The organism is Nakamurella flava, assembly GCF_005298075.1.
GTDB lineage: Bacteria > Actinomycetota > Actinomycetes > Mycobacteriales > Nakamurellaceae > Nakamurella > Nakamurella flava.
The window spans coordinates 1-57,671 of sequence record NZ_SZZH01000004.1 but is presented as its reverse complement, the minus strand read 5'-3'; the positions used below and the strand labels follow the sequence as shown (position 1 = coordinate 57,671).

At 71.9% G+C, this 57,671-nt stretch carries 51 protein-coding genes (1 of these 51 running past the window's edge); 17 read left to right on the top strand and 34 right to left on the bottom strand.

Annotated elements, in window-relative coordinates:
• Nucleotides 1-1,661, bottom strand: the 5' portion of a protein-coding gene (locus tag FDO65_RS16095; RefSeq protein WP_166442241.1) for an acyltransferase family protein. 451 nt of this gene lie to the left of the window's left edge; 1,661 of the gene's 2,112 nt are visible here — the first part of the coding sequence; it begins with the start codon at nucleotides 1,659-1,661; its stop codon lies beyond the left edge, outside the window.
• 330 nt (nucleotides 1,662-1,991) lie between these two features.
• Here FDO65_RS16095 and FDO65_RS16090 point away from each other — a divergent pair, with 330 nt between their 5' ends.
• Nucleotides 1,992-3,071: a glycoside hydrolase family 26 protein gene (locus FDO65_RS16090; protein WP_166442240.1), complete on the top strand. Its 1,080-nt coding sequence runs from the start codon at nucleotides 1,992-1,994 to the stop codon at nucleotides 3,069-3,071.
• A gap of 30 nt (nucleotides 3,072-3,101) precedes the next feature.
• On the opposite strand, the gene FDO65_RS16085 is transcribed toward FDO65_RS16090, so the two are convergent.
• The 5 genes from FDO65_RS16085 to FDO65_RS22245 all read right to left on the bottom strand — a co-directional run bounded on the left by FDO65_RS16085 (nucleotide 3,102) and on the right by FDO65_RS22245 (nucleotide 10,377).
• Nucleotides 3,102-4,988, bottom strand: a complete 1,887-nt coding sequence (locus FDO65_RS16085) for a glycosyltransferase family 2 protein (RefSeq protein ID WP_137450755.1) — start codon at nucleotides 4,986-4,988, stop codon at nucleotides 3,102-3,104.
• A gap of 80 nt (nucleotides 4,989-5,068) precedes the next feature.
• On the bottom strand, nucleotides 5,069-6,490 hold the full coding sequence (locus FDO65_RS16080) for a UDP-glucose dehydrogenase family protein (protein WP_137450754.1): 1,422 nt from the start codon (nucleotides 6,488-6,490) through the stop codon (nucleotides 5,069-5,071).
• 57 nt (nucleotides 6,491-6,547) lie between these two features.
• Entirely contained in the window at nucleotides 6,548-8,662 is a 2,115-nt protein-coding gene (locus tag FDO65_RS16075; protein WP_137450753.1) for an acyltransferase family protein, read from the bottom strand.
• Entirely contained in the window at nucleotides 8,659-10,008 is a 1,350-nt protein-coding gene (locus FDO65_RS16070) for a glycosyltransferase (RefSeq protein WP_205850104.1), read from the bottom strand. The genes FDO65_RS16075 and FDO65_RS16070 overlap by 4 nt, the downstream gene beginning before the upstream one ends.
• Before the next feature lie 210 nt (nucleotides 10,009-10,218).
• A complete protein-coding gene (locus FDO65_RS22245) occupies nucleotides 10,219-10,377 on the bottom strand; it encodes a hypothetical protein (RefSeq protein ID WP_166442238.1) in 159 nt (52 codons plus the stop codon).
• A gap of 545 nt (nucleotides 10,378-10,922) precedes the next feature.
• On the opposite strand from FDO65_RS22245, the gene mdoH reads away from it, so the two are divergent.
• Nucleotides 10,923-13,499 carry a glucans biosynthesis glucosyltransferase MdoH gene (gene mdoH, locus FDO65_RS16065; RefSeq protein WP_137450751.1) on the top strand — a complete coding sequence of 859 codons (2,577 nt, stop codon included), beginning with the start codon at nucleotides 10,923-10,925 and terminating at the stop codon, nucleotides 13,497-13,499.
• Nucleotides 13,500-13,594: 95 nt separating this feature from the next.
• Nucleotides 13,595-14,962 (top strand): glucoamylase family protein, encoded by a 1,368-nt coding sequence (locus FDO65_RS16060; protein ID WP_137450750.1) that lies wholly within the window; start codon nucleotides 13,595-13,597, stop codon nucleotides 14,960-14,962.
• Between the two features lie 5 nt (nucleotides 14,963-14,967).
• Here the strand turns inward: FDO65_RS16060 and FDO65_RS16055 are convergent, their stop codons facing one another.
• Nucleotides 14,968-15,324 carry a nuclear transport factor 2 family protein gene (locus FDO65_RS16055; RefSeq protein ID WP_137450749.1) on the bottom strand — a complete coding sequence of 119 codons (357 nt, stop codon included), beginning with the start codon at nucleotides 15,322-15,324 and terminating at the stop codon, nucleotides 14,968-14,970.
• Between the two features lie 70 nt (nucleotides 15,325-15,394).
• Here FDO65_RS16055 and FDO65_RS16050 point away from each other — a divergent pair, with 70 nt between their 5' ends.
• Complete coding sequence (locus tag FDO65_RS16050) at nucleotides 15,395-16,285, top strand: LysR family transcriptional regulator (protein ID WP_137450748.1); 891 nt, start codon at nucleotides 15,395-15,397, stop codon at nucleotides 16,283-16,285.
• 66 nt (nucleotides 16,286-16,351) lie between these two features.
• Nucleotides 16,352-18,013: a phosphoglucomutase (alpha-D-glucose-1,6-bisphosphate-dependent) gene (gene pgm, locus FDO65_RS16045; protein WP_137450747.1), complete on the top strand. Its 1,662-nt coding sequence runs from the start codon at nucleotides 16,352-16,354 to the stop codon at nucleotides 18,011-18,013.
• A gap of 87 nt (nucleotides 18,014-18,100) precedes the next feature.
• On the opposite strand, the gene FDO65_RS16040 is transcribed toward pgm, so the two are convergent.
• Nucleotides 18,101-18,718, bottom strand: a complete 618-nt coding sequence (locus FDO65_RS16040; RefSeq protein ID WP_137450746.1) for a LysE family translocator — start codon at nucleotides 18,716-18,718, stop codon at nucleotides 18,101-18,103.
• A 127-nt stretch (nucleotides 18,719-18,845) separates the two neighbouring features.
• Between FDO65_RS16040 and FDO65_RS16035 the strand changes: the two genes are divergently transcribed.
• Nucleotides 18,846-19,298, top strand: a complete 453-nt coding sequence (locus FDO65_RS16035; protein ID WP_137450745.1) for an Lrp/AsnC family transcriptional regulator — start codon at nucleotides 18,846-18,848, stop codon at nucleotides 19,296-19,298.
• A 6-nt stretch (nucleotides 19,299-19,304) separates the two neighbouring features.
• Here FDO65_RS16035 and FDO65_RS16030 read toward each other — a convergent pair whose 3' ends face one another.
• The 7 genes from FDO65_RS16030 to FDO65_RS16005 form a co-directional block, all read right to left on the bottom strand.
• Nucleotides 19,305-20,357 carry a GGDEF domain-containing protein gene (locus FDO65_RS16030; protein WP_166442237.1) on the bottom strand — a complete coding sequence of 351 codons (1,053 nt, stop codon included), beginning with the start codon at nucleotides 20,355-20,357 and terminating at the stop codon, nucleotides 19,305-19,307.
• A 145-nt stretch (nucleotides 20,358-20,502) separates the two neighbouring features.
• The gene (locus FDO65_RS16025; protein WP_240757662.1) at nucleotides 20,503-21,348 is read right to left on the bottom strand and encodes an aldo/keto reductase; all 846 of its coding nucleotides are present in this window, start codon (nucleotides 21,346-21,348) and stop codon (nucleotides 20,503-20,505) included.
• An 88-nt stretch (nucleotides 21,349-21,436) separates the two neighbouring features.
• Nucleotides 21,437-22,081 (bottom strand): heme-binding beta-barrel domain-containing protein, encoded by a 645-nt coding sequence (locus FDO65_RS16020; RefSeq protein ID WP_137450742.1) that lies wholly within the window; start codon nucleotides 22,079-22,081, stop codon nucleotides 21,437-21,439.
• Between the two features lie 256 nt (nucleotides 22,082-22,337).
• Nucleotides 22,338-22,655 (bottom strand): DUF1416 domain-containing protein, encoded by a 318-nt coding sequence (locus FDO65_RS16015; RefSeq protein WP_137450741.1) that lies wholly within the window; start codon nucleotides 22,653-22,655, stop codon nucleotides 22,338-22,340.
• 26 nt (nucleotides 22,656-22,681) lie between these two features.
• Nucleotides 22,682-23,509: a sulfurtransferase gene (locus FDO65_RS16010; RefSeq protein WP_137450740.1), complete on the bottom strand. Its 828-nt coding sequence runs from the start codon at nucleotides 23,507-23,509 to the stop codon at nucleotides 22,682-22,684.
• Nucleotides 23,510-23,758: 249 nt separating this feature from the next.
• Nucleotides 23,759-23,830 (bottom strand): putative leader peptide, encoded by a 72-nt coding sequence (locus tag FDO65_RS23345; RefSeq protein ID WP_420847548.1) that lies wholly within the window; start codon nucleotides 23,828-23,830, stop codon nucleotides 23,759-23,761.
• Nucleotides 23,831-23,906: 76 nt separating this feature from the next.
• Entirely contained in the window at nucleotides 23,907-24,650 is a 744-nt protein-coding gene (locus tag FDO65_RS16005; RefSeq protein ID WP_166442236.1) for an LmeA family phospholipid-binding protein, read from the bottom strand.
• A gap of 403 nt (nucleotides 24,651-25,053) precedes the next feature.
• Here FDO65_RS16005 and FDO65_RS23225 point away from each other — a divergent pair, with 403 nt between their 5' ends.
• Complete coding sequence (locus tag FDO65_RS23225) at nucleotides 25,054-25,755, top strand: winged helix-turn-helix transcriptional regulator (RefSeq protein ID WP_137450738.1); 702 nt, start codon at nucleotides 25,054-25,056, stop codon at nucleotides 25,753-25,755.
• Entirely contained in the window at nucleotides 25,752-26,672 is a 921-nt protein-coding gene (mshD, locus tag FDO65_RS15995) for a mycothiol synthase (protein WP_205850100.1), read from the top strand. The genes FDO65_RS23225 and mshD overlap by 4 nt, the downstream gene beginning before the upstream one ends.
• A 3-nt stretch (nucleotides 26,673-26,675) precedes the next feature.
• Here the strand turns inward: mshD and FDO65_RS15990 are convergent, their stop codons facing one another.
• Nucleotides 26,676-27,860, bottom strand: coding sequence for an MFS transporter (locus FDO65_RS15990; RefSeq protein WP_205850099.1), 1,185 nt, complete (start codon nucleotides 27,858-27,860; stop codon nucleotides 26,676-26,678).
• 109 nt (nucleotides 27,861-27,969) lie between these two features.
• Here FDO65_RS15990 and FDO65_RS15985 point away from each other — a divergent pair, with 109 nt between their 5' ends.
• Nucleotides 27,970-28,902, top strand: a complete 933-nt coding sequence (locus FDO65_RS15985; protein ID WP_137450736.1) for a cation diffusion facilitator family transporter — start codon at nucleotides 27,970-27,972, stop codon at nucleotides 28,900-28,902.
• The gene (locus FDO65_RS15980) at nucleotides 28,899-29,963 is read left to right on the top strand and encodes a flavin-containing monooxygenase (protein ID WP_205850097.1); all 1,065 of its coding nucleotides are present in this window, start codon (nucleotides 28,899-28,901) and stop codon (nucleotides 29,961-29,963) included. The genes FDO65_RS15985 and FDO65_RS15980 overlap by 4 nt, the downstream gene beginning before the upstream one ends.
• Nucleotides 29,964-29,973: 10 nt before the next feature.
• Here the strand turns inward: FDO65_RS15980 and phoU are convergent, their stop codons facing one another.
• The 5 genes from phoU to FDO65_RS15955 all read right to left on the bottom strand — a co-directional run bounded on the left by phoU (nucleotide 29,974) and on the right by FDO65_RS15955 (nucleotide 35,229).
• A complete protein-coding gene (gene phoU, locus FDO65_RS15975; protein WP_137450735.1) occupies nucleotides 29,974-30,660 on the bottom strand; it encodes a phosphate signaling complex protein PhoU in 687 nt (228 codons plus the stop codon).
• Nucleotides 30,661-30,850: 190 nt separating this feature from the next.
• Entirely contained in the window at nucleotides 30,851-32,548 is a 1,698-nt protein-coding gene (locus FDO65_RS15970) for an LCP family protein (protein ID WP_137450734.1), read from the bottom strand.
• A 315-nt stretch (nucleotides 32,549-32,863) separates the two neighbouring features.
• On the bottom strand, nucleotides 32,864-33,292 hold the full coding sequence (locus FDO65_RS15965; protein ID WP_137450733.1) for a hypothetical protein: 429 nt from the start codon (nucleotides 33,290-33,292) through the stop codon (nucleotides 32,864-32,866).
• Between the two features lie 122 nt (nucleotides 33,293-33,414).
• The gene (dusB, locus tag FDO65_RS15960; RefSeq protein WP_137450732.1) at nucleotides 33,415-34,608 is read right to left on the bottom strand and encodes a tRNA dihydrouridine synthase DusB; all 1,194 of its coding nucleotides are present in this window, start codon (nucleotides 34,606-34,608) and stop codon (nucleotides 33,415-33,417) included.
• A gap of 51 nt (nucleotides 34,609-34,659) precedes the next feature.
• Nucleotides 34,660-35,229, bottom strand: coding sequence for a YbaK/EbsC family protein (locus FDO65_RS15955; protein WP_137450731.1), 570 nt, complete (start codon nucleotides 35,227-35,229; stop codon nucleotides 34,660-34,662).
• 181 nt (nucleotides 35,230-35,410) lie between these two features.
• Here FDO65_RS15955 and FDO65_RS15950 point away from each other — a divergent pair, with 181 nt between their 5' ends.
• Nucleotides 35,411-36,202 (top strand): CPBP family intramembrane glutamic endopeptidase, encoded by a 792-nt coding sequence (locus FDO65_RS15950; RefSeq protein ID WP_166442235.1) that lies wholly within the window; start codon nucleotides 35,411-35,413, stop codon nucleotides 36,200-36,202.
• 6 nt (nucleotides 36,203-36,208) lie between these two features.
• On the opposite strand, the gene FDO65_RS15945 is transcribed toward FDO65_RS15950, so the two are convergent.
• The 3 genes from FDO65_RS15945 to FDO65_RS15935 are packed head-to-tail and all read right to left on the bottom strand — an operon-like array spanning nucleotide 36,209 to nucleotide 40,583.
• Nucleotides 36,209-37,867, bottom strand: coding sequence for a GTPase (locus tag FDO65_RS15945; RefSeq protein WP_137450729.1), 1,659 nt, complete (start codon nucleotides 37,865-37,867; stop codon nucleotides 36,209-36,211).
• Nucleotides 37,864-39,600: a GTPase domain-containing protein gene (locus tag FDO65_RS15940; protein ID WP_137450728.1), complete on the bottom strand. Its 1,737-nt coding sequence runs from the start codon at nucleotides 39,598-39,600 to the stop codon at nucleotides 37,864-37,866. The genes FDO65_RS15945 and FDO65_RS15940 overlap by 4 nt, the downstream gene beginning before the upstream one ends.
• Nucleotides 39,597-40,583 (bottom strand): LLM class F420-dependent oxidoreductase, encoded by a 987-nt coding sequence (locus FDO65_RS15935; protein WP_137450727.1) that lies wholly within the window; start codon nucleotides 40,581-40,583, stop codon nucleotides 39,597-39,599. Before FDO65_RS15935 ends, FDO65_RS15940 begins: the two co-directional genes overlap by 4 nt.
• A 101-nt stretch (nucleotides 40,584-40,684) precedes the next feature.
• Here FDO65_RS15935 and FDO65_RS15930 point away from each other — a divergent pair, with 101 nt between their 5' ends.
• Nucleotides 40,685-41,491, top strand: a complete 807-nt coding sequence (locus tag FDO65_RS15930) for an inositol monophosphatase family protein (protein WP_240757661.1) — start codon at nucleotides 40,685-40,687, stop codon at nucleotides 41,489-41,491.
• Between the two features lie 33 nt (nucleotides 41,492-41,524).
• Here FDO65_RS15930 and FDO65_RS15925 read toward each other — a convergent pair whose 3' ends face one another.
• Nucleotides 41,525-42,931 (bottom strand): glycoside hydrolase family 1 protein, encoded by a 1,407-nt coding sequence (locus tag FDO65_RS15925; protein ID WP_166442234.1) that lies wholly within the window; start codon nucleotides 42,929-42,931, stop codon nucleotides 41,525-41,527.
• A complete protein-coding gene (locus tag FDO65_RS15920) occupies nucleotides 42,928-43,488 on the bottom strand; it encodes a SixA phosphatase family protein (RefSeq protein ID WP_137450724.1) in 561 nt (186 codons plus the stop codon). Before FDO65_RS15920 ends, FDO65_RS15925 begins: the two co-directional genes overlap by 4 nt.
• A gap of 280 nt (nucleotides 43,489-43,768) precedes the next feature.
• On the opposite strand from FDO65_RS15920, the gene FDO65_RS15915 reads away from it, so the two are divergent.
• Nucleotides 43,769-44,623: a sigma-70 family RNA polymerase sigma factor gene (locus FDO65_RS15915; protein WP_137450723.1), complete on the top strand. Its 855-nt coding sequence runs from the start codon at nucleotides 43,769-43,771 to the stop codon at nucleotides 44,621-44,623.
• A 30-nt stretch (nucleotides 44,624-44,653) separates the two neighbouring features.
• Here FDO65_RS15915 and FDO65_RS15910 read toward each other — a convergent pair whose 3' ends face one another.
• From FDO65_RS15910 to FDO65_RS15890, 5 genes are all read right to left on the bottom strand, one after another.
• Entirely contained in the window at nucleotides 44,654-45,433 is a 780-nt protein-coding gene (locus tag FDO65_RS15910) for a GAF and ANTAR domain-containing protein (protein ID WP_137450722.1), read from the bottom strand.
• A 161-nt stretch (nucleotides 45,434-45,594) separates the two neighbouring features.
• On the bottom strand, nucleotides 45,595-46,683 hold the full coding sequence (locus FDO65_RS15905) for a potassium channel family protein (RefSeq protein WP_137450721.1): 1,089 nt from the start codon (nucleotides 46,681-46,683) through the stop codon (nucleotides 45,595-45,597).
• 212 nt (nucleotides 46,684-46,895) lie between these two features.
• Complete coding sequence (locus FDO65_RS15900; protein ID WP_205850096.1) at nucleotides 46,896-47,810, bottom strand: PAC2 family protein; 915 nt, start codon at nucleotides 47,808-47,810, stop codon at nucleotides 46,896-46,898.
• Between the two features lie 51 nt (nucleotides 47,811-47,861).
• Nucleotides 47,862-48,794, bottom strand: a complete 933-nt coding sequence (gene purU / locus FDO65_RS15895) for a formyltetrahydrofolate deformylase (protein WP_137450720.1) — start codon at nucleotides 48,792-48,794, stop codon at nucleotides 47,862-47,864.
• Between the two features lie 70 nt (nucleotides 48,795-48,864).
• Nucleotides 48,865-49,359 carry a DUF2505 domain-containing protein gene (locus tag FDO65_RS15890; protein WP_166442233.1) on the bottom strand — a complete coding sequence of 165 codons (495 nt, stop codon included), beginning with the start codon at nucleotides 49,357-49,359 and terminating at the stop codon, nucleotides 48,865-48,867.
• A gap of 286 nt (nucleotides 49,360-49,645) precedes the next feature.
• Here FDO65_RS15890 and FDO65_RS15885 point away from each other — a divergent pair, with 286 nt between their 5' ends.
• Nucleotides 49,646-51,592: a primary-amine oxidase gene (locus tag FDO65_RS15885; RefSeq protein WP_137450718.1), complete on the top strand. Its 1,947-nt coding sequence runs from the start codon at nucleotides 49,646-49,648 to the stop codon at nucleotides 51,590-51,592.
• Nucleotides 51,593-51,605: 13 nt separating this feature from the next.
• Here FDO65_RS15885 and FDO65_RS15880 read toward each other — a convergent pair whose 3' ends face one another.
• A complete protein-coding gene (locus FDO65_RS15880) occupies nucleotides 51,606-52,472 on the bottom strand; it encodes an NlpC/P60 family protein (protein WP_166442232.1) in 867 nt (288 codons plus the stop codon).
• Between the two features lie 134 nt (nucleotides 52,473-52,606).
• Here FDO65_RS15880 and FDO65_RS15875 point away from each other — a divergent pair, with 134 nt between their 5' ends.
• The 3 genes from FDO65_RS15875 (at nucleotide 52,607) to FDO65_RS15865 (ending at nucleotide 55,168) form a co-directional block, all read left to right on the top strand.
• Nucleotides 52,607-53,698 carry an endonuclease/exonuclease/phosphatase family protein gene (locus FDO65_RS15875; protein WP_137450716.1) on the top strand — a complete coding sequence of 364 codons (1,092 nt, stop codon included), beginning with the start codon at nucleotides 52,607-52,609 and terminating at the stop codon, nucleotides 53,696-53,698.
• Nucleotides 53,695-54,714 carry an endonuclease/exonuclease/phosphatase family protein gene (locus tag FDO65_RS15870; RefSeq protein ID WP_137450715.1) on the top strand — a complete coding sequence of 340 codons (1,020 nt, stop codon included), beginning with the start codon at nucleotides 53,695-53,697 and terminating at the stop codon, nucleotides 54,712-54,714. The genes FDO65_RS15875 and FDO65_RS15870 overlap by 4 nt, the downstream gene beginning before the upstream one ends.
• Nucleotides 54,715-54,874: 160 nt before the next feature.
• Entirely contained in the window at nucleotides 54,875-55,168 is a 294-nt protein-coding gene (locus FDO65_RS15865; protein ID WP_137450714.1) for a hypothetical protein, read from the top strand.
• Nucleotides 55,169-55,211: 43 nt separating this feature from the next.
• Here FDO65_RS15865 and FDO65_RS15860 read toward each other — a convergent pair whose 3' ends face one another.
• Together FDO65_RS15860 and FDO65_RS15855 are read right to left on the bottom strand one after the other, a co-directional pair.
• Nucleotides 55,212-56,579 carry an amidase gene (locus FDO65_RS15860; protein ID WP_166442231.1) on the bottom strand — a complete coding sequence of 456 codons (1,368 nt, stop codon included), beginning with the start codon at nucleotides 56,577-56,579 and terminating at the stop codon, nucleotides 55,212-55,214.
• A gap of 499 nt (nucleotides 56,580-57,078) precedes the next feature.
• The coding region (locus tag FDO65_RS15855) for an FGGY family carbohydrate kinase (protein WP_240757660.1) at nucleotides 57,079-57,671 on the bottom strand (593 nt) is incomplete at its 5' end.

Sequence of the window (57,671 nt, the reverse complement as noted above, 5' to 3'; positions counted from 1 at the left end):
TCCCACACCTTGGTCCGCCAGTCGTAGCACTCGGTGTAGTCCCGCTGCAGCTGGTTGTTGACCAGCTGGACGTCGTACAACGGGCAGGCGCCCTTGGTGAGGTTGATGAGCCGCCAGTCCCGGGTCGGAGCGATCTCCTGCAGCGCCGGCAGCCACTGATGCGCGTGGGAGTCGCCGAGCAGCATGACCGTCCGCGAGCCGTTCTCGGTCCCCCCGGAGACACAGGTCCCGGTGCCGTTCTCGCTCAGCTCGGGCGAGACGATGCGTGCGTGGCAGCTCTGGCCGTCGGCGGCCGCGAGATCGGGGGCGTCGCGGCCGGCGTCGTCGAGCGAGGGCGAGAGATTCCCCGGCACCGGCCCGGTGGCCGCCACGGACAGGACATCCACCCGCCCGCTGTCGACGGCGACGACGGCCGCCTGACGGCTGGGGTCGCCGGTCGCCGGACCAAGGGTCTGCAGCACCGACAGGGCCAGTACGACACTGAGTCCCACGCACCCCGCGCCCAGCAGTAGCCCGGAACGTGGGCGGCGGACGAACACCAGACGCGAACGGAAGGGGGTTTCGATGGCGGAGAAGGTGGCCGCGGCCAGGGTCAGGGTCACCGCCGCCAGCAGCAGTCCCTCCTGCACGGTGAGGTCCCGGCCGAGCAGGGTCGCGCAAAGGACCAGCGGGCCCCAGTGCCACAGGTACCAGCCGTAGGACCAGCGGCCGATGGCCGTCATCGGCCGGGTGCCCAGGGCGAATCGCTGCACGGCGTGGTCGCCGGTCAGCCCGCCCGCCAGCACGGCGGCGGTGCCGAGGACGGGCAGCAGAGCCGCTGCCCCCGGGAAGACGGTGGCCTCGGAGTACTGCGTCGCGGCAAGACCGACCAGGCCGAGGCCGGCCAGGGCCAGCAGGCCGTTCTGCAGGCTCCCCCGCCGGGCCAGCCAGGGCGCAGCCAGGGCCACGAGGCCGCCGACGGCCAGCTCCCACGCGCGGGTCGGCAGCAGGAAGTAGGACTGGGCCGGGGCCTTCACCATCTGGTCGAGGGTCCAGACGAACGAGCCGGCCGCCACCAGGCCCACCAGACCGGCGAGCGCCAGCTGCTGAGCGCCGGGCGTCCGGAGACGCCGGGCGACCAGCACGAAACCGACGAGCAACAGGGCCGGCCACAGCAGGTAGAACTGCTCCTCCACGCCGAGCGACCAGAAATGGTTGAACGGCGACGGGTCCTGGTTCGCCTGGTAGTCCACACCCTTCATGGCGAGGTTCACGTTCATGGCGAACAGGGCGGTCCAGAGCGCGTCCAACGCCACAGTGCGGGTCTCCAGCACCGACGCCGCGGCCTGGTAAACGAGCAGCATGGCCACGATGACGACCGTGGCCAGGGGTAGCAGGCGGCGGGCCCGCCGGGCGTAGAAGGCGCCGAGCCGAATCCGTCCGTGAGCCTGCAGCTCGGTCAGCAGATGACCGGTGATGAGGTAGCCGCTGATCACGAAGAAGACGTCCACTCCGACGAACCCCCCGGGGATCCCGGGGACACCCGCGTGGAACAGCACGACCAGCAGGACCGCGACGGCTCGCAGTCCTTCGATGTCCGGCCGATGACGCCGGAGCGTCGCCAGCGGGGTCCGCGCGTCGGGTGCGACGGTCGAGGGTCGGGTCGGGGCGAGAGCGGTCATCGGAAGCCGCCCGCAGGGGCTGGTCCTCGGGTCGGGTACGAAACCACGGCCCACCTCCAGGAGTTCGGGGTGGCGGGCCCGTTCGGCGGTCGGCACCGGTGACGTGCCCGCGGGCCCGCGACGATGCGAGAACAGTGTGTGGAATTGGTGCAAATCCACCCATCGGTGGTTCCAGGACAATTGGATCATTCACCAGGTGGGCTCGGTACCCACCCGGTGTATGGGTTCGGTCACACGCTGGTGGAAAACACGGCGCAACCGGGTGAGGCAATTCCGTAGCGTGACGACAAATGGGACCGGTCGGCAATTCGGCATGTCACCATGGAATGCATGCCGACTCCGCAACCCCCCTGGACCGACCACGCCGACGCGGCGCCGCCGGTCGCGGCCACCGCGTCTCGGGGCCTGGGGCGCCGGGTCGTGCTGCGGGCCGCCGGTCTCGGTGCTGCCGGGGTGCTGATCGGTGCCGGCCTGAGCACCGACTCCGTCGCGCGGGGCGGGCGAAACCTGCTGAGCCGCGCCGACTGGGGCGCCTATGCATCACGAGAACCATTCCCTGACTGTAACTCTCACTTCACCCTCGAGCGCATGATCGGCACCCGGTTCCCACGTATGTCGTGGTTCTCCACCTGGGGCGTGAGCTGGCCGGGCACCGGCGGCGAGCAGGCGGCAGCCGGCGGTTACGACGTGCTCATCGCGTGGCAGCCCACCACGGACGGGCGCACGCCGATCCGCTTCACCGACCTGGTCGCCGGTCGACACGACGAGTATCTCGAGCGCTTCTACACGCGGGCGGCCAATCACCCCGGAAAGGTCGTCGTGCGTTTCGCGCACGAGCCGAACGGGACCGGTTACCCCTGGTCGGTGGATTTCCGCGGCACGACCGGTAAATGCGTGGAATCGACCGACGAATACGTCGCCGGCTGGCGTTACGTCGTCGATTTCTACCGGCGACTTCTGCCCCGTCTGCCGCGTCGCAACATCTCGTTCTGCTGGTGCATCACGACCCGCGACCGCGGGACGGCGACGGCCGAGCAGTACTTCCCCGGCAATGACGTGGTGGATGTGCTGGCGATGGATGTCTACAACGGCTACGGCGGCTACTGGGCCTCGCCCCGGAGTCTGCTCGCCGCTCCCTACGCCCGGCTGACCGCGTTGGGTGGCGACCAACCGATCTGGATCACCGAGCTCGGCTGCCGGGAGCCCAGCAAGACCGAGAACTCCGGCGTGCGACCGGACAAGTCCAAGAGCAAGGCGCAGTGGATGCAGCAGCTGTTCGACCTGACCGACTACCCGCGGATCGAGGCGGTCTACTTCTTCCACGCGGAGCGGGCCCACGACTGGCGGCTCAATTCCTCGCCCGAAGCCCTGGCCGTCTGCCGTTCGGCGCTGGCCGGGCGGTACCGCTAGGTACCACCCGGCCGTCTGGAGTTCGCTCGCTCAGCCGGTCTCGGCGACCAGCGGTGGCCGGCCGGCCCGTAGCTGCCCGGGCTCAGCCGTCGGGACGTCCTCGACGGCACCGACCGGAACCGCACCCGCGGCGTCGGCCGTGCGGGGGGTGACGGTCCAGTGCCGTTCGCCCATCACGTGTTTGATCTGCGCGACGCGCCCGATGAGGTTCTTGTACTCCTGGTACACCACCAGGTTGACGAGCAGGAAACTCCACCACCACCAGCGGTGGCGGCGGATCTGCCGATCGCCGACCTGACGGGCGAACAGCAGTTGTACCGGGCCGCAGGCCAGCACCGCCCCGGTGAGGGCCAGCAGGACCGGTGAGGCCATTGTCAGTCCGCCGTCGCGCCACCACATGAACAGCAGCAGGGACCAGATCAGGGGAGTCACCCACATGTACAGCTCCCGCCACACCAGCAGCTGGGCCAGGCCCAGCCGCTGCCGGAACGACAACCCGGACCGGCCGGTGACCGCTTCGGCGTTGTAGCGGCTCACCTCGTACCAGCCCTGGGCCCAGCGGATGCGCTGCTTCCACAGTGCCGGCAACGACGTCGGCGCCAATTCCCGACTGATCAGCCCGCGGTCGTTGACGACCCGGTAGCCGGACCGCAGGGCGCGGACGGAGGAGTCGATGTCCTCGGTCAGCCGGTCGCCCCGCATCCGGATCTGCCGCAGTACGTCGGTGCGCCAGAACCCGTTCGACCCACCGAAGATGCCGAAGCCGTGCATCCGCTGGCGGCCGATGTGCCCGACCGCATAGATCTGCTCGAACTCCACGGCCACCATGCGGGCGACAGCCGACTCGGACCCGTTGCGCACCACGCAGTGTCCCTGCACGACGTCGGCCCCGTCGTTGATCCATGCCCACGCGCGTTCGAAGGCATCGGGCATCGGGTGGTGGTCGGCATCGAAGACTCCGACGAACTCGCCCGTGGTGTGGGCCAGGGCGGCGTTGACGTTCTGGGCCTTGGAGGTGCTCGGCTCCACCCGCAGCAGGGTCAGCCGGGGGTCGGCCAGCGCGATCCGGGCCAACTCGCTCTCAACCGGCAACGGCCGGTCGGTGTTGTAGGCCAGCAGGATCTGCAGAGGCCCGCGGTAGCGCAGACCGCGGAAGGCGGTCAAGGTCTCGACGATCGTCTCCGCCTCGTTCGGCAGGTACGCGGCGATGACGGCGGTGGCTGCCGGTGGGGTCGCTGCGTCGCCCGGTGGTGTGCACCGGCGCAGTGCCACGAAGCCCTCGGCGAATTGCAGACCCACCGTCAGCACGATGGCCGACACCGCCGCCCAGTACAGCGCGGTCGAGACGTCCAGCCCCAAGCGGTACGTCGTGATCATCAGCGCGAGCGGCGCCGCGACGCAGGCGAGGAGGCTCAGCGCGATCTGCCACCGGGTCATCGTCGTGCTGGGACGACGCGGGGCGCCGAGGGGTCCGTCCCCGGCCAGCACCGGGCGGGCCACCAGGTCGTTGTGGGACAGCGACTCGGCGGCGGCGTGCTGGGCCGCTGCGACCGCGGTGACCATCGGCCGGTCGGACAGGTCGGACCAGCCGACCCCGACGTGCAACCGGACGGGGGTGCCGTCCGGACCCGTGAGATCGGCGGCCGCGACCGCGCGGGCGGCAGCCTGCAGTACCCGCCGGACACCCCGGGGGTCCGCGTCGGGCAGGTCCACCGTGATCGAGAAGGCGTCCGCGGTGACGGTTCCCGTGCCGCCCACCGACTCGACGACCAGACGGGCGGCCGCGGCGGTCAGCTCGGGGACCGCGGCGTCGGCGTCGTCACCGACCGGGGTCAGCGGCGAGTGGGCCCGGGCGCCCCGTACCACCAGCACCCCGACCGCCGCCGTCGGCCGGCGGGACCAGGTCGGATCGGGCACTGACAGCCCACCGGGGTGCCCGCCCGCTGTCGGTGGCCCCAGGTCCGTCCCGCTGCCCCCGACCGTGACGGTCGACGACATCAGCGGGGACTCCCACCGGACACGGTCAGCAGATCGCCCGCGGGCCGCCCCAGTCCGAGACCCGTGATGGTCCAGCCGACCGCCCGCCAGGCGGCCGGGTCGGACAGGCAGTTGCGACCGTCGACCAGTCGGCGGTGCGCGACCAGCTCGCCCAGGGCGACCGGGTCGGCATCGCGGAACTCCGGCCACTCGGTGAGAACTAGGACGACGTCGGCGTTCTCGACGGCCTCCGTGGTCGAGCTGACGTAGTGCAGGGCCGGGAAGTAGTGCCGGGCCGCGTCCATCGCCTCGGGGTCGAAGACCTGCACCTGGGCACCCCGCAGGTGCAGCGCGGCGGCCACGTTCAGGGCAGGGGAGTCGCGGACGTCGTCGGTGTCGGGCTTGAACGCGGCCCCCAGCACGGCGATCCGGCGTCCGAGTACGGACCCGTCGCAGGCGGAAACGGCCAGGTCGATGACCCGTTGCCGCTGGAGCATGTTGATCTCGTCGACGTCGTGCAGCAACCGGACGATCGAATCGGCGCCGAGCTCGGTGGAGCGGTGCATCAGCGCGCGGATGTCCTTGGGAAGGCAGCCGCCGCCGAAGCCGAGTCCGGCGTTGAGGAAGCCGCGGCCGATCCGGGCGTCGACACCGATGGCGTCGGCCAGCCGCTTGACGTCCGCACCGGCGGCGTCGCACAGCTCGGAGACCGCGTTGATGAACGAGATCTTGGTGGCCAGGAACGCGTTCGCGCTGGTCTTGACCAGTTCGGCGGTCGGCAGGTCGCAGGTGATGTACTGCGCGCCCTCGGCGACCGGGGTTCCGTACACCTGCCGCATCACGGCGTCGGCCGCCGGGCTCGCCCCGCCGATGACCACCCGGTCGGGCCGCAGGGTGTCCTGGACGGCCCGACCCTCACGGAGGAATTCCGGGTTCCACAGCAGCTCGACCTGGAACGCCGGATCGGCCGTGACGGCCAGACGTTCCTGCAGCCGCCGGGCGGTGCCGACCGGGACGGTCGACTTGCCGACGACGATCGCGTCCTTGGTCAGGTTGCGGGCGATTGCATCGAGAGCCGCGTCGACGTAGGTCATGTCGGCCGCGTTGCTGCCCCTTCGCTGCGGGGTGCCGACGCACAGGAAGTGCACGTCGGCCGCGCCGATGGCCTCGGCGAAATCGTCGGTGAAGCGCAGCCGGCCGGACTCCACGTGGGTCGAGAGCAGTTCCGGCAGGCCGGGTTCGAAGAACGGCACCTTGCCGTTCTGCAGGGCGGCGATCTTGGCTGCGTCGACGTCGACGCCGATGACGGTGAATCCCAGCTCCGCCATCGCCGCGGCGTGGGTGGCACCCAGGTACCCGGTGCCCACCACCGACAGCACGGGCCGGGCGCCGGGTGAGCGGTGGTCAGGGGCGTCGATGGTGGTCGAATCGGTGTCGGACATCGGAGGACTCCTCGGGGGGTCGGACGAGATGGGGTCGACCACGGTGTCGAGAGGGGATCAGGGAGAAGGCAGCTGAGCGGCCAGCAGGGGGACCAGCGCACGCGAGTACGTCGCCGTCATGTGGCTGTTGTCGGAATAGAGCAGGTACTGACCGACGACGACGGGGCACCGCTCGGGCCCGCAGAACCACGGCTGCGGGTCGACGACGGTCGCGCCCGCCGCGGCGGCGGCCGTCGCCGTGCCGGCGCGGCGCTCCGGGTCGCTCATCGCCTCGGACACGGTCAGTCCGCAGGATTCGGCGATGTCGGTCGGGTTCTGGGCGACGCACTTCGGCACGTCCTTACGCGGGTACGGGATGTCCTCGAGCACCACCGTGGGGACACCGGCGGCAGTCAGCCGGCCGACGGTGCTCCCGACGCCTTCAACCCAGCGCTGGGCGAAGTCGCCCTCGCGCTCGGAGAAGATGGCGCCGGATGTGATGACCAGCGCGGGCTTCTCCTGCTCGATGCGCTCGAAGACCTTGGTGCGCCATTCGGTGCATTCGGTGTACTCGCGCTTGAGCTGGGTGTTGACCATGGTCACGTCGTAGAGCGAGCACCCGGACTTGGTCAGCGAGACCAGTCGCCACCCGCGGTCGACGGCGATCTCCCGCAGTGCCGGGATCCAGTGGTAGGCGTGCGAGTCGCCGGCGAGGACGACGGTGGTGTCGCCGTCCTCGGTGCCGCCGGCCACGCAGGACCCGCCGGGTTCGCTCGACAGATCGGCGGTCAGCAGGCCGACCATGCACGAGATGCCGTCCGCGGCGTTCAGATCCGGCTTGTCATCGGCGGCTTCGAGCAGGTCCGGTGTCAGGTTGGCCGGCAGGGCGGTGGTCGCCTGGCCGGCGACCACCGCGGACAGCACGTCGGCCGGCGCGGTGACGGTCGCGGCCTGGGCGCCCAGCCCCATCAGCCGGGGAGCGACGTAGGCGGCGCACGCGCCGGTCAGCGCGCTGATCAGGACGAGCACGAGTCCGAACCGCAGACTGCGCGCCGTGCTGGCCACCAGGGCCGGGTAGGTCCGCAGTGGCGTCTCCACGGCGATCGACGAACACATCGCCATCCACAGGGCGATGGCGACCAGGGCCAGCGCCTCGGGCAGTCGCAGGCTGCGCTGCAGGTACATCTCGCCGAGGATCAGGACCGGCCAGTGCCACAGGTACCACCCGTAGGACAGCCGGCCCAGTGCCTGTACCGGTGAACGGTCGAACAGCAGGCTTTCCACCCGGTGGGTCCGGGCCAGGCCGGCGACGATGACGACGGCGGTGCCGACGACGGGCAGCAGCGCGGCCGCCCCGGGGAAGGGCGTCGCCTCGGTGAACCACACCGCGGCCAGCGCGATCATGGCCAGACCGGTCCCGGCGACCGGGGCCGACTGCAGTGGGCCGATCCGGGCCAGCCACGGCGCGGCGATGGCGACCAGTGCGCCGACGCCGAGTTCCCAGGCGCGCGTGGTGGTCAGGAAGTACGCGTAGGTGGGTTCGGCCGCCGTCAGGTAGACCGAGTACCCCAGGGAACCCAGGACGATCACCACGATGAGACCGAAAGCCGCGGTACGGGCGGGGATTCGGCGCGTCCGCACGGCCAGGGTGACCACGGCCAGCAGCAGCAGCGGCCAGAACAGATAGAACTGCTCCTCGACCGCCAGCGACCAGAAGTGCTGCAGGGGCGAGGGGTCCTGGTTGGCCTGGTAGTCGACCCCGGTCAGCGCGAGGTGGATGTTGACGGCGAAGACCGCGGCCCAGAGGGCGTCGATACCGACCTGCCGGGCCTGCAGGGCCGACAGCAGCCACCAGGTGACCACGACGGTGGTGACGACCACCATCGAGGCAAGCGGCAGCAGCCGCCGGATGCGTCGGGCGTAGAAGGTGCCCAGGCCGATGCCCCGGCCGGCGAGCAGGCCGGGTAGCAGGTGGGTGGTGATGAGGTAGCCGCTGATGACGAAGAAGACGTCGACGCCCACGTAGCCGCCGGACAGGCCCGGCACCCCGGCGTGATACAGCACGACCAGCAGGACGGCGATGGCCCGCAGACCTTCGATGTCGGGGCGGAACTTGCGGTCGGCCGTCCCTGTGTCCGGCGCCGCGTGCCGGCCGCGAACGGCGGTGGCAGGCGGCGGCAGGAGCGCCGTCATGCCGCACCCACCACGGCCGGGACGGGAACGCCGACCGGGGCGGGACTCTCGGCCGTCGCCGCGGTGGCCGGCTTGTGCAGCCCGACCTCGACCCGCTGCCGGGTGCCCCAGGCGCGGGGCGCCGGCTGGGCCAGGGCCCGGTAGTAGAGCGGCAGCAGCAACGCCAGGTAGAGCACGCTGGTCAGCGGGCTGGTGAGCCAGGTCAGCAGACGCTGCCAGACCGGCTGCTCCCGTCGGGCGACGAGGACGTACCGCAGGTGGGCGACGTAGCCGATACCGACGGCGACCAGGACGGACCAGATCAGCAGGTCGACGGAGATCGCTCCGGATGCCGCGCCGAGAAGTCCGATGGTCATGGCGATCCCGTAGGCCAGGATGCCCAGGCACTGGGTCGCCGTGAACAGGAAGTCGGCCGACCGGATCGGCCGGCGGAGCAGCCACAGCGTCCCCCAGCACCAGGACCTCGCCCAGCGCATCCGTTGCCGGGCCAGGTGACTCAGGTTCTCCGGCAGCGCCGAGTACGCGATGGCCAGCGGCTGGAACTCCGTGCGCCCGCGCTCCTTGGCGAAGAACGTCAGCGCCCGGTCGTCGCCGGCGCGGACCGGCACCCCCATGAACCTCTGGTTGAGGAAGCGATCGAGGTTGGGGCGCACCACTTCCCCGCGATAGGCGGCCAGGATCCCGCAGTTGACCCGCACGGCACCGAAGTAGCCTTCGGCCACCCGGCCCTGCAGGAACGACATCACGAATCCGAGATCCAGTGCGCGGGTGAGGATGTTGCGGCCGACGTTCTGCCCGTAGGCCGTGCCCCCGACGCTCATCACCTCCGGACGGGAGAACGGGATGAGCATCAGGGCCAGCGCATCCTGCTGCAGGTAGGTGTCGGAGTCGGTGGTGACGAAGATGTCGGCGTCCGACTCGGCGAAAGCGACCGACTGCGCCTCCCGCTTGCCCTTGTTCTCCTGACGCCGACAGACGACATCGATACCGGCGGCCCGGGCCACGGCGATGGCTTCCCGGACGACCGGCTCCTCGAGGACGGGGAAGGGCACACCGTCCCGCTGTGACCCGTCGTCGACCAGCCAGAGCGCACGGGGCTTGCGATCCTGGCGGCTCATGGCGGTGACGCCCGCGGCCAGCAGGTCCGGGTCCTCGTTGTAGATGGGGACGACCACGTCGACCGTCAGAGCGTCCAGGTCGACGCCGGGCTGGGCCTTGTGGGGGACCGCGGCCAGTGAAGCCACCATCTTGAGGGCCAGATGGATGAACATGAGCGTGTAGCAGACGGCCAGATTGGTGAACTTCACCGCGTAACTGAGGTGGTTGATCAGCAACATGGTCATCATGCCCAATGAAATAATGGACACGAGAATGAAACCTGGTGTTCGTTTCATGGTGCTCCCATGGACGGTCACCCGGCCGAAAATGGGGGCGACGGTGGAACTGCCGGCGGGGCCCTGAAAATGCCGGGCCGCAAATGGTGGCGGCAGCGGGAATCGACCGGATAGATCCGAACCCACGAAGGGTAAGGAACGCCGGTGCAGGACGGCCGTTGTCTAGAGCGACCCGCCCTTGAAGATGCGGGAAAGTAGGACGGCGGCCGCGAAGACGGCGGCGATCAGCACGATCAGCAGCCCGTTGCCAAAGACGACGGATTGCAGTGCTTCGCCGAGAAGATCGATGACAGAGAGGTTTTCGCCGGTCTCATCGGACATGGGTGTTCCCTTGGGGGAAGTGTGGGCCCAGGGGGTCGGGCGACGGCGACGTCGGCTCACGTTCCTGGGAGGGCAGTCACCCGATTCGGGCCCGACGGTGGCCCCGAGGTGCTCGACGGCGAGCGGTCGGCAACGTTGCGTGGTGACTTCGGACAAACCGTACCGCATCCGAGTGACGCCGCAAGAGCATGTGAATGTGGTCCGAACCACGCGAGAACCGGCCCGATGTCACCGGTGGTGATCGCTCGATACGGTTCGCGTGAGATCCGTAGTGGCGCCCTTCACACCTGTTGCTTTCCGGCTTCTCCTTCGTAGTTGCAGACCCTATTGTCCGGAATGGCGGGCCTCGCCGGAGAGAAAACGCGTCCGTGGTGACCGGGAATGAATCCCGGTTGACCGACGCGCCCGTTCCGCCGCATTTCCGGCTCACTCACCATTCCCGCCCGGTCCGATCGACCCGATCCGACCGGGTGTCGCCTCGCTGCAGCGCCGCCGACGCGATCGCCGCCGCCGGTGGCCGGGGATCCCCTCAGGAAGGTGCTCACGTGTTGGCGCACTCCAACCCCGACAGCCCCCGGGCGACCGTTGACGTCACCGATCCAGACCCCGGTCCCGAGATCTCCCCCGTGCGTGATCCGGCCGGGGAGCGCACTGCACGGCGCCAGACCCTGCGCTATCTACGCGGGATCGGCCTGCACGGCCCGGCCGCGGACTCCGCGGTCCAGACCCTGCTCGACCGGGCCCGCTCGCAGCCCTTGCCGGAGGGTCACGGGTTGGTCGACGTCGTCCTGGAGATGGCTCGCAGCACCGTCGAGCGCTTCCTGCACGCCATGGACATCGACGGATCCGGGGCCACCCATCACTGGCTACCGCTCTTCCTGCGCGCCCATCCGGAGAGCTTCCCCGACGATCCCGCCGCGGCCCGCCGGTTCGCCGAGGCGTCCGTCGCGAACGCCGACCAGGTCTACCGCGACTTCGCCGACCAGGAGCTGCGGTCGTCCGGCATCCCGCGTTGGTTCGCACTCGTTGGGCCCGCGATCGCAGCCGGGGTCGTCGTGGCGGTCCTGGCGACTGGAACCGTCCCGGCCGGCGGAATATGGGAACCGTTGCGAGCGGTCGTGATCGGTGCCTGGGCTCTGCTGATCGGTGGGCTCACGGCGGTCGTGGTCGCCGGATCCATGATCGCAGTCCGCGGGTTCACGCTGGCTCCCAGCCTGTTTCGTGGCCGGCACGCCGCGGCGGAGGAGCCGCTGCCGTCGACCGTCGTCGTGATGCCCGTCTATCACGAGGACATCGGTCGGGTGGTGGCCGGTCTGATCGCGCTGTGGGAGGGGTTCAGGGACCATCCCGTGCTGCCGGACGTGGACTTCATGATCCTCAGCGACTCGCGGGACGACGACGCCGTCCGCCGTGAGATCCGGGTGGTCAGCTGGGCCCGCCACCGCGGTGCCCCGGGTATGCCCATCTACCACCGCCGACGATCGGGCAACAGTCACAAGAAGGCCGGCAACCTGGCGGAGTTCCTGGGCTCCACCGGTCGGCGGTACTCCTATGCGGTCCTGCTCGACGCCGACAGTGTCATGCGGCCGGAGACCGTGGTCGAGATGGTGCGCCGGATGCACGACGACCCGGAGCTCGGACTGCTGCAGGCCCCGCTCCAGTTGCACCACGCGACCACCTACTTCGCCCGGGCGCAGCAGTTCACCAGCGCGGTGGTCGGCCCGATGGCCACCCGTGGGCTCGCCCGGTGGTCGCAGGACACCGCCAATTTCTACGGTCACAACGCGGTCGTGCGGGTGTCGGCCTTCGTGGACAGCTGTGCGCTGCCCACTCTGTCCGGCCGGCCGCCGTTGGGTGGTCAGTTGCTCAGTCACGACTTCGTCGAGGCCGCCCTGTTGTGCCGGGCGGGATGGAAGGTGTGCATCGCGCCCGACCTCACCGGCAGCTGGGAGGAGGTCCCACCAACGCTCGGCGAGTTCGCCGCCCGCGATCGCCGGTGGTGTCAGGGCAATCTGCAGCACCTTCGGATCCTGTCGGCCGGTGGTCTGCGGATGTGGAGCCGGCTGCACCTGTTCCTCGGCTCCGCCGCCTACCTGGCCTCGCCGGCCCTGGTGCTGTTCTCGCTGCTCGGGCTGGCGCTGGCGGCCTGGCCGGGGGTCGAGACCGGTGCCGGCGGGACGGCCGGACCGACGGGTCTGCTCCTGACGGTGGCGGCCATGGCCGCCCTCCTGGTCATGCGGCTGCTCGCCTGGGTCACCGTCGTGACCACCGGTCAGGCCCGCCGCGACTTCGGCGGGGTCGGCCGGTTCACCGCCTCGGCCCTGCTCGACGCGGTCACCGCGGCTGTCCTCGGTCCGTTGCTGATGGTCCATCACACGGCCGCGGTGGTCGGCATCCTGTCGGGCCGGTCGTCCGGGTGGTCGGCCCAGCAGCGCACCGCGGGCGGCCATTCGGTCGGCGCCGTCGTCCGGGCCCAGCGGCTGCCGACGTTCCTCGGGGTGGCCACGCTGGCCTTCCTCGCCGCTGTCGTCCCCGCACTGATCTGGTGGATGGCGCCGCTGTGGATGCCGCTCATCGCCGCCGTCCCCCTCACCCTGTTGACCTCCAGCGAACGGGTCGGTCGAGGCCTGGGGCGGATCGGTCTGCTCACCGTGCCGACCGAGCGGACCATGGAACCGGTCCGCCGCCGCATCGCCGAGCTCACCGAACTGGTGCCCGCCGAGTTGCATCACTACCACCTGCGGGACGTGGTGCTGGACCCCATCGTGCTGTCCGATCACTGCCGGGCGCTGGCCGCCGCCGCGCCGACGGCCGGCCCGGAACGGGCCGACGACCGCGCGGTGGAGTTGCGGGAACGGGCCCTACGTCTGGGCCCTTCGGTGCTGACGCCCTGGGAGCGACGCGTCCTGCTCGATGACGCACCGAGTCTTCGCTGGCTGCACGACAGAGCCTGGCAGTACTGGGATCTGGATCCGGTCAAGCAGACCGCGCCGCAGCGGCCCGCCGGTCGTGAACGGGGCCCCGCCGCGGCGGCGGCCGGTGTCACGGAACCGGCCGCCGAGCAGGCGCCCACCCGACCGAACGGGCTCGTTCCCCTCGTCCCGAGGCCGGGCATCAGCTGACCGGGCCGGGTGAAAACCGGGGGCGACCCGTCCGAGGGATTCGCGCGACTAATCACGCAAAGTAGCGTTCCAACTACTGAGCGAGAGGGGCACGGATGCGGTCACGGGGTACGGCGGCGTCGGACACACCCGTCCTGAGCCGTCGACGCTTCGTGGTGCTCGGGGTCGGAGCCCTGGGGGTCGCCGCCACTGCTGCGATCACCTCCGCCGACAGCCGACGCGTCGACGGCGGGGCCCCCGGGGATCTCGACGCCGAGGCCCGCCCGCTGGTCTCGCAGGAGGTCGACAAGTCGATCCGCTGGCTGTGGGACTTCGCCAATCGCGATGCCGCGACGACGGGATTCGGTCTCGTCCGCGACCGGGACGACAGCGCCTGGGTCGCCTCCACCGCGGCGACCGGCTTCGCCCTGGCCGCCTACTGCATCGGGGTCGACCGCGGCGTCCTGGATCGCCGGGCGGTCGTCAAGCGTGTCCGGGGGGCACTGCGGACCATCGAGCAGACGGTGCCGCACCGGTCCGGGGCCGTCATGCATTTCGTCGTTCCGACCAGCGGTCTCGCCGCGCGGAACTCGGAGTACTCGACCATCGACACCGCGCTGCTGCTCAACGGGGCCGTCGTCGCGGCCGCGTACCTGGCCGACCCCGAGATCACCGAGCGGACCGATCGGCTGCTGCGGCGGGCCGACTGGCTGGCCTACCAGCGGATCACCACCGACGCCCGCTATCTGCGGATGGCGTGGTCGGACCGGACCCGGGCCTACGTCGGTACCTGGAACATGTCGGCCGAGCAACTCGTGCTGTACCTGCTGGTGGCCGGACATCCCGATGTCCCGCCGGAGATCGCTCGGGCGTTGTACGCCGGGTTCCGCCGACCGATCGGCGAGTACGGCGGACACCGCTGCGTCTACGAACCGGGCGGAACGCTGTTCACCTACCAGTACCCGCACGCCTTCTTCCCCTACCACCGTTACTGCGACGGCGACGGGGTCGACTGGGCGGCCAATGCGCGTTCGGCGACCCTGGCCAACCGTGCCTGGTGTGCCGACAACGCCGATCAGCACCCAGCTTTCGCGTCGGGTCTGTGGGGATCCTCGGCCAGTGACGGGCCCTTCGGCTACACCGTCAACGGGGCGTCTCCGTCAGCGGCAACACCGCGCAACGACGGCACCATCGCGCCGTACTCGCTGATGGGTGCGCTGATGACCACGCCGGCCGAGGCGGGCGAGGCGCTCCTGCGGCTCCGTCGGTCGTTCCCGGACGCCTGGGGACCCTACGGATTCGCTGACGCCGTCAACGTCGTGGACGGCCGCCCCTGGGTCGCCGCGAGTCGCCTGGGCATCGACAAGGGCCTGTCGGCGATCGCCGGTGCCGCAGCCCTGGGCAGCACACTGGTGCACGACAGCTTCGCGGCGCACCCGTGGATCGCGCGCGGCCGGGACGTCCTCGGGTACCGACTCGTCTGACTCTGTCACCCCAGCAACGGACGCGGGTCGAACGTCACCCGGATCCGGTCGATCCGGCCGTCGCCGCCGACGTGACTCCAGTTGACGGTCGGAATCGGATGGTGATCGTCGCGGCGCAGCTCGAACCAGGTGATGGCGTCGGGGCCGTCGACCCACCGTCGCACGACGTGGATGTCGTCGATCAGGTCGCGGACACCGCGAAGGCCGGCGAGACAGTCCTGCGGTCCCTGTGCCGCGCCCATCGCGCCGACGAAGTCGACATCCTCGGCCAGCACGGTCGACAGCCGGGCGAAGTCGCGGGTCTGCCAGGCGGCGAAGTAGGTCTCGACGGTGAGGGCGGTGCGTTCGTCGGAAGTGGTCATGGCTTCAGGCTGCCGGTGATCGGCTCATCAGTCCAAGACATGTACGCACTTGAAACCATAAGCTGTGGTGATGGAGATCCGGCAGCTGCAGTACCTTGTCGCCGTTGCGGACACCGGCACCTTCACCGCCGCCGCGGCCCGCGAACACGTCGCCCAGCCCGCCATCAGCGCCCAGATCGCCACGCTGGAAAGGGAAGTCGGCCAGCGGCTTTTCACTCGCACGGCGCGGGGCGCCGAGCCGACCGAGGCAGGTCGGGAACTGCTGACGCACGCCCGCGACATCCTGGACCGGCTGACCCGGGCCCGGGAGGCGATGAGCGAACTCGCCGGGGTGCTCCGCGGCCGCGTCACCGTCGGCACGATGCGGGGGGCGCCGCTCGGTCGGCTGGCCGACGTACTCGGACGTTTCCGCCGCAGTCACCAGGGGGTCGACCTGACCGTGCGGGAGGGCGAATCCGCCGCACTGCTCGACCAGCTCACCGCCGGGGCGGTCGATCTCGCCCTGGTCGGACTGTGGGGGCGGGCCCCCGCCGGGATCACGACCAGCACGGTGCTGGATTCTTCGGTCGGCGCCGTGGTCGCGGCGACCGACCCGTGGGCGGCCCGTCGGCAGGTCACGCTGGCCCAGGCCGCCGACCGTCCGATCGTCACTCTCGTTCCCGGAACCGGGGTCCGGACCGCGTTCGATGCCGCATGTCGTCAGCAGGGGCTGAGCCCGCGGGTCGGCTTCGAGGTCGGGACCGTCGGTGCGGCGATCGAGCTGGCCCGCGCCGGGCTGGGGGTGGCCGTCGTGCCGGCCGATCCGTCGCTGACGGTCGGGCCCGACGGGCGCGCTCTCGCCATCGTCCGCCCGGTCGTCCGCAGCCGACTGGCGCTGGCGTGGGCCGCCGACACCGTGACCCGCGGCCGTCCGGCCGCGCGGGCGCTGCTGGCCGCGGTGCGCCCGGACCGGACTGCTTGATCCCGACCGGGGCCCGTCATCTCGCCCCCGGATGCCCACCCGGCACGGGCGCGGTTGAATACCCACATGGATCCGCGCGCAGGACAGCCCGCCCAGCCTTCCGACCTCATCGACGTCGACGCTCTGCTGGCGGCGTACGAAGACCTCCACCCGAACGTCGAGAATCCGGACGAACGTGTCGTCTTCGGCACCTCGGGTCACCGCGGTTCCAGTCTGGACACCGCATTCAACCGGGACCACATCCTCGCCATCACCCAGGCCATCTGCGAGTACCGCGCGGAGCAGGGCACCGACGGGCCGCTGTTCCTCGGCGCCGACACCCATGCCCTCTCCGCACCGGCCACCGCCACCGCGCTGGAGGTGCTCGCGGCCAACGGGGTCACCGTCATGCTCGACTCCGGTGACGGGTACACCCCGACCCCGGCCGTGTCGCACGCCATCCTCAAGGCCAACCGCGGGCGCAATTCCCGGCTGGCCGACGGCATCGTCGTGACCCCCAGCCACAACCCGCCCCGGGACGGCGGTTTCAAGTACAACCCGCCGAACGGCGGCCCGGCCGACTCGGACGCCACCTCGGTGATCGCCGCCCGGGCCAACGACATCCTCGCCGGGGGACTGGCCGAGGTGAAGCGGGTCGACCACCGCACCGCGCTCAACGCCGACACCACGGGCTACTACGACTTCACCTCCGGCTACGTCGGGGACCTGGAGAACGTCCTGGACATCGACGCCATCCGTTCCGCCGGCGTCAAGATCGGGGCCGATCCACTGGGCGGGGCCTCGGTCGGCTACTGGGCGGCCATCGCCGAGCGGCTGCACCTTGACCTGACCGTCCTGAACGACAAGGTCGACCCGCAGTGGGGGTTCATGACCCTGGACTGGGACGGCAAGATCCGGATGGACTGTTCGTCGCCGAACGTCATGGCCTCCGTGGTCCAGCGGGTTCAAGCAAACGGTGCTGCGTCCGATTCCCGGTACCAGATCGCCACCGGTAACGACGCCGACGCCGACCGCCACGGCATCGTTACCCCGGACGCCGGGCTGATGAACCCCAATCACTACCTGGCCGTCGCGATCGACTACCTGTATCGCAACCGTCCCGAGTGGGGCGCGGACATGGGCGTGGGCAAGACGCTGGTGTCCTCGTCCATGATCGACCGGGTGGTCGGCAAGCTGGGCCGCCGGCTGGTCGAGGTGCCGGTCGGTTTCAAATGGTTCGTGCCCGGGCTCATCGACGGTTCCATCGGTTTCGGCGGCGAGGAGTCGGCCGGCGCCTCGTTCCTCCGCAAGCGCGGCACCGTCTGGACCACCGACAAGGACGGCATCCTGCTGGCCCTGCTGGCTTCGGAGATCCAGGCCGTGTCGGGCAAGTCCCCCAGCGAGCGGTACGCCGAACTGACCGCCGAGTTCGGCAATCCGGCCTACGCCCGGGTCGACGCCCCGGCCTCCAAGGCCGAGAAGGCCAAGCTGGCCAAGCTGGCCCCGGAGGACGTCAAGGCCGACACCCTGGCCGGCGAGAAGATCACCGACCGGCTGGTCGCGGCACCCGGCAACGGGGCGGCCATCGGTGGACTCAAGGTCACCACCGAGAGCGCCTGGTTCGCCGCCCGCCCGTCCGGCACCGAGGACGTGTACAAGATCTACGCCGAGTCGTTCCGCGGGCCGGAGCACCTGGCCCAGGTGCAGGCCGAGGCGCGCGAGGTGGTGTCGGCGGCGCTGTCCGGCTGACCCGGACCCTGGGGCGTGTCTCGCTGTCTCGGCGAGACACGCCCCACTCCGTCCGGTTCAGCCCCGGGTTTCGGGTCGACCGCGGTCTCAGCGCAGGAACTGTTCGACCAGCAGCACGACACCGATGGCGGTCATGGCCAGCCCGGAGACGACGGTCACCACGGTGGCCGCGGCCGGGCGGGTGCGGAGCACCAGCCTGGCGCCGGTGCCGACGCAGGTGTAGACGACGCCGCAGGTTGCGGTGTGGACAAGACCGAGCAGCGCGATCTGCGCGGCGATCGGCCAGGCCGAGGTCGACACCGTGAACTGGGGGAGCAGCGCCAGGAACAGCAGGAGGGCCTTGGGGTTGAGCCCGCTGATCCCGACCCCTTTGAGCAGCTGACGGGAACCGGACGACGTTCCGCTGCCCGGAGCGTCCACGGGGCCAGTCGGCCGGGCCAGGGTGGTGACGCCCAGCCACACCAGATAGGCGGCCCCCGCGACGGTCAACGCGGCCGACACCCGGGGAGCCCCGGCGAGCAGCGTCGCGATCCCGGCCGCGACCAGGCCGGTGATCAGGACGTAGCCGGTCAGCAGGCCGGCGATCGCCGGGAACACGGATCGATGCCGGAGCCCGGCGTTGATGGTGTACGCCCAGTCCGCCCCGGGGGTCAGGACGAGCAGTACCGAGACACCCCAGAACGCAGCGACCGCGCCGACCGGCATGGACGACCTCCCTTTCCACTGCTCCGACCCGGCGCGGAGCTCACGGTGGGAACGCTAGGCACATCAGCCGCAAATGTGCTTCCAACTTTCACCCTGAGCGAGGCTCGAAGTGGAAGGATCACGCACCGTGGACGCCATGGACAGGAAGATCCTTGCCGAGTTGCAGCAGGACGGACGTCTGACCCTGACCGAACTGGCCGAGCGGGTGCGGCTGAGCATGTCACCGTGTCATCGGCGACTGCGCGCCCTGGAACGGTCGGGAGTGATCAGCGCGTACCGGGCCCACCTGGACCCGGCGGCGGTCGGGCTGGGGTTCGAGGCGTTGGTGTTCGTCACCATGGCCACGTCGGTCCGCGACGTCCTCGACGCCTTCGAGGCCGCGGTCGCGCAGGTGCCCAGCGTGCTGCAGGCGCAACGGCTGTTCGGCGACCCCGACTACCTGCTCCGGGTCGTCGCCCACGACCTGCGGGCGTTCCAGGCGATCTACGACGACGACCTGATCACGCTGCCCGGGGTACAGAAGCTGAGTTCCACGCTGGTCATGAAGAGCGTCGTGATCGACCGGCCCCTGCCGCTCTGACGCCCGCTACCCATCGCCCCGATCGGCGACCACCCGGTTCCGGCCGGCTCGTTTGGCCTGGTAGAGGCACCGGTCGGCCCGGTCCAACAGCACCTGCAGACTGTCGTGCGGTGCGGCCGTGCCGGGCGTCCGCACGGTCTCGGTGGCCGTACCGATGCTGACCGTCCCCGACCACGGCGCGATCCATTCGACGGCCCGTTCGCGGAGTCGTTCGGCCAGGATCCGCGTCTCGTCGGCGTCGGCCGCGGTCACCACAGCGAACTCCTCGCCCCCGAGGCGGACCACCAGATCGTCCTGACGGGTCTCCTGGAGCAGCCCGCGACCGATCGCCTCCAGAGCCCGGTCCCCGGCCTGGTGGCCGAACAGGTCGTTGATGACCTTGAAGTGATCGATGTCGAGCAGCACGACGGAACGGTAGCGGGCGGTGCGGGTGGCCCGGTCGAACACCTCGGGCGACAACCCACGCCGGTTGAGCACGCCGGTCAGCGGATCCGTCACCGACAACCGGGCCAGCGAGCGGAGCACCTCGGAAAGATCGCCGCGCAAGACCAGCACGGTCTCGGCGGCGGCGACGAACGACAGCACCGGGAGGCCGGTGAGCGACAGCCACTGCACCGGACTGTCGGCGACCAGGCCCATCACGGCGCCGCAGGCGACGGCCACCACCGCCTCCTGACCCCGGACCAGGGGCCGGGCGAGAAAGACGGCCGTGAACAGGGTCGGCGGCAACAGCATCACCACGTTGAGCAGTGCGCCCGTGCGGTCCTGGTTGGCGGCGATGGAGACCATCACCAGGACGTCGAGCAGCAGCACCACGCCGAACGTCTGGGGGTCGCTCCACCGCGCCCCCCAGAGCCGGCTGGCGACGGCGACGAGCCCGCTGGCGACGATGACGCCGGCGAAGGCGAACAGCCATCCGGGTCGGACCGTCGTCGGGTCCAGGGCCGCGACCACCCCGAGGACGACACCGCCGAGCGTCATCCAGGACAGCACCCGGGCGCGACGACCTGGGTCGCTCCGGCGTTCGTCGGCGATCTGCCCCGACGGTTCGCTGGCCACCGCCCGCGACCGTGCATCGAACGCCATACGACCCCCGTCCCCGAACGTGCTGACTTTACGTGAAGTACTGATGACGCAGAGGTGGGATCAGAGACGACTGCGGCCGACCCCCGCAGGGGCCGGCCGCGATGACGACGTCGGAAGATCAGTCGGGGACGTAGTCGAACGTGTCCGGGTTCGGGCCACGCCGGCCGTCCCGGTCCAGCGCGTTGATCTCGGCCATGTCCGCGGGCTCCAGGCTGAAGTCGAACAGCTCGAAGTTCTCGGTCATCCGCTCGGCGCTGCTGGCCTTGGGGAAGACGATCACGCCGTTCTGGATGTGCCAGCGCAGCACGACCTGGGCCGGGCTCTTGCCGATGCGCTTGGCGATCGCGCCGACGACCGGGTCGTCCAGCACGTCGCCCTGGGCGATGGGGGACCAGCCCTCGGTGGCGATGCCGTGCTGGGCGTCGAACTCCCGCAGCCCGGTCTGGGCGAAGTACGGGTGCACCTCGATCTGGTTGACCGCGGGGACGACGGTCGACTCCTCGAAGAGCTTCTGCAGGTGACCGGGCTGGAAGTTGGACACGCCGATGGCTCGGGCCCGCCCGTCGGCGTACTCCTGCTCCAGGGCGCGCCAGGTGCCCAGGAAGTCGCCCACGGTCGGCAGCGGCCAGTGGATGAGGATCAGGTCGATCTGCTCGGTCCGCAGCTTGTCCAGCGTCTCGGCGAACGAGCGGCGGGTGGCGTCGTACCCGTGCGAGTTGTTGTTGATCTTGCTGGTCACGAAGATCGTGCTCGGGTCGACGCCGGACTCGGCGATGCCCTCGGCGACCTCCGCCTCGTTGCCGTACATCTGCGCGGTGTCGATGTGCCGGTACCCGACGGACAGCGCCTGCTGCACGGCCGCGGACGTGTCGGCCGGGTCGATCTGGAAGACGCCGAATCCCAGCTGCGGGATCTCGACGCCGTTGTTCAGGGTCAGGGTGGGAACGGTGTTCGGCTGAGCCACTGGTGCACAGGTCCTTTCACGTACGCGACGGTCTGTCGGTGGGTAGGTACCCATTTCCAGCAACCGGGTCGCGCCCGAGAAGATTCCGTCAGCCGGCGATGCGCTCCAAAGCCGCCGACGCATGGGGCGCCAGGGCCGCGTCCTTGTGGGCGCGCTCCTCGACGTAGGCCAGCCGGCCGTCGGGGGTGATGCCGTACAGCCGAGTGGCCCCGATGACGGGGGCGGCGGTGGGGGTCCGCCAGGTGCCGTCCGTGGACATCGCCCACGCCGTGGCCGACCGGGCCTGACCGTAGAAGACCTCGATACGTCCCTCGGCGTGCGCGATCAGCAGCTCGAGCGACCCGTCGGGCTGGGGACGCCAGAAGCCGACTTCGCGAGCCCCTGGGCCGGTGACCTCGCCGTCGTCGTCAAGCAACCACAGCACCGACTCGTGGCGCAGGAAGTCGCGGCCGTCGTGGGAGATGGTGATCTGCTGCCCGAAGTCGGGGGACTGCGCGCCCGGTTCGTTGCCGAACAGCCCGGTCCCACGCCACACCCCGACCAGCGGCAGCAGGGCCAGGCAGGCGTCGTCGAGCACCGGGCCGAGTCGCAGGTTCGCCGTGTCCTCGGGGATCGGCAGCGGCGGCACGTCCTGCAGGTTCACACCGCGGGTCGATTCCGCCCGGGACTGGGCAGCCGCGACCGCGGCGTCGCCGCTACCGCGCTGGACGCCGCCCGGCTCCGCCGCGCTCACCGGTCCTCGTGCAGCAACCGGTAGATGACGTAGACGGCGAACCAGGTGATGACCAGGGCGACGACCACGAGCAGCCCGGTGTAGAAGATCTCCAGCACCCCACCACCCTAGCGGCGGACGGCCGACGCCGAGCCGCCGTCCCGTTGTGACCTTCGGTGGGATTCACCGGTTCGACACAGGGAATCGCCGCGGACGCACGAACGCCGGGCCCGCCCCCACGAGTGGGGAGCGGACCCGGCGTCCGGGACGGGGCAGGTCAGCGCGAGACGGAGATCTCCGCCTCGGTGACACCGAGCTCGGTGACGGCGACCTCGGTCGACCCGTTGCCGAAGCGGGACAGCGCCCGGACGGTCCACGAGCCCGGGGCGGCGAAGAAGCGGTACACGCCCTCGGGAGAGGTCACGACCTCGGCGGTGAACTCGCCGGTGCCGTCGAGCAGGCGCACGAACGCGCCGCCCACCGGGGCAGCGGTGGCACTGTCGACCACGCGGCCCTGGAGCACCGCCTGGGTGCCGGGATCGACGCCGGCCGGCAGGTCGATGGTCTGGGCGGGGGCTCCGCAACCAGCAGTCATGGCAGGTCCTTCTCTCTACGGGATTCTCAGGAGCCGGTCTCGACCGGGACGCCGACCAGCGAGCCGTACTCGGTCCACGAGCCGTCGTAGTTCTTGACGTTCTTCTTGCCGAGGATCTCGACCAGTACGAACCAGGTGTGGCTGGAACGCTCGCCGATCCGGCAGTAGGCGATGGTGTCCTTGCTGTCGTCCACCCCGGCGTACAGCTCGGTCAGCTCGGCGTCGGACTTGAAGGTGCCGTCCTCGTTGGCCGCCTTCGACCACGGCACGTTGACCGCGGTCGGGATGTGGCCGGCGCGCTGGGCGGCCTCCTGCGGAAGGTGGGCCGGGGCGAACAGCTTGCCGGAGAACTCGTCGGGGGACCGGACGTCGACCAGGTTCTGGGTCCCGATGGCCGCCACGACTTCGTCGCGCAGCGCACGGATCGAGCTGTCCAGCTCACCGGCGGTGTAGCTGGTCTCCACCCGGTCGGGGACATCGGTGGTGAGCGGACGACCGTCCAGCTCCCACTTCTTGCGGCCGCCGTCGACGAGCTTGACGGCCTGGTGGCCGTACAGCTTGAAGTACCAGTAGGCGTAGGCCGCGAACCAGTTGTTGTTGCCGCCGTAGAGCACGACGGTGTCGTCGTTGGAGATGCCCTTGGCCGACAGCAGCTTCTCGAAGCCCGCCTTGTCGACGAAGTCTCGGCGCACCGGATCCTGCAGCTCGGTCTTCCAGTTGATCCGGACGGCCCCGGGCAGGTGACCGGCGTCGTAGGCGGTGGTGTCCTCGTCCACCTCGACGAAGACGACACCGGGCGTGTTCAGGTTCTCCTCGGCCCAGTCGACGGAGACGAGGGCGTCCTCGCGGCTCATGTACAACTCCTTGCGGGGTGGACCCTCGGATGGTCGAGGGTTTCGGTGGATCTCTCGGGATGGTGGAGCGTGGGACTTCGCTGGTGACCCCGGGTTCGCGCCCCGCGCCCGGACGGGGCGGGGTGGCGGATCCGGACGGGCCGCGGTACGCGCAGTGGGGGCGGGGAGGGCGACCGTCCGCCGGGCGGACAGGTCGGGAAGCTCACCGCGGGGATCGACACCCGGGGGTGGATCCGGAGGGGGGCGCGCTCAGGCGCAACAGAGCGCGCTGCTGACGCGCGCGAGGTCGACGGCACGACGGCTCGTCAGGAGCAGACCCATAGCACAACGGTAACAGGTGGGTGCCGAGGTTCGGCACCGCGAGCCGGGACCCGGTGCTCCCCGCCCGGGTGATCGGTCAGCGGCCCGCCCACCGCAGCTGCGACAGGGTGAACGCCCCCGTCCCGACGCTCACCACCAGGTCGCTGCCCTGCACCGTGACGGTGCCGCTGGTGACGGTGAACGGCAGCCAGTTCAACGGGACGGTGGTGGTCAGGGCCTGTTCGAGCTGGTCGGCGCTGGCGTCCGCGGCCTGGCTGCTGCTGGCGGACAGGGCCACCCCGGCCGCCTGCAGGTCGGACACCGCGATCCGCAGGGTGTCGTTGCTGATGCTCACCGTCGCCGTACCCGACAGCGGGATCTGCTGGCCGAGGACGGTCACCGTCGTGGACACCTGCACCCCGCCGTTCGCCCCGGGGCTGAAGGTGACGTTGCGACCGGCGTCGCCACCGATCGCCGCCGGCAGGCCGGCCAAGGGCAGGTAGGCCTTGAGCGTCGACGACTGGGCGGTGAGGTTGTCCACGCTGCCGCCGAGGGCGTCGGACAACGGCAGGGTCACGTCCTGCAGGTCCGCTTCGGCGTGGGCGCCGGCCACCGCACCCTGCCGGGTGGTCGTCGCGGTGACCACCACCTGCGGGTACTCGCCGCGGACGGCCTGCCAGAGGAAGGGGAAGCCGTCGATGGAGACGTCGGCGTCGACCTGACCATTCGCCTGCTGGTCGATCGACTGCGCGGCCCGGTACTCGGAGTACGCACGCAAGCCGAAGTCGGTGGCCACCAGCAGGACGACCAGCACGACGAGCACGATCAGCAGCTTCCGCACCCCGTCAGTGTTGCAGCGCGTCCGCGCCGCGCGGACGTCCTGGTCCGGTGTACCCCGGCCGGGTGACACCGATGACGACCGCCGGCGTCATCCGTTGGGAACACCGACGACCCCGCGGGGCCGATCCGGCCGCCGCGGACTGTGACATCGGCCCCATCGGTGGGCCGGAAGCCGCGTCCGGTTACACCGCCGTCACACGACCTTGATAAACCGTGTCAGTCAGTCACCGCTGCCGACACGGTGACCGTCCCACCCGCACGAGCCGCGGGTGGTGGTGATCGTCCGGGTGGGAACCCGGATCGTCGGCGGCACGACCCGATCGCACAGGCCGGTTCCGATCATGTGAGCCGCAGGACCGGCGGACTACAGTGAGTCCGCTGGTGGCGACGGCTGAGGGAGGACCATGGAGCTCCTACTGCTCACCACCGACCCTTCCCCGGCGTCGGTGCTGCCCGCGGTCGACCTGCTGCCCGTCCGGATGCGGTCCGCGCCCCCGGAGGCAGCGTCCCTGGTCACCTCGGGTCCGTACGACCTGTTGCTGCTGGACGCCCGTCATGACCTCGCTGCCGCGCGGACGCTCTGCCGGCTGCTGGGGTCCGACGGGCTCGCCGTCTCCATCCTGGCCATCGTCAGCGAGGGCGGCATGGTGGCGATCGGCCCCGAGTGGGGGGTCGCCGACGTCGTGCTGGCCAGCGCTGGTCCGGCCGAGGTGCACGCCCGGTTGCGGTTGTTGTCCGCCCGCACCACCGCCGTGTCCAACTCCGGGATGATCACCCTTGGCGACCTGACCATCGAGGAGGACACCTACACGGCCCGCCTGCGGGGGCGGCCGCTCGAACTGACCTACAAGGAGTTCGAGCTGCTGAAGTTCCTCGCCCAGCACCCGGGTCGGGTGTTCACCCGCGAGCAGCTGGTCACCGAGGTGTGGGGGTACGACTTCTTCGGCGGTACCCGCACGGTCGACGTCCACGTGCGGCGGCTGCGCGCCAAGCTCGGTGCCGAACACGAGTCGCTGATCGGTACCGTCCGGAACGTGGGTTACAAGATGGTGCCGCCGAACCGCTCCATGGTGCGTGACGAGACGGCGTCCGGGACGCCCGCGTGAGCGGAGTGGCCGCGACCTGGCGTCCGTCCGATCCGGCCGACGACCCGGACGCGGTGCAGGCCGTCGTGACCGCGGCCATCGCCCAGGACGGGGTCGCCGCCGTCTCCGGCCACGTCCTCGAGGCCATCGCGGCCGGCCGGGCCGAGGTCTGCGTGATCCCGTCCGCCACCGGGTCCGGCCTGGACGGACTGGCCGTCGCCCTCGGCGGGGGCCCGGCCGAAGTGGTCGTCGCCCCGTCCGCCCGCGGACGCGGACTGGGCACCCGGCTGGTACGGGCCGCGCTCGACCGTCAGCCCGGGGTCTGGGCCTACGGCGATCTGCCGGCGGCGGCGTCGGTGGCCGCCCGACTCGGTCTGGTCCGTGGGCGGGGGCTCGTACAGCTTCGCCGCGCCGGCGACGGGGCAGTCGGACCGGGCCCGGTCCCGGAGCTGCCGGCCGGGGTGTCCATCCGGTCGTTCCAACCCGGCGACGAGGACCAGATCGTCGGTGTGAACGCCCGGGCGTTCGCCTGGCACCCGGAGCAGGGCGCGATGACCCGCGCCGATCTGGACGAACAGATCGCCCAGGACTGGTTCGACCCGGCCGGGCTGTTCGTCGCGGTGGCCCCGGATGCCGACGGCACCGAGCGGATCGTCGGGTTCCACTGGACGAAGGTGCACCCCGTCGATCCGACCCCCCGGTCCGGTCCGGTCGGCCCGATCGGCGAGATCTACGTGCTGGCCGCCGATCCCGCGGCCGGGGTGCGCGGGGTGGGTGGCCCGTTGACGGCGGCCGGCCTGGACCACCTGGCCGGCCGGGGGCTGACGACGGTCATGCTCTACACCGAGGCCGACAACGACCGCGCGCTCGCGCTCTACCGCCGGTTCGGTTTCACCCTCTTCGTCGGCAACGTCGTCTACCAGTCGGCGTCCGACTGACCGTCAGGTGTCGTCCGCCCGCCGGAGCACCAGCACGGCCGGTGCGGTGACCGCGGCCACCAGCACCCCGCAGGCCAGCAGGGCCGCCGCCAGCCCGAACGACGCGGCGGTCGCTCCGACCAGCAGCGCGCCGATCGCCGTGCCCGCGTCGTAGGTGGCGTTCCACGCCGCGCTCGCGGTGGTCTCCCGTGACCGGCCGGCCAGCCGGAACGCACCCAGCAGGGTGAGGTTCTGGACCGCGCCGTAGCTGACGCCGAAGATCGCCGCGCCCACCAGCACCAGGGCGGCCGTCGCCGTCCCGCTGTGGACGCCGCCGGCCACCACGGCCAGCCCCGCCGCTCCGCAGACCGAGCCCAGGAGCAGCAACGGGGCCATGGACCGTCGATCCGACAGCACCCCGGCCCCCCAGCGCGTCAAGGCGGCGACCAGGCCCATGACCACCAGCGCCGCGCTCGCCAACCCCGGATCGACCTGGACCGGCAGGATCGCCAGCATCCCGCCGCCGGCCAGGGTGACGGTCAGCAGCAGGACGAGGACGGCGGCCAGGCGCCCCCGGGGGAACCGGTCGGTGCCGGGGACCGCCCGGTCCTTCGCGGCCCCGTCGTCCGTCGTCGGGCCGGGATCGGGGAACCGGCCGACCAGGGGCAGCGCCAGCACGGGGGCCAACGCGCACCAGGCGACCACGTCGAAGCGGCCCGCGCCGGTCAACGCGACCGACAGCGGGATGGCCACCAGGTTCGGGACCGCCACGGCCAGACCGTAGAGACCGATGGCCGCGCCGTGCCGGTTCGCCGGGACCGCGGCGGTCGCCAGCAGCGGGCTGAGGACGGTGAGGATGCCGAAACCGATTCCGCGCACCGCCGAGTCGGTGAGCAGCCACCACAATTCGTCGTGCACCAGCAGCAGCGGGGCGGGCGCCCCGAGGGCGAGCAGGCCGATGGCCAGCGTCGCCGGTCGACCCACGGCGGTGATCAAGCGGGGGACGCCGAGCTGGGTCAGCACCGTGGCGGTCAGCAGCACGGTGGCCGGCAGACCGGCCAGGGCCTCGGGGACGCCGACCGACACCGCGTACAGCGGCAACGACGACAAGGTCAGGAAGAACCCGGTGAACCCGAGCAGGCTGAGGACCAGCAGTGCACGGATCGGCGGCAGCGACAGCAGTGCGGGTCGGTCGTCCGTCGAGTCCACGTCACCGCTCTCCGTCCGGGCCCGTGGGCCGCGCCGCCGCCGGTGACCCGGCGGGACGACGCCGTCATGTGCGGCCCTGCCGCCGTCAGGGAAAGGTAGCGTCTGCGCCATGGGGGCTGGACACACCCACGGGCACTCGCACGGCCCGGGACCGGGTGCCGACCATCGGGGTCGGCTGGCGATCGCGTTCACCATCACCTCGCTCATCCTGGTCGTCGAGGTCATCGGTGCGGTGTGGTCGGGCAGTCTCGCGCTGCTGGCCGACGCCGGGCACATGGTGACCGACGCCGCCGGCCTGCTCATCGCCCTGATCGCCGCCTCGCTGGCCCGCCGGCCGGCCACCGACCGCCGCACCTGGGGTTATCTGCGCGCCGAGGTGCTGGCCGCCTGCCTGCAGGCGTCCGTGCTCCTGGCCGTCGGCGTCTTCGTGATGGTCGAGGCCGTCCAGCGGCTCTTCGACCCGCCGCCGGTGGGGGCCGGCATCATGCTCGTCTTCGGTGTCGTGGGCCTGCTCGGCAACATCGCGTCGATCGCCGTGCTCGCCTCCGACCGGTCGGCGAACATGAACATGCGCGCGGCGTTCCTGGAGGTCGTCAACGACGCGCTCGGATCGGTCGCCGTCCTCGTGGCCGCCGGCGTCATCGCCACCACCGGGTGGGAACGGGCCGATCCGGTGGTCTCGATCCTGCTGGCCGCCCTCATCCTGCCGCGCACGATCATCCTGCTGCGGGAGACCGTGTCGGTGCTTCTGGAGAGCACCCCGCGGGACCTCGACCTCGACGACGTCCGGCGGCACCTGCTGGAACTGCCCCACGTCCACGCCGTCCACGACCTGCACGCCTCGCAGATCGCCACCGGGCTGCCCGTCCTCAGCGCGCACGTCGTCGTCGACGACTCCTGCTTCCACGACGGCCACGTGCCGGAGATGCTGGACCAGCTCCAGCAGTGCGTGGCCGAGCATTTCGCGATCTCCGTCGAACACTCGACGTTCCAACTCGAACCCGTCCGGCACAGCAGTCACGAGTCCGGGACCCACGCGTGAGATCGGCCGTGGCCGATCTGGTGGTCATCGGCGGCGGGCAGTCCGGCCTGGCCGCCGCCCTCGCCGCCACGGCCCACGGGATCCGTCCGATCGTCCTGGAACGCAGCACCGCTCTGGGGGGCGCCTGGCGGCACTACTGGGACAGCCTGACCCTGTTCTCGCCGGCCCGGTACGCCGGGCTCGCCGACCGGCCGATGACCGGTGATCCGGACCGCTACCCGCACCGCGACGAGATCGTCGCCTACCTCGACGGGGTCGCGGCCGGTCTGACGGCCGACGTCCGCACCGACTGGCCGGTCGACTGGGTGCGGCGGGCCGGATCGGGCCGCGGGTTCGTCGTCGGCGGGGCGGCGGGGGAGATCCGCGCCCACCGCATCGTCAGCGCCACCGGCCGGTACGGCCGTCCCCGGCACCCGGAGAGGACCGGCCTGGACGGGTTCACCGGCCGGGTCGTGCACACGGCGGACTACCGGGGGCCGGCCGACCTGCGCGGCGCACGGGTCGTCATCATCGGCGCGGCCAACAGCGCCGTCCAGATCGGCGCCGAACTGAGCCGGGACGCCCGGGTCACCCTGGCCAGCCGCCGCCCCATCCGCTGGGCCCGACAACGACCCCTCGGTCGGGACATGCACTGGTGGCTCGACCGGACGGGTCTGGACCGGGCCCCCATCGGGCCGCTGCTGGCCGGGCGGACGACCCCGGTCCTGGACGACGGGCGTTGGCGGGCCGCGTTCCGCCCCGACCGCCTGGACCGGCGGCCGCTGCCGCTGCGGGTGGGGACGGGCGCGCGCGGCGACCGGGTGCTGTGGCAGGACGGCAGCACCGAGCGGGTCGACGTCATCGTGCTGGCCACCGGATACCACCCCGACGTCGGCTATCTCGCCGACACCGGGGCACTGACCGCCGACGGTCAGCCGCAGCAGCGGCACGGCGTCTCGACGACCGTGCCGGGCCTGGGCTACGTGGGTCTGGAACTGCAGCGGACCGTTGCGTCGGCCACCCTGCGGGGGGTGAGCCGGGACGCCGACTTCGTCATCCGGCGGTTGCTGCGGCAGAACTGACCGGGCGCGGTCAGGACTCGGGGGCGTAGTTCCCCTCGGCCGGGGTGGTGTCGCCGCCGACGTTCTCGCCGGTCACCAGGAAGACGACCCGACGGGCGACCGCGACCGCGTGATCGGCGAACCGTTCGTAGAAGCGGCTGAGCAGGGCGATGTCGACGGCCGGACCGACCCCGTTGTCCCACTCCGGGGCCAGCATCAGGGTGAACAGCTCGCGCTGCAGGTCATCCATCAGGTCGTCCTCGACCTCGAGGCGACGGGCCAGCTCGAGGTTGCGCTCCCGCAGGACCAGACCGGCCTGGTCGGCCAGGTGGACGCCGACCCGGCCCATCCGCTCGATGATCGGCCGGACCCCGACCGGGATGACGTGCGCGGGGTGCCGACGGCGGGCGGCCTTGGCCACGTGGATGGCCAGCGCGCCCATGCGCTGCAGGTCGGCGACGATCCACATCGCGGACACCACGGCGCGCAGGTCGGTGGCGACCGGGGCTTCGAGCGCGAGTAACTCGAAGGCGACCTGCTCGGCGTTGGCCCGCATGCTGTCGAGCCGGACGTCGGAGGCGATGACCTGTTCGGCCAGCGCCAGGTCGGCATTGAGCAGTGCCTTGGTCGCGTCGCGCAGCGCGGTGCTCGTCAGCTGGCACATCAAATAGCCGTGATCGCCCAGATCAGCGAGCCGAACCTGGTAAGCCTGCCTCATTTGCCCAGCTTACGGCTCGGCCTGCATATCGCATCGCGATCATGGTGAACGCGTTGTGAACAGCCGCCGGATCGTGAGCGACGACGTCGCCCGGACGGGCCGGTACAGGCCGCCTGGGTGTCGGGCCGCACCCGTCTCCACTCGGACGAGTGGTGCCCGTCGTCCGCCCGGGCGACGGTCGGAGCAGGGGTCAGGCGCACAGGGCCTGGCCGGCGTTCACCGACTGCAGGTCGGTCGAGTTCAGCGAGCTGACCGGGGACTGACTGGCCGAGGCCGCGCCGGTGTCGTCGACCGGGGGTGCCGTCAGCGACGGGTCGACGGTGCCGGTGATATCGGAGCCGGCCGACACCGATCGCACGGTGCCGTCGAACTCCTGACCCAGCACCAGACGAACCCCGGCCGTGCCGGCCACCGGGACCAGCACCGCCCCGGGGACGGCCGCGGCGACGGTGGCCGCGGTCGCCAGGTCGGCGGCCGGATCGGTGCCGCCCGTCGGGTACTCGACGACGGCGGCGAAATCGGCGACCTGCTCGGTGGCCACCAGGTTGTCCTCGGGGATGGAGAAACCGTAGGCCGAGAGCTCGTCGGCCACGGTCGACGCGGTGCCCGGTCGGCCCGTCGAGTTGACGATGCGCAGGTCGACACCGGACGGGTCGACGGCCGTCGCGGTGACCGGGCCGGAGGTGACGGGCGCCGGGCTGGACGACGCGGTCGCGGCCGACGGGTCCGGTGACGGGACGGTCGGCGTCGGAGCGGCGCTGGTCGCCGCCGGCTCACCGGGCAGCGGCTGGTCGTTGAGCAGGGCCTGGAAGACGGCCGGGGCCTTGGTCTCGTCGACGTCCAACGCGTCCGGGTCGCTCTGGCTCGGCACCGTCGGCAGCGTGTAGAAGGTGACCTTGCTGGGGGACAGATCGCCGAACGACTGGGCCAGGGTCACGAGGTCGTCGATCGTCACGTTGTCGGTGAAGGTGTTCTGCACGAACGCCTGCAGGAACGCATCCAGCTTCGTCGGGTTCAGCAGCGTCCCGGCGCTGGTGACCTGCTGCAGCAGGGCGGACAGCACGACCTGCTGCCGGCGGATGCGGGCCAGGTCGGAGTCCTTGTCGCCGATGACCTCACGGGCCCGGACCAGGCTCAGCGCCTGGTCACCGACGACGGTCTGCACGCCGGCGGTCGGGACGACGGTGCCCAGCACCGAGTCGACGATGGGGCTGCACACGTTGACGGTGATCCCGCCCAGGGCGTCGACCATGTTCTTGAAGCCGGCGAAATCGATGCCGATCACGCGGTTGATCTTCAAGCCGGTCAGGCCCTGGACGGCCTTGACGGTGCACTGCGGTCCGCCGACCGAGTAGGCCCAGTTGACGTGCCATTCCTCGCCCGACTTGATCTGGTACGGCTGGTCCGAGATCTTCCCGGTGTCGGAGTTCCAGCTGTTGCACTGCGGAGCCTTCACCCAGGTGTCCCGGGGGATGGACAGCACGGTCACGTGCTGCCGGTCGCCGCTGATGTGGGCGAGCATCAGGGTGTCGGAGTTGGCCACCCCGTCGGTGCTGCCGTCACTGACCCCGGGCTCGTTGTTGGCGCCCGACCGGGTGTCAGAGCCGAGCAGCAGGATGTTCTCCGGCGCGTAGACGGTCGTGCTGGTCACCGTCGGCGTGGCCAGATTCGAGTCGTCGGTCGTGACGGCCTGCACGCTGCGATCCGCGATGCCCTGGTCGGCCCGGGCCTTGATCGACCACTCCCACCCGGTGGCGGTGAGCACGAGGACGGCGACCAAGCCGATGACGACGCGGCCGGCGATCAGGCCGCGGCGGTTGCGGGCGCGACGAACCGGGGGGCCGGACCGTCCGTGACGGGGGCCGTCCGAGCCGGGCTCGCTGGTCACGCGCACCTCCAGTGTGGCGGATGACGGCCATCGGCCGGTCGGGTCGGCAGCTCAGGGCGGCGGCCGGTGTGACACCCGCGCGGGACGCGGGGTCACAGGTGTAGGGACTGCCAGAACACCGACCGGGTTGCCTGCCGTGCGCGACCGATCCCCGTCATGGTACGGAACGTGCACGTCACGGCGCGGGCGCGCGACCGGTCACCCGCCCGAACGAGCGATCGCTCCGATATGGGCGTTTCGTGAGCCATTCGGCCGGGTCGAGCGGCCGGGTCGCCCCACTCGTCCGTGGGTCCATCTGTGCTCGTCCGCCAGCGATCATTGGATGCAGAACGGCACCAGCCGCGCGACCCCGTCCTGCACCCCGACATGCAAGGTGGCGAGGTCCGTCCCCGCGATCCGCCCGTCCCGGACGATGCGCAGCACCGACGGAACCTCGTAGACCTCACCGGCCGGAGGCGCACCGGACGACGGACGCCACTGCGGGACCGGGTGGACGGCCGCCCACACCGGCTCGAAGCGGATCGTGCTGGTCGCCGCGGCACACCCCGACAGGCCGCCGACCGGATCCACCGCCGCCGCCAGCGCGGCCTGCTGGTCGGCGACCGAGTCGGCCGTCGCGCTCAGGCCGTCCAGCAGCGTGCGCACGGCGGGCGGGGTGGGATCGGCGGAGTCGGCGTCAGCGGCCGCCGAGCAGGCCGCCGTCGCCAGGACGACGCCGATCAGCGCTACCCGCGGGAACCGCACCGGACGTCAGCCGTCGTCATCCGCGCCCCTGGGTCGACTCGGTCTCGCTCGTGCCTCGCTCGACCGTCGTCATCCGCGCTCCTGGGTCGACTCGGTCTCGCTCGTGCCTCGCTCGACCGTCGTCATCCGCCGCTCGTGTCGGACTCGGCCTCCTGGTCCGGCACCACGTCGGCGTCCGGGTCGTCCAACCAGCCGTAGGGCAGGTGCACGGTGCGCTGCGGAGAGCCCTGCCGACCCCGGGGGCCCTCGGCGGCGTCCGGGAACGGCTGGTCAGCGTCCAGCCGGGCGAGCAGCCCGTCCAGCTGATCCAGGGTGGCGACCATGCCGAGCTCCCGACGGATGTCCGAGCCGACGGCGAAACCCTTGAGGTACCAAGCAATGTGCTTGCGGAGGTCGCGCAGGCCACGGTCGGCGCCCATCTCCGCCATCAGCAGCACGGCGTGCCGGCGCAGGATCGCGGCCGCCTCCCCGAGGGTGGGCGGCGTCGGGGCCGGGAGCCCGTCGAAGGCCGCCGCCAGCTCCGCGAACAGCCACGGCCGGCCCTGGCAGCCCCGGCCCACGACGACCCCGTCGCAACCGGTGGCCGCCATCATGTCGAGAGCGTCCTGCGCGGCGAAGATGTCGCCGTTGCCGAGCACCGGCACGCTGGTGACGGCCTGCTTCAGCTCGCCGATCCGGTCCCAGTCGGCCGTGCCCGAGTAGTGCTGGATGGCGGTGCGGGCGTGCAGGGCGACCGCGGCGACGCCGCTGTCCTCCGCGATCCGCCCGGCGTCCAGGAAGGTGATGTGCTCCGGGTCGATACCCACCCGCATCTTCACCGTCACCGGGATGCCGGCCGGCTGCGCCGCGTTGACGGCGGACCGCACGATCGCCTCGAACAGCTTGCGCTTGTACGGCAGCGCCGAGCCACCGCCCTTGCGGGTCACCTTGGGTACCGGGCAACCGAAGTTGAGATCGATGTGGTCGGCGAGGTTCTCGTCGACGATCATGCGGACGGCGTCACCCACCACCGTCGGGTCCACCCCGTACAGCTGCAGCGAGCGGGGATGTTCGGCCTCGTCGAACCGGATCATCTCGAACGTCTTGCGGTCCCGGGCAACCAGGGCGCGGGTGGTGATCATCTCGCAGACGTAAAGCCCGGCCCCGAACTCGCGGCACAGCTTGCGGAACGAGGCGTTGGTGATGCCGGCCATCGGGGCCAGCACCACCGGCGGCCACACTTCGTACGGCCCCACCGTGAGGGGACGGTGTGGCGCGGGCTGGGTGGTCGGGCCCGGCGACAGGACGGGGTCCGGCAGGGTGGTGCTCACACTCATGACGACCATCGTCCCAGCCGGACCGGCCGGCGCCCGACCGTCGCGTCGGAATCAGACCAGGGCGGCGAGGCCGTCGATCACCTGCGCGGTCGGCAGTCCGGCCAGTGTCGCCCCGTCGACCACGATCTTCGAGCCGCGGATCCCCGAGCCGATCACCACCGGTCCGGCCGCGATCACGGCGTTGTCGACGAAGACCGGCCAGTCGCCCGGCAGACCGATCGGGGTGATGCCGCCGTACTCCATCCCGGTGCGGCCCACGGCGTCGTCCATCGGCGCGAACGACACCTTGCGGACGTCCAGCAGCCGGCGGACCGTCCCGTTCACGTCGGCCCGGGTGGTCGCCAGGATCACCGCCGCCGCCCAGCGCACGTCGCCGCCGCGCTTGCCCGCCACCACCACGCAGTTCGCCGACGCCGCCGCCGGCACGTCGTAGGCCGCGCAGAAGGCGGCGGTGTCGGCCAGCGCCGGGTCGATGGCCCCCACCCCGATCGCCGCGAACCGCGGATCGGCCGACCGTAGAGCGGTCAGGGCGGCGGTCACGGGCGGAGCGAGCAGGTCGGGTCGGTCCGCGGCAGCGGAGGTGCCGAGGGTGCCCAGGGTGGGGATCGTGCGGTCGTCCATGTGCCCACTCTGTCAAAACCGCACCCGCCGTCCGGGTCCGGCCGGTCTCGCTCGCCAGCCGGGCGGCACTTTCGGGTGGCCGCCCGGCGACCCGCGGTATATCACCCGGCCCTGGGGTTCACAGTCGGTGCGGGAGGCGGGGCCGCGCATCGATGGCCCCGCCCGGCAACGGGGAGAACACGTGCGCATCCGACCGTCCTGGCGACCGGCCGTCGCCGTCTTCGCCCTGTACCTGGTCGTCGTCGTCGCGCTGTGGACGGCGATCGGCATGGACTACACCGCGTTCGCCGGAACCACGCGGACCGTCGCCCTCGGGATGACGCTCACCATGGGCGTCCTCGTCGCGCTGCTCGTCGTCGTCACCTCGGTCCTCGGATGGTGGCGGCCGGTGCTCCGTGAGCGGGCCACCGGCCCGCGCTGGCTGCTGGTGTTGCCGGTGCTCTACGTGCTCACCGCCGTCGGCCCGTTGCTCAGCGTCGATCTCGGCCGGGTCCCGCCCGGGTACTGGGTGGCCCTAGCCCTGGGGTGCCTGGGCGTCGGTGTCGCCGAGGAACTGCTGTGCCGGGGCCTGCTCCTCGTCGGGTTCCGCGGCAGCGTGGGCGAGGTGGGGGCCTGGTTGGGCGCCACCCTGCTGTTCTCGCTGTTGCACGCCGTCAACGCGTTCTTCGGCCAGTCGCTCGGCACCACCGCGTTCCAGCTGGCGGCCACCTTCCTGGCCGGGACCGCGTTCTACGTGATGCGCCGGGTCAGCGGTGGCCTGCTGCTGCCGGTGCTGGTGCACGCCTTCTTCGACTTCGGTCTCATCGCCGGGGAAGGCATGGGCACCAAGGGCTCGCCCTGGAACGCGCTGACCAACCTGCAACTCCTGGCCTGGGTCGTGGCCGTCGTCGGGACGGTGCTGGTCCTCCGCGCGTCCCGCCGGGCCGCGGTCGCCCCGCCCTTGGGCGCGGACGGACCGGTTGTCGCCGCCTGAGAGCGGTCAGCGGGCCGCGCGCTGGGCGGCGGCCCGGAAGCGGTCGTGGTCCGCACGGACGGCCGCCAACGGGGCGCCGATCTCCGCCACCGCCACCGCTGCCACCGCGCTGGTCAGCCGCTGCTGGACACGGGCCGCCCGGCGGCGGGCCGTCCGGGCCACCAACGGCCGGCAGACGGCGGCCAGCAGCAACCCGGCCAGCAGACCGCCGGCCAGCAGCAGGGTGGGCAGTGGCAGCCCGGCGACCCGGGGCAGCGGCACGATGTCGTCCAGCTGCAACCAGCCGAGCACCATCAGACCGAGCAGCCAGAGCGTGCCGGCCAGCGCCACGACGAGCAGCACCCATTGGACGGCGCCCACGGCGCGCTGCCAGGCCGCCGGCGCGGCCGGGTCGTCGCCGCCGTCGCGCACGGCCTCCCCGACGGCCCGGTCGAGGCGGTCGGCCAATCCGACCGTCGCGGTCATGGAGGCCCGGCGCAGTTCGTCCCGCCACACGGTCGGCAGCCCGTCCGCCACCGTGTCCCGGGCGTCCCGGACGGCCAGGTCGAGAGCGGCCACCGTCCGCTCGGTGGCCGGCGGCAGGGAGGTCCGCCCCGACTGGTGGGACGCCAGGTGGACCGCCTCCAGCGGGTCGGGTCGGGCCCTGCGCAACCACCGCACCGGGGGCCAGCCGGTCGTGGCCGTGCCGGCCCGGCGGGCGGAGCGTTCGACCGCCTGCACCACGGTGGGGACCCCGGCGGCGCCGGCCAGGGCATCGGCCACGGTGGTCTCGTCGATCGCCCCACCACGGGACCCGGACCTGCCGGCGGGCGGGTCGGCCTCGGCGGTGTGCGCGAGGAGGGCCCCACCGACCCGGCGGATGTCGGCGGTGAGCCGCTCGTCGGCCGCCCGTCGGTGGGCGACCGTCCCGGCCAGCCGGTCGCGCAGTTCCGGCAGGCCCGCTCCGGTCCGCGCCGACACCGTGAGCAGGGGCGCCGCCGCCAGCCCTTCGGCGTCCAGCAGTCGTCGCAGATCCGCCCGGCAGGCGGCCAGTGCTTCGGGGGTCAGCCGGTCGGCCTGGTTGAGGACGACGAGCAGGGAGCCGGCGTGCCCGGCCAGCGGCCGCAGGTAGCGGTCGTGCACGGCGGCGTCGGCGTACTTCTCCGGGTCCAGCACCCAGATCAGCACGTCGACCAGCTCGACCAGCCGGTCCACCTCGAGGCGGTGCTCGACGCGGATACTGTCGTGGTCGGGCAGGTCCAGCAGCACCAGCCCGGCGGGGGCGGCGTCCGGCCGGCGGTGCCGTCGCGGCACCTGCAGCCAGTCGAGCAGGTCGTCCTGCGGATCCGGCCCGACGACGGTCGCGTGGGCCACCCCGGTGGTCGGCCGGGTCACCCCGGGGCTGCTTACCTCCGCCTCGGACAGCGCGTTGAACAGCGTCGACTTCCCACTGCCCGTCGCCCCGGCCAGGGCCACGACGGTGCCGTCGCCGAACGCGCGCCGGGCTCCGGCCTTGCCCAGCAGGACCCGCGCGTCGCCCACCGCCAGCAGCTCCAGCCGCCCGTCCGCCACCTCGACGGCGGCCCGCAGCGCGGACAGCCGCTCCGACAGGGGCAGCTCCCCGTCCTCACCGCGGCCGAACCAGCGTCGCCGACGGGTCGGCTCCACCGCCGACTGGTCGGTCATCGTCGACCCCGCCGGGTGCGGTCCACCGCGGCGGCCGCGTCCCGCAGGCGACGCGCGGCGTCCGGGTCCGGGGCGACGGTGCGGAGCCGTTCGAGGAAGCGGTCCTGGTCGGCGGACAGCAGTCCCGAGGAACGGGTGAGCAGGTCGCGACGGGCCCGGTCGGCCAGGGACCGCACAGCGGCATCACCCAGTGCGGCCTCCAGTACCCGTTGCCCGGCCACCGTGGTGCCGCCGGCGACGGCCAGTTCGGCCCCGGACAGTCCGGCGGTGGCCGCGAAGATCGACACCATGGCCGCCCCACCGGCCCCGTTGACGCCCCAGGACAGCATCCGGGCCCGGTTGCGCTTGCCGGCGCCCTCGGCGCGCACCAGGTCCAGGACGGCGCCCTGCCAGTCGCGCACCGAACGGGCGGCCGCCTCCGGCAGGTCGTGGCCGGCCCGCGACAGCTCACGGTCCGCCTCCGGGGGGCTGTCCAGCAGAGCGGAACCACCGGGCAGCGCCCGCCAGGCCGTCACCGTGCGTTCGGCGGCACCGTCCGCGGCCGCGTGCAGCAGGGCGACCACCCCGGATTCCACCGCGCCGTCCAACTCGACCGCCGGGGCCCGTCCGGCGCCGAACGCCGCCCCGATGCGATCCCGCAACCGGCCGATCCCGGACTGCAGGCCCCGCATCCACTCCCCGGTGCCCACGAACTCCTGCCACCGGGCGAGCACCTCGCCGCGCAGCAGCGAGCCGTCCCGCACCCCGCGATCCACCCGGTCCTCCGCGGCCCGGTAGGCGTCGGTGGCCGCGTCCCGCAGCGCGGCGGCCGCCCCGATCTGTTCCTCGACGCCGGCGGCGACCAGCTCCATCCGCCCGGTGAGGCTGGCGAGCGCGCCGTCCAGGGTCTGCCGGACGACGGCCGCCCGCTGCTCGGCGTCGGCGGCCAGGCCGTAGAGCCAGGACCGGAGCGGTCCGACCTGCGCGGCGGCGAGCATGCCGTCCGGGCCGAGCGGGTGCTCGGCCACCACGAAGAGCGGGGTCCCGGCCAGGCCCGCCCGGTCCAGCAGCCCGGCCAGGTCGGGGGCCACGGCGTCGGCGGCCTCCGGCGGCACCCGGTCGAGGACGACGGCCAGCGCCGTCCCCCGGTCGCGGGCGGTGCGGAGCACGTCCCACGGGACGGCGTCGGCGTACCGGGCGGCGGTCGTGACGAAGATCCACAGGTCGGCGGCGGCGAGCAGTTGCCCGGCCAGATCGCGGTTGGACTGCACCACGGAGTCGACGTCCGGGGCGTCCAGTACGGCCAGCCCGGGCGGCAGGGTGTCGGTCGTCACCAGGTGCAGGCCACTGCCGGCGGCGGTCGCCGGGCCGCCCGTCGTGCGGGCCAGACCCGGCAGCACCCGGTCACCGGCGAACGCCGCCCGATCGCCCGGATGGCAGACGATGACGGGGGAGCGGGTGGTCGGGCGCAGGACGCCCGGGACGGTCACCGGCGCCCCGATCAGGCTGTTCACCAGCGTCGACTTGCCCGCCCCGGTGGAGCCGCCCACCACCGCGAGGAGCGGGGCGTCCAGGTCGGCCAGCCGGGGCAGCAGGTAGTCGTCGATCTGGTCGGCCAGCTCGTCCGCGGTCCGGCGGGCCGCGTCCCGGTGGGCGGTGACCAGCCCGGGGAACGGGCGGCGGAGCTCCTCGCGGAGGGCCGTCAGGGCAGCGACGGGCCCGCTGGGGCTCGCGGCCGCTCCGGTTCCGGTCACGACGTCGATGGTGCCTGACCGGCGCCGTCGAGCCGGGGACGGACTTCGCGCGCAACCAGATCGAGATGATCGACGTCGTGCAGGTCCAGGACCTGCAGGTAGAACCGCTGCGCCCCGGCCGTCGTCCAGGTGCCGAAGCCGTCGACGACCTCGTCGACGGTGCCGGCCAGCGGGCTCGCCGCCCGCAGGTCGTCGGCGTCCCGACCGATGGCCTCGGCCCGCCGCCGGTACTCGGCGTCGTCCGCCCCGACGCAGAGCACGTGGGCCAGCGAATACACCAGGTCGTCGGGGGATCGGCCGGCCGCCTCGCAGGCGGCCCGCACCCGCCCGAACTGGGCCACCCCGGCCTCGACCTCGTCGGGGAAACCGAGGTTGAACTCGTCGGCGAACCGCGCGGCCAGCGCCGGGGTCCGCTTCGGGCCGCGCCCGCCGATGATGATCGGGATGTGCGGGACGTCGGCCCGGGACCGTTGGATCGGCTTGGGCAGGCCGGGCGCGCCCCGCAACGTCCACGTCGGGCCGTCGTGGTCGAAGGTCTCGCCCACGGGCGTGCCCCACAGGCCGGTGATGATCTCCAGCTGCTCGGTGAGCCGGTCGAACCGTTCACCGAAGGAGGACCCGAACGGCAGCCCGTAGGCGGTGTGCTCGGCCTCGAACCAGCCGGAGCCCAACCCGAGTTCCAGCCGACCTCCGGAGATGTCGTCGACCTGGGCGGCGGCGATGGCCAGCATCGAGGGATGGCGGAAGGTGGCCGAGGTGACCAGGGTGCCCAACCGGATGTCCGGCACCTGGGCCGCGATCGCCCCCAGGCTGACGAACGACTCGGACGGCCCGGGCAAGCCGTCGCCGCCCATCGTCAGGACGTGGTCGGATCGGAAGAAGCCGGTGAAGCCCAGCGTGTGGGCGGCCTGCGCGACCCGGAGCAGATCGGCGTGCGCCGCGCCCTGCTGGGGTTCGGTGAAGATGCGGAGATCGGGGGCCATGGTCGGACGGTAACCCGCCGGCGGCCCGGTGAACCCGGTCGGCACCCGAGCCGGGTGACCGGGTGTTCGGCGGCGCGCCCCGACGCGGGAGGATGACCCCCGTGACCTCCCTCCCCTTCCCGGGCGCCGCGGCGTCCGCCGGCACCGTCGACCCGGCCGCTCTGCTCGACCTGGCCCTGCGCGCGGCCTCCGCGGCCGGTGACGAGCTGATCAAGCGCTACGGCTTCATCCAGGGCCTGGACTCCAAGTCCAGCGCCACCGACCCGGTGTCCGACGCCGACCGCGCCTCCGAGGCGCTGCTGGTCGAGATGATCACCGCCCAGCGTCCCGACGACGGCATCCTCGGCGAGGAGGGCGCGGACCGCGAGTCCCGCTCCGGCCTGCGCTGGGTGATCGACCCGCTGGACGGCACGGTCAACTACATCTACGGCATCGACGAGTGGGCCGTGAGCGTCGCGATCGAGGACCTCGACGGCCCGCTGGTCGGCGTAGTGCGCAACCCGGTGTCGGGGCGCACCTACAGCGCTGTCCGCGGCGGCGGGGCGTTCCGCGACGGCAAGCCGATCCGGGTCAACGATCCGGTGCCGGCGGCCCGGGCCCTGCTGGCCACCGGGTTCAGCTACACGGCCGAGCGTCGGATCAAGCAGAGCGCGTTCATGGCGCGACTGCTCCCGCAGATCCGGGACCTGCGGCGTTGCGGCTCCGCCGCGCTCGACGTGTGCATGGTCGCCGACGGTCAGGTCGACGCCTTCTATGAGGAGGGCGTCAATTGGTGGGACGTGGCCGCCGCCACCGTCATCTGCCGGGAGGCCGGCGGAGTCGATTCACGCGTATCGCCCGCGGGGGCGGCCCCCGGCTACCTGTTCGCCGGTCCGGGGTTGCACAAGGAGCTGACGAACCTGTTCTGAGCCGGCCTCTTTCGCGGGTGCGGGGCCGGGAGATCAGTCCTGAAGCGGTCTCTCGGCCAACCGCTGCTGCAGGTGGGTGAAGGCTGGTCGGCGGACGCGGTGGCCCGTCTCCCGGTCGACGGCGACCAGCCCGTACCGGGCCGACCAGCCGTCGGTCCATTCCCAGCCGTCGAGCAGGGAGCGGTGGAAGTAGGCGCGGACGTCGCTGCCGGCCTCCCGCGCGGCCTCGGTTGCGGCGAGATGTGCGTCCAGGAAGGCGATCCGGTCCTCATCGGCGCCGTCCGTCCTTGCCGCGAAGGCGCCCCCGCTGGCCGCGACGATCAGCGGCGGGGCGTCCGGATACCGGCGGCTGAGGTCGGACAGGGTCTGCTGCAGCCCTTGGGGATCGACCGGTCGACCGGTCGTGGTCAGCGGCAGCCCATCGGGCGTCTCGAGACTGAAGGGCACGGAACGGTTCTCAGGGACCGCGGCCACCGTGAGCGGGTGGTCCCAGCTGACGCCGTAGAAGTCCAACGGCTGCCCGATGACGGCGAGATCACCGTCGTGCACGAGGGTCTCGTCACCCATCTCGGGCAGTGACCGATGCAGGGCCCGCGGGTACCGCCCGCGCAGCACCGGGTCGGCGAACTGACGGTTGAGGTACAGGTCGACGAAGCGGGCGACCGCCTGGTCGGCCGTCGATCCGGGGTTGTGGGGCCGGACGACGGTGTGCGCGTTGACGATGCCGACCGGGACCGCGCCGGCGGCCCGCAGTGCGGTCACGGCGTGCCCGTGGGCGAGCAGCTGGTGGTGCGCCGCCGAGAACGCGCCACCCAGCAGGGTCAACCCCGGAGCATCGATCCCCACGCCGTAGCCGAGTGCGGTGACCGTCGCCGGTTCGTCGACGGTCGTCCAGGCGGCCACCCGGTCGCCGAAAGCCGCGGCCGCGGCCGCGGCGTAGTCGGCGAACCGGTGCGCCGTCTCGCGAGCCAGCCACCCGCCCTGCTCCATGAGCGACAGCGGCAGGTCCCAGTGGTGCAGCGCCACCCAGGGGGCGATGCCGCGGTCGCGCAGGCCGTCGAGCAGGCGCCGGTAGAAGTCGCTGCCCGCACCGCCCGGGTCGACCTGACCCTGCGGAGCCAGCCGCGCCCAGGACAGCGTGACGCGGTGCGCCCGCACCCCGAGTTCGGCCAGCAGGTCGAGGTCGGCGTCGAGTCGCTCGACGCCACCCGCGCCGGTCGTCGGCGCGGTGCCGTCGGCGATCCGGCCGGGGAGCGCGCCGAAGACGTCCCAGACGGTGAGTGCCGCGGCGCCGGGAGTCGTGGTGTCGGAACCGGACCCGGCGGCGGGCCACCCGTCGGGCAGGCCGGCCGAACCCTCCCACGGCACGGCCGACGAGGTGGTACCGACCAGCAGCCGACCCGGCGGGCCGAGTCCGCCGCCGCTGTGCGTGGTCGTCACGGGTGCCGGACCCCGACCAGGGTGGCGCCCTCGTCGCCGATCGCGGACCAGGTCGACGTGGTCTGCAGAACGGCGAGGCTGGCCGGCGGGAAGCGTTGCAGCACCGGACGATTCGCCGGTGCTTCACCGGTCTCGGCGGCGAGGTCGTCGAGATCCACTGCGGTGGATGGGATTCCGGGAGCGTGGCCGACCACCAGGACCGTGGCAGCTTCCGGGGGCACCATGGCGATGGCGTCGACGACGTCGGGAACGCCGCCCCCGTAGAGCTCTTCGACCAGAGTGGCCGACAGGCCCGATCCCAGGCCCTGCAACGTCTCCCGGGTGCGCAGGGCCGGTGAGCACAACACGGCGGTGATCGGCGACCAGGTCCCGTCCCGCTCCTGGTCGACGAGCCAGCGTCCGAGCGCGGCCGCCTCGGTGCGCCCGTGGGGCGACAGTGGCCGGTTCCGGTCGGAGGTCGCCGGCGGTGAGTCGGCCGTGGCGTGTCGGAGGAGCAGCAACGTCCGGAGCATCGGCAGACCGGTGGCCGGGGGATCGGCAGCTTCGTGCGCGCGCATGGTGACATCGTCTCCGTTCGATCGGCCACCGGTGTACCGCAAACGAAGGCTAAACCCGTTCGAAACGGCAGAGTTGGCCGGCAGCGCTTGATTCCCGGCCGGTCCGGTGTTGCTATGGGGTCCTGGTCCAGAAGAGGCGCCAGGAACTCGACCCGATTCCCGGGGAGTTACCGTGCCACCAGATGATCTGTTGTCGATCGGCGTCCTTGATCGACCAGCAACCACCACCACCTCCGATCGCTACCTGGCGACGACCATCATTCCTGGACCCGCTCGCCCGGTGGACTCGCCCGCCCCGGCGGTCGAGCCCGCGCCCCCCGCCGGGGACTCCGGCGCGGGGGAAGCCGTCGCGGCTCCGTCGCGACCGGCCGCCACCATCTCGTCCGCCCCTTCTCGTGACCGGGCCTGCCGGATGCGCGAACTGCTCGATGAGGCGGAGTCCTGCGTCGACGAGCGGCGGCAGCAGCGCCTGCGCCAGCAGGTGGTGACCGAGTACCTGCCGGTCGCCCGCTCGATCGCAGCCCGGTACTCCGGACGCGGGGTCGAGCGGTCGGACCTCGACCAACTGGCCTACCTGGGCCTGGTGAAGGCGGTACGCCGTTGGCGTCCCGGTCTGTCCGAGGACTTCCTGCAGTTCGCCGTCCCCACCATCGTCGGCGAGATCAAGCGCTACTTCCGGGACCACTCCTGGCTGGTCCGGCCGCCCCGGCGGATCCAGGAACTGCGCGCGGCCATCAACGAGGCCGAACAGCACTACTGGCAGCGCAAGGGTGCCCGCCCGACCGACACCGAGCTGGCCAAGCTCTGCGACACCACGGAAGCGGACGTCGTCGAAGCCCGTGGGGCCACGACCCTCTGCCGGCCGCCGTCGCTGGACGAGCAGCAGGGCGCGGGCTGGGCCATGGCCCAGTCCTGGGGCGCCCAGGACGACGAGATCGGCAAGATCGAGGACCGGATGGCGGTGGGTCGGCTGCTCGAGGCCCTGACCGACCGCGAGCGTCAGGTCGTCGAACTCCGCTTCGGACAGGGCTGGTCCCAGTCCCGGATCGGCGCCGAGATCGGCGTGAGCCAGATGCAGGTCTCGCGATGGCTGCGGGCGATCGCCCTCAAGCTCCGGACCACCTGGGACGGCTGAACCCCGACCAGCCGTTCCACTGCGATCCGGTCAGCCGGCCGTCGACGGGTCACCGTCGGCGGCCGGCTGGACGGTGGCCCGCCGATTGCCCCGGTCGCTGCCCGGCGTCTCGGACGCCTCGGCCGGCAGTGCGCCGGTCTCGACGAGCGCGGCCGCCACGTCCCGCAGCTTGGTGTTGTGCTGCTGCGAGTACCGCCGCAGCACCTCGAACGCCTTCTCCGAGTTCAATCCGAAACGCTCGATGAGGATGCCCTGCGCCTGGCCGACCAGGTGCCGGGAATCGATGGCCCGCCACAGGTCCATCTGACCCCGGAGCCGGGCCAGCGCGACCGACGCGTGGGCCGCGACCACCTTGGCCACCTCGACATCGTCCGCGCTGAACTGCTGCGGCTGGTCGTAGTAAAGGTTCAACGCGCCGAGCACCTGACGCTGGGTGAACAGGTGGATGCTCATCACCGAACGCAGTCCCAGTTCGGCGACCGCGGGCGACCAGCGCGGGAACCGCTGATCCGTGGTGGTGTCCGGGATGAGCCAGACCCCGCCGTCCTCGGCCGCCGCCAGGCAGGGCCCCTCTTCGAGGTCGTACTGCAGCTGGTCGGCCAGGCCCACCAGCTCGTCCGAGCGAGCCGCGGTCTCGAGCGAATAGCGGTCCTTGACCAGGGTCACGCTGGCCCGCGGGGCGGTGCTGCTGTCGACGGCCAGGTCGACCACGGCCTGCAACGCCTGCTGCAGGTCGGCCCGTCCGGCGACCTGCCGCCAGCCCTCGGCGGCCGACGACTCCGACTGCGCCGTGGCATCGGCTTCAGCCATCGGTACCTCCTGACGAACACTGTGTGATCCCTGCGCGCACACCGGTGCCCGGTGTCGTGCCCTGACACTCTCGCACGAGCGCTGCCGACGATCCGCTCCCGCCCGGGTGGTTCCGGGGTAGGCCGGCTACGCGGGCCGACCTGAGCCGATGTGGGCCGAGCTCAGCGGAGCCGGTCGCGGTCGCGGCGCTCGGTCGCAGGATCGACCCCGTCCGACCGGGACGGTCGTTCGTTGCCGGTGGCCTTGATGACGACGATCCGGTCGCCGGGCTGGAACACCTTGACCCCACCCGAGTCGAAACGGTGGGCGACGCCGTTGCGGATCACGGTGAGCACGATCTCGCCGCGGGCGCTCAGCCGGGCGGGGGCCAGACCCACGTCCTCGGGACGAACCTCGCGCTCGGCGATCTGCAGGCCGGCGACCGGCTCGAGCAGGTCCTCGATCAGCTCTCCGGCGGCCGGTGCGGTGATCGACAGCCCGAGCATGCGTCCCGCGGATTCCGCCGTCGGGATGACGACGTCCGCGCCGCCCTGCCGCAGCACGGCGATGTTCTGCTCCTCGCGGGCCGCCGCGGCGATGGTGGCGTGCGGGGCGAGACGACGGGCGGTCAACGTCACCAGGACGCTGGTGTCGTCGCGGTCCGCGGCCACCACGACCCGTTCGGCGGCCGGCAGGGCGGCCTGCCGGAGCACCTCCTCGCGCCGGGCATCGCCCAGCACGCCGACGCAGCCGTCGGCGGTGGCTGCCTTGATGTTGCCGGGCTCGGAATCGACGACCACGATGCTCTCCGGTGCGTGGCCCTGGTCGATGAGGGCCGAGACCGCGGAGCGGCCCTTCATGCCGTAACCGATGACCACCGTGTGCTTCTTCACTCGTCTTCTCCACCGGGACGTGCGGAACTGCTGGCGACTGCGCTCGGTGAGCACCTCGATGGTCGTGCCGACCAGCACGATCAGGAAGATGAACCGCAGTGGGGTGATGATGACGATGTTCGTCAGGCGGGCCGATTCGGTGACCGGGGTGATGTCGCCGTAGCCGGTGGTCGAGAGGGTGACCGTCGCGTAGTACAGCGCGTCCAGGAGCGTGTCGATCTTGCCGTCGAGGTCGCGGTACCCGTCGCGTTCGAGGTACACGAGGGTCGTGCACGCGACGACGCACAGCACGGCGATGACGACGCGCAACAGGATCGCGCGGACGGGACCGTGCTCCTTGACCGGTAGGGCCAGGAACGGGGGGCTCTCGGAGGCCACAGACCGGGACTGTACGTCGTCCGGGGCCCGTCACCGATCCACCCGCTGCGCGCACATCGCCCCGGGCGGGTTCCGGTCAGCCGTCCGGGTTCTCCCAATCGGCCTGGAAGGCCTCCGTGTTGCCGGTCCCAGGTCGTCGCGCGGTCAGCCGTCCGGGTTTTCCCGATCGGCCTGGAAGGCCTCCGTGTTGCCGGTCCCAGGTCGTCGCGCGGTCAGCCGTCCGGGTTCTCCCGATCGGCCAGGAACGCCTCGAATTGCGCTCCCAGCTCGTCGGCGGTGGGCAGCGGGGCCGACTGGGCGAGCAGCCCGCGGCCGGTGGCCGAGACGAAGGTGTCGTACTGCTGCTCAAGGGCCTCGACCACGGCGCTGACCTCGGCGTTGCCCGCGATCTGCTCCTGCAGCTGGGTGCGCACGGTGGCCGCGGCGGCGTCCAGGTCGGCGGTCGGCAGTAGCAGGCCGGTGGCGTCCGCGGTCGCCTGCAGCAGGGTGCGCGCCGTCTCGGGGTAGTCGGAGCGGGCGATGTAGTGGGGGACGTGGGCGGCGAAGCCGATGGCGTCCCGGCCGGCCTGACCGAACCGGTACTCGATGAGGCCGGTGGCGTGTCCGGGGACGGCGATGGTGCCGAACGCGTCCTCGGCGTCCGGCAGTAGCCCGGGCCGGGTCGCGTGGCTGGACATGCCGGTCGGCCGGGTGTGCGGGACGGCCATCGGGATGGCCATCAGCCCGACGGTGAGCCGGACGCCGAGCCGGTCGGCGACCTCGCCGACGGCGGCGACGAACCGCTCCCACTGGGTGTCCGGTTCGGGACCGGAGAGCAGCAGGAACGGGGTGCCGTCGGAGTCGGTCACCTGGTGGACGACGAGGCGGGGTGCCGCGTAGTCGATGAACGCGTTCTTCTCGTACGTCAGCACGGGCCGGCGGGCGCGGTAGTCGATGAGCTGGTCGACGTCGAACGTGACGACCACGCTATGGGGCAGCGAGGCCAACAACGAGTCGACGGCCAACCGCACGCCGTTGCCGGCGTCGACGTACCCGTCGAGGGCGACGACGAGCACCGGATCGCGCAGGTCGTCGAGTGAGGGTGCCTCGACGTGCACCGAGTAGAGGTCGCCGGGCTCTCCGATCATCCCTCCATCGTGCCCCAGGCCGGCCCGGCCCCCGGCCGTCCGCTCTGCGCTCTAGGCGAAGACGATGGTCCGCAGGCCGTCGATGAGCACCCGGTCCTGCAGGTGCCAGGTGAGCCCGCGGGCCAGGACGGCCTTCTCGATGTCCCGGCCCCGGCGCACCATGTCGGCGGGGGAGTCGCCGTGGTCGACCCGGATGACGTCCTGGTCGATGATCGGCCCGGCGTCGAGCTCGGCGGACACGTAGTGGCACGTGGCGCCGATCAGCTTCACCCCACGGGCGTAGGCCTGGTGGTAGGGCCGGGCTCCACGGAACGACGGCAGGAAGCCGTGGTGGATGTTGATGAGCTTGCCGGCCCAGGCCTCACAGAGCTCCGGCGGGACGACCTGCATGAACCGGGCCAGCACGATGGCGTCGGGGTCGTGCCGCTCGACCTCGGCGCGGATCTCGGCGAACGCGGCGGCCTTGCCGTCAGCGTCGGCCGGGACCCGGATCAGCCGGAAGGGCAGTCCGAAGAGCCGGACCACCGGTTCCAGGTCGGGGTGGTTGCCGATGACGACGGGGATGTCGGCGCCCAGCTCCCCGGAGTGCCAGCGGGACAGCAGCTCGTACAGGCAGTGGCCCTCCTTGGACACCAGCAGGACGACGCGGCGGCGTTCCTGCCCGGTGCCCAGCCGGGTCACGTGGAAGGTCTCGGCGTCCAGGCTCCCGGCGACGGCCCCGAAGCGGGCGCGCAACTCCTCGAGGTCCATCGCGACCGAGTCGGCCCGGATCTCCTGGCGGGTGAAGAACCGGCCGGTTTCGGTGTCCGAGTGGTAGGCCGCGTCGGTGATCCAGCCGCCGATCTCGGCCAGGAAACCGGTGATGCGGGCGACGATGCCGGTCCCGTCCGGGCAGCTGAGCGTCAGGACGTACCGGGCGTCCGCGGCGGCCGCGGACGAGGCGGCCGAAGGGGACGGCGGGGGCGTATGCGGTGCGGAAGACACGGTCGACCATGCTCGCACGGCTGACGTGGCCCGGTGGACCGTGGCGGCCCACCGGGCGGGTGAACCCTGGTCAGGAGGCCAGGCGCTCGCGGGTGTAGACCTGCTCGTCCTCCAGCAGCTCACGGACCTGCTCGGCGATGACCTGCTCGATCTTGCCGCCGAAGATCGGGATGGGCACGACCGCGTCGCCGACGACGTCGAGCTGGGAGCCCGCACCGGCCGGCCGCAGCGTCATGGTCCCCTTGAGGGACGCCGGGGCGCCCTTGACCGACACCGAGAAGTCGGCGACGTAGGAGTCGCCGTCGGCCCGCCACTGCTCGGTCCGCTCGGTGACCGGGTCGTCCTTCATCATCGACGAGACCATCGAGGGCAGCGCCGAGGCGGGGATGCCCTGCCGGGTGACGATCGTCAGGCCGTCCGGGGTGGTGTCCACGGAGACGACCTGCGGGTCGATGCCGCCGGACCGTTCCACCCGCCCCTCGATGAAGGCGCGGTCGCCGAAGAGGGCGAACACCGCAGCCGGGGGTGCGTCGTAGGTCTGGGTCACGGTGAGCCGAGTGGCCACGAAGAGCGCTCCTGACGGGTCGATCGGTCGGCGGCCGAACGGATGCGCCCGGCCTGGGGCCCGTGGTCGGACCGGGGACGCGAACGGACCGCGCATGACGGACCGTCGGGCAGTACCCGGTCGTGCCCCCTCCGTCTGACTATGGCTGCCCCGGTGGGTCGAGGCAACCACCGACCCGCCGGTCAGGACCCCCGCCATCGGGTGGTCCCTCCCGGCGGGACGGCTCCGCCTCGGCATACTGGCCGGACACCGCACGGCGGCGGTGCCGGACCGTAAGGAGAACCCGGTGGCGATCCACCCGCTTGATGCCCTGTCCGAGCAGGAGTTCCGCCGGACCACGGCGGCGCTGCGCGCGGCCGACCACCTCGCCCCGACCCGACGGTTCGCGTCGATCACGCTGGACGAGCCGGCCAAGGCCGATGTGCTGGCCTTCACCCGGGGTGAGGCGGGCCGTCCGGCCCGGCGGTCGTTGTCGGTGTTGTGGGACCGGGCCGACAACGCCACCTACGAGGCCCTGGTCGAACTGGGGGAGGACGAGACGGCCGACCGGGTGCTGTCGTTCACCGCCGTCCCCGGGGTGACCCCCAACTTCACGCCCGACGAGTGGCACGAGTGCGAGGTGGCGCTGAAGAAGGACCCGCGGGTGGTGGCGGCGCTGGCCGAACGCGGCATCACCGACCTGGATCTGGTGCTGATCGACGTCTGGACCTACGGCAAGGCGCTGATGCCCGAACAGTGGCGGGACAAGCGGCTCGGCTGGGCCGACGTGTGGTTGCGGTCGTCGCCCACCGGCAACCCGTACGCGAACCCGGTGTCCGGGCTCAAGTTCATCGTCGACATGAACACCATGGAGCTGCTGGACATCGACCGGGCCGACGTGGTGGCCGCGCCGGCGCCGGTGATGGGCGAGTACGAGCCGGACCTGGTGCCGGGCCAGACCCTGCGGGACGACATCAAGCCCCTGCACATCACCCAGCCCGACGGGGTGTCGTTCGAGATCGACGGGTCCGAGATCCGTTGGCAGAACTGGTCGTTCCGGATCGGCTTCAACTACCGCGAGGGGCCGGTGCTCTACCAGGTCGCCTACGACGACCACGGCCGCCGGCGGGAGGTCGCCTACCGGATGTCGTTCGCCGAGATGATCGTCCCTTACCGCGATTCCAGCTTCGACCACTACCGCCGCACCGCCTACGACGTCGGTGAGTGGGGCCTGGGGTACATGACCACGTCGTTGACGCTGGGCTGTGACTGCCTGGGCGAGATTCGTTACCTGGACGCCGTTCTGACCGACTCCACGGGTGAGCCGTTCACCATCGCCAACGCGGTGTGCCTGCACGAGGAGGACAACGCCGTCCTCTGGAAGCACGTCGACTCGATCAACGGCCGCACCGAGGTGCGCCGGGCCCGCCGGTTCGTGGTGTCGATCCACGCGACGGTCGCCAACTACGAGTACCTCGTCTACTGGCGCTTCTACCAGGACGGCAACATCGAGTGCGAGGTCCGGGCCACCGGGATCATGGTGACCACGCCGATTCCCGAGGGTGCGCCCGTGCCCGCCACCGGCACCCTGGTCGACCACCGCACCTACGCCCCGTTCCATCAGCACTTCCTGGTCGCCCGGATGGACCTGGATGTCGACGGCCAGGACAACACGGTGCTCGAGATCGACTCGCACGCCGAGCCGGTCGGCCCAGACAACCCGTACGGCCTGGCCCTGACGACCACCGCCACTCCCATCGCGTCGGAGGCGCAGTCCGGCCGGGACTGGAAGTACGAGACCCAGCGGGCCTGGAAGGTGGTCAACCCGAACAAGCCGAACGGCCTCGGCACCGCCCCCGGCTACAAGCTGGTGCCGACGGCGACGTTCCCGGTGATGATGGACCCGGCCGCCCCGCAGTACCTGCGGGCCCCGGTGATGGGCCACAACCTGTGGGTGACGCGCCACCACGACGACGAGAAGTGGCCCGCCGGAACGTATCCGACGCAGAGCGACATCGATGCCGGCATCAGCGACTGGATTGCCGACGACGAGCCGCTGGAGAACACCGACGTCGTGCTCTGGTACGTGTTCGGCATCCACCACATCACCCGCCCCGAGGACTGGCCGGTGATGCCGGTGGACACCGTCTCGTTCTGGCTCAAGCCGTTCGGCTTCTTCGACCGCAACCCGGCGCTGGACGTGCCGCCGCAACCGGGCAGCGGCGGTCACGGTGAGGCGCCCAGCTGCCACTGAGCCCGCGCCGAGCTCAGTCGGGCACGATCCGGTGCGCCCAGGCGGTGTTCCGGGCGTACCACCCGACGGGCCGGTAGGGGCGGATCCGCACGCCGGCCGGGATCGGGGTGCGCCGGGCGTCGACGATGTTGCCGCCGCCGCAGTCGATGACCAGCGGCAGGTCGGTCGGGCCGACGCCGCAGTCCCCGAGCCAGAGGACGGCGTGCGAGACGATGCCGGAGGTGTTGCGCAAATAGAGGACGTCGCCGGGTTCCAGAGCGGCCACGAACGCCTGGTGGGCGGCCGGGTCCCAGCCGGCGCCGGCCGGGTCGGTCGGGCAGGGGACGACACCGACGCGATGCGACAGCAGCGCCCCCTCGCTGGTGCTGCGATGCAGTTCGGACTGGGCGACCACGCCGGTCGGCAGGTCGTACCCCAGGGCGTAGGAGTAGACGAAGCCGACGTAGTTGCTGCAGTCCAGACCGGGCCCGCGGAGCCCGGAGTGCACCGGCTTCTGCGGCCAGCCGTCGGGCGGCGACCAGGCCGGTACGTGGTGGTGCTGGTAGTCCGTGCCCAGCAGCGCGGCCGCGACGGTGAGCAGCCGCTCGCGGGCGGCCCGCCCGCGCAGCCGCACGGCCGGGGCGGGGTAGCGGCGGGCTCGCGGCCCCCAGGTCCCCCAGCGCGCCTGGGTCGCCGGCGAGGACCACTGTGCGAACGGGATGACGGCCTGCTCGCGGGGGTCGTTCCAGGGCGGCTGGTCGAACCCGGAGAGCCGCTCGTCGGCGGGTCGCGTCCAGCGGACCGTGTACGGCGACCGGTAGCCGGGCGCCACGTCCACCGGGGCCAGGGCCGGCAGTTCGGCGCCACCCTCGATCACCGGTGTACCTCGCACGTCCCCCACGTTCCGATGGTGGCAGCGCGCTGGAGGCGGGTGGCGGGACGGCGTCGCTCTACCCTCGTACGGGTGGGGGGTGATCTTGCCGTCCACTTCCGCGCCCCGGGCAACGGTCCCGGGCCCGACGCGTCGGGACGGTCATGACGCCCTCTTCAGCCGCGGCCCCGGCGCCGGTCGATCCGTCGCCGCCCCCGCCCCGGGGGCGGAGCCGCTGGCTGACCGTGGTCGTCGCGCTGGTGCTGCTGGCCGTGGCCGCCGTGCTGACCTTCCCCGCGACCTTCGGGCTGGGGGCCGTTCCCGGTCTGCTGCATCTCATCTCTTTCCGGGGCTGGGCGGTGGTGGCAGCGGGCGCTGTGGCGTTGCTGGTGGCCGTCGTGGCCCTGCTGCGGCGTCGGCACCGCGACCGGGGGGTGTGGTGGGCGGTCGCCGGGGCGGCCCTGGCGGTCGCCGTGGTCAATGCCGGCGTGCTCGGTTTCCGTTCCGTGCCCACCGCGAACGCGGCCCCTGGACCGGTGTCGGACGGCCCGTCCACGGTGACGGTGCTCGAGTACAACACCGAGGGTGGGGCGACCACCCCCGCCCAGATCGCCCGGCTCGCCGCGGACGCCGGCGCGGACGTCGTCGCGCTCCCGGAGACCACCGGGCGGATGGCCGAGAAGATCGCCGCCGATCCCGCCGTCGCCGACCGTGGGTACCAGGTCTTCGCGCATCGTGAGCAGCCCTACGAGGGGGCCGAGACGAGCCTGCTGGTCGCGGCGTCGATGGGGCAGTACCGGATGCTCGACACCCCGTCGGTCGGGCTGGGGGCGGTGCGGGTCGTCCCGGTGGTGTCCGGTGGTCCCACCCTGGCCGCAGTGCACACCACCCCGCCGACCAGTGACTTCGGGTACGACACCTGGACCCGGACGGTCGCCGCGGCGGCGGCCCTGGCCATCCCGACCGCCGCGGACGGCGGATCGGCCATCGTGGCCGGCGACTTCAACGCCACCCTGGACCACCAGCCGCTGCACGACCTGGGCGGCGCGGTCGACGCCGCCCGGGCCGCGGGCGCCGGGGCCCAGGGCACCTGGCCGTCGGACTGGCCGGTCCTCCTCGGCGCGCCCATCGATCACTTGCTGTTCGACCCGGCGGACTGGTCGGTGGCTGCGGCGCACACGGTGCAGTCGGGGGCCAGCGATCATCGCGGACTGGTGGTCGAGTTGGTCGCCCCGGCCGCCGGGGCAGGACGATGACGCCGCGGGGAGCGCTCCGCTGGGCGGGTGCGGTGGGTCTGGGGGCGATGGCCGCGGCGGTGACCCGTCGGCCGGTGCGTTTCGGGGTGGCCCACCAGACGGGCCTGGTGCACGCGGTGTCCTTCCGGACGGTGCTCGGGGCGTTGACCGCCGGGACCGCAGGAATGGCGGTGGTCGGTCGGCGGGCGCTCCGACGGCCGGTGCTGTCGTTCACGGCCGGGGCGGTGGCGGCTCTGTCGGCCGGGGTCGCCGCGGGCAGTGTCGCCGCGCTGGCGGAGCAGGGCTGGGCCGGTCACGCGCTGCCCCGCCGGGCCACGGCGTCCGGCGAACCCGACGTGGTGGTCCTGCTGCTCAACACGTTGATGGGGGCGGCCGATGCCCCGGCCATCGTGGAGCGGGCGGTGGCCGAGGACGCCACCGTGCTGGCGCTGCCGGAATGCCCCGCGGTGTTGGCTGCCGCCGTGGTCGACGGGCTGGCCGCGCACGGGCGGCGGATGCAGTCGTTCGGCACCCGGGAAAACCTGTGGCCCACCGGGGAGACCTGGCTGCTGGTCGACGAACGGTTGGGCCGGTACCGGCAGGTCGACGCCCCGGAGATGCAGTTGGGGGCGGCGGTGGCCGAACCCGACGGGCATGACGGACCGACCCTGGCCGCGGTGCACCCGCCCGCCCCGATGACGCTGGTCGGCTTGGGGGCCTGGCGCACGTACGTGCCCGCGGCTGTGGACGTGGCCCGCTCGCGGCCGAATGCGATCGTCGCCGGTGACTTCAACACCACCCTCGACCACGAGCCGATGGCCGACCTCGCGCCCTACGTCGACGCGGCCACGATGGTCGGGCGGGGCGCGGAAGGCACCTGGCCGGCCCGCATCCCCGCTCTGCTGGCCACCCCCATCGACCACGTCCTGGTCCGTCCGGAGGTGTGGACGGTCCTGGGGACCCGGACGTACCGGGTGGGGGACAGTGACCACCGGGCCGTGGTGGCGCGGTTGGCTCGGACCCGGATCGTTTCGTGAGCGATGCCGAGTCGGCGGGTGACGAGGCACCGTCTGCAGGCTGGCACCGGGCGGTCGAGGAGTGGGGTAATCCCGCCGTGTTCCGTCTGGTTCATCGAGGACGGGACGTCGGACACGTGCGGTTCCTGTATCCGGGGCCGACCCGGACGGTCTGGCGGCGATGGCGACGGGTCTGGGAGATCGCGTCGTGGGACGTCGTGCACATGGTCGCCGCCTGGGAACTCGACGACCCCCCCCGCCCTGGGAGGGCGACCAGAGTATCGGCCTCGAGTACTCCTTCGAGCCACACGAGATCTCAGACCTGATCAGCGAACTCGATGCGCTGACGCTGTCAGGTTTCGGGGCCGAATTGGTCGTCGCCCCGGTGACGTCCGTCGACGCGAAGCGCAGACTCATTGCCGACGTCTTTCATGAAGGTCATCTGATGGGTCTGCCGGGGACGGTGGGCCTGTGAAGCGGCGTCACCTGCGGGTGACGGAGGTGCGACACGACGGCCGTCAGATGAATGGCGGTCCGGCGACTCCCAGGACGGCCTGCAGGTCGAGCGCGATCGGGACGAGACTGGTCTCGCTGTTCCGGCTGCCGGTCAGGGACACGCCGGCGGGCAGGCCGGTGCGGGACCCGAGGCCGGCGGGCAGGGCGATGGCCGGTTGGCCGGTGAGGTTCCACAGGGCCGGGTACTCCGACAAGTGCTGGTGGACGACGGGATCGTCCTGGACGGACGATCCGGGAACGGCCCGCAGCGGAGCCGTCATCACCACGGTCGGCTCCAGGACGGCGTCGACGTCATGCTCGGCGAACCACCCCTCCCAGGCTTGACGCAGGGACCGTCGGCGGTCCCGTGCGGCCTCGTACTCCTCGCGGGTGGGGCCGATGCCGATGGCGTCGAGTTGGTCCCGCACCATCGGCCGGTAGTGGTCTCGACGGGAACGGTAGGCCCGGTGGTGCGCGGCCATCTCGTACCGGATGAGCGTCCCGGCCAGGGCCGCGTCGGGCGCGGGACCGGGCTCCAGCTCGACGATCTCGGCGCCCAGCCGGAGAGCGGCCTGGACTGCGGTCTGCCCACCGTCGAGGACGTCGGGGTCGCAGCGATCGGCGGCGACGCGGTGGGTGACGGCGATCCGGGTGCCGGCCAACGGGCGCCGACCCGCTCGCGGGGTCAGGGGATAGTCCATGCCGGTCAGTGCCCCCAACAGCAGGGCCGCGTCGGCGACGGTCCGGGCCATCGGGCCGATGTCGTCCAACGACGGCGCCAGGGGGATCACCCCGCGCGTCGAGATGGCGCCCTGGGTCGGCTTGATCGCGCTGGTTCCGGTCAGCGCCGCAGGGATCCGGACCGAGCCCATGGTGTCCGTGCCGACGGACAGCGGAACCAGCCGGGCCGCGACCGCAGCGGCCGATCCACCACTCGACCCGCCGGCTGACCGGGCGAGATCCCAGGGATTGCCGACCTGGTCGGTGGTCCCGCCGGCGGCGAACTCGTGGGTGTGCACGTGCCCGAGGTGGACCATCCCCTGCGCCCGCAGGGTGGCCCAGACATCGCTGTCCCGGTCGGCCGGCGGAGCGTCGGCCAACACGGCTGACGATGCGGTGACCGACCGGCCCGCCACGGCGATGAGGTCCTTGAGGGCGACGGGGATGCCGCACAGCGGGGGAGTGTTGTCGGGGTCGGCGGCCCGGCGCCGGTCGGCGGCGGCCGCCGCGGCCAGGGCGTCCTCGGCGTCGACCCTGACGAAAGCGTTGATGTGGTGGGGGTTTCCGTCGAACGATCGGGCGCCGTCGAGGCGCTCGATGCGGTCCAGGAGGGCCCGCGTCAGCTCGACCGAGCTGAGCTCGCGGCGCCGCAGCGCCGCTGCGAGGCGCACGGTATCGAGTCGTGTCGGATCAGCCGAGTCTGCTGCTCCGCGGGCAGTCAGCGGCAGCGGTTCGTTCGGCACGCTGCAGTGTCGCACTTGATGGCAGCGGGGCCGGCCGCGCAACCGCGAAGCCGGCCGCCCGACACGGGGCGACCGGCTTCGCGGTTCTGTCTCACTCGATGCTGGGGGGCTGAGTCGGACTCGGACACGATGATCAACTCGTCGCGGGGCCCTCTCGCGATGATCAACTCGGCGTTTTCGCGGCCCATGGGACCGATGTCATCGGAGTTGATCATCGCCTGCACCCTCGGAGGTGAGTTGATCATCGTCTGCACAGTGCGCAGCGGTGTGGCGCCCGCTACTGCTCACGGTCCCAGCCGGACACGATGATCAACTCATCGCTCAGCTCGGACACGATGATCAACTCGCCACTGGAGTCCGCAGACGATGATCAACTCGACACCCACCGCAGAGGCTCAGCCCAGGCCCCGGCGGAGACGAGTCGGACTCAGCTGGCGCTGATGTCGTCGTCGACCCAGTCCATGGTCTTGGTGACGGCTTTCTTCCACTGCCGGTACAGGCGGTCGCGTTCGGTGGTGTCCATCTGCGGGTTCCACCGCTTGTCCTCGGCCCAGTTCGCGCGGATGTCGTCCTCGGACGACCAGAACCCGACGGCCAGACCCGCCGCGTACGCCGCGCCCAGGGCGGTGGTCTCGTTGACCACGGGCCGGATCACCGGGACCCCCAGGATGTCGGCCTGGAACTGCATCAGGGTTTCGTTGACCACCATGCCGCCGTCGACCTTGAGCGCAGTCAGGTCGACCCCGGAGTCGGCGTTCATCGCATCGAGCACCTCACGGGTCTGGAACGCGGTGGCCTCCAGCACCGCCCGCGCCAAATGCCCCTTGTTCACATACCGGGTCAGCCCGACGATCGCCCCGCGGGCGTCGTCCCGCCAATAGGGGGCGAACAGCCCGGAGAACGCGGGCACGAAATACGCCCCACCATTGTCTTCCACGGTGTTGGCCAGCGTCTCGATCTCCGGGGCCGAGGAGATGATGCCCAGGTTGTCGCGCAGCCACTGCACCAACGACCCCGACA

Bases quoted from the DNA above. Each gene is read 5' to 3' on its own strand.
- FDO65_RS16090 (WP_166442240.1), top strand. From the start codon at position 1,992: ATGCCGACTCCGCAACCCCCCTGGACCGACCACGCCGACGCGGCGCCG.
- FDO65_RS16080 (WP_137450754.1), bottom strand. From the start codon at position 6,490: ATGTCCGACACCGATTCGACCACCATCGACGCCCCTGACCACCGCTCA.
- FDO65_RS16075 (WP_137450753.1), bottom strand. From the start codon at position 8,662: ATGACGGCGCTCCTGCCGCCGCCTGCCACCGCCGTTCGCGGCCGGCAC.
- FDO65_RS16070 (WP_205850104.1), bottom strand. From the start codon at position 10,008: ATGATGACCATGTTGCTGATCAACCACCTCAGTTACGCGGTGAAGTTC.
- FDO65_RS22245 (WP_166442238.1), bottom strand. From the start codon at position 10,377: ATGTCCGATGAGACCGGCGAAAACCTCTCTGTCATCGATCTTCTCGGC.
- FDO65_RS16060 (WP_137450750.1), top strand. From the start codon at position 13,595: ATGCGGTCACGGGGTACGGCGGCGTCGGACACACCCGTCCTGAGCCGT.
- FDO65_RS16055 (WP_137450749.1), bottom strand. From the start codon at position 15,324: ATGACCACTTCCGACGAACGCACCGCCCTCACCGTCGAGACCTACTTC.
- FDO65_RS16050 (WP_137450748.1), top strand. From the start codon at position 15,395: ATGGAGATCCGGCAGCTGCAGTACCTTGTCGCCGTTGCGGACACCGGC.
- pgm (WP_137450747.1), top strand. From the start codon at position 16,352: ATGGATCCGCGCGCAGGACAGCCCGCCCAGCCTTCCGACCTCATCGAC.
- FDO65_RS16040 (WP_137450746.1), bottom strand. From the start codon at position 18,718: ATGCCGGTCGGCGCGGTCGCTGCGTTCTGGGGTGTCTCGGTACTGCTC.
- FDO65_RS16015 (WP_137450741.1), bottom strand. From the start codon at position 22,655: ATGACTGCTGGTTGCGGAGCCCCCGCCCAGACCATCGACCTGCCGGCC.
- FDO65_RS16010 (WP_137450740.1), bottom strand. From the start codon at position 23,509: ATGAGCCGCGAGGACGCCCTCGTCTCCGTCGACTGGGCCGAGGAGAAC.
- FDO65_RS23225 (WP_137450738.1), top strand. From the start codon at position 25,054: ATGGAGCTCCTACTGCTCACCACCGACCCTTCCCCGGCGTCGGTGCTG.
- FDO65_RS15985 (WP_137450736.1), top strand. From the start codon at position 27,970: ATGGGGGCTGGACACACCCACGGGCACTCGCACGGCCCGGGACCGGGT.
- phoU (WP_137450735.1), bottom strand. From the start codon at position 30,660: ATGAGGCAGGCTTACCAGGTTCGGCTCGCTGATCTGGGCGATCACGGC.
- dusB (WP_137450732.1), bottom strand. From the start codon at position 34,608: ATGAGTGTGAGCACCACCCTGCCGGACCCCGTCCTGTCGCCGGGCCCG.
- FDO65_RS15955 (WP_137450731.1), bottom strand. From the start codon at position 35,229: ATGGACGACCGCACGATCCCCACCCTGGGCACCCTCGGCACCTCCGCT.
- FDO65_RS15945 (WP_137450729.1), bottom strand. From the start codon at position 37,867: ATGACCGACCAGTCGGCGGTGGAGCCGACCCGTCGGCGACGCTGGTTC.
- FDO65_RS15935 (WP_137450727.1), bottom strand. From the start codon at position 40,583: ATGGCCCCCGATCTCCGCATCTTCACCGAACCCCAGCAGGGCGCGGCG.
- FDO65_RS15920 (WP_137450724.1), bottom strand. From the start codon at position 43,488: ATGCGCGCGCACGAAGCTGCCGATCCCCCGGCCACCGGTCTGCCGATG.
- FDO65_RS15910 (WP_137450722.1), bottom strand. From the start codon at position 45,433: ATGGCTGAAGCCGATGCCACGGCGCAGTCGGAGTCGTCGGCCGCCGAG.
- FDO65_RS15900 (WP_205850096.1), bottom strand. From the start codon at position 47,810: ATGATCGGAGAGCCCGGCGACCTCTACTCGGTGCACGTCGAGGCACCC.
- FDO65_RS15875 (WP_137450716.1), top strand. From the start codon at position 52,607: ATGACGCCCTCTTCAGCCGCGGCCCCGGCGCCGGTCGATCCGTCGCCG.
- FDO65_RS15870 (WP_137450715.1), top strand. From the start codon at position 53,695: ATGACGCCGCGGGGAGCGCTCCGCTGGGCGGGTGCGGTGGGTCTGGGG.
- FDO65_RS15865 (WP_137450714.1), top strand. From the start codon at position 54,875: ATGGCGACGGGTCTGGGAGATCGCGTCGTGGGACGTCGTGCACATGGT.